The organism is Bradyrhizobium sp. AZCC 1693 (genome assembly GCF_036924745.1).
In the GTDB taxonomy this organism is placed as follows: domain Bacteria; phylum Pseudomonadota; class Alphaproteobacteria; order Rhizobiales; family Xanthobacteraceae; genus Bradyrhizobium.
Genome location: NZ_JAZHSD010000001.1, coordinates 2,547,614 through 2,605,284 on the forward strand (window position 1 = coordinate 2,547,614; position 57,671 = coordinate 2,605,284).

The window sequence follows — 57,671 nt, forward strand, 5'->3', positions numbered from 1 at the left end:
TTGATCCAGAAATAGTCGTTGTTGCCGTAGCGGAGCGCGCCGATCCGCGCCATCGCACGCTTCTGGGCGTCGGCGTCCGAAACGCCGCCCTTCTGCGCCGCGGCATGCTCTTCCTTGATGATGCCGAGCGCGAGGTCGCCGAGGTGCCGCAGCTCGATCTGTTTCTGCTGGTCGAGGCTCGATGCCAGTTCGCGCGATTCGAGAAAGGTCACGCCCAGGAGCCCGATGAAACCGAGACAGATGAGGGCGTAGATCTTTCGGCCAACCGTCATCCTGGCCCGGCGTATCGTTCCAAACATGCTTGATCTCCACGCGACGACGGGGGTCGTCCGTCCCATTGCGCGGAATCGTATATGTCGGCCGCTTTCTTCCCGTTAATTTTGCACTCAGTAGATATACGGGGTTCTGTTAACCGAGCCCTGCGCAAAAAGCCCGCCCCCGGTCCAGGGCGGGCTTTTTGGTTTGCGGTCTATCGGCGGATTACGCCACCCGCACGGATTTCAGGAACTTGCCGACCTCAAGCTTGAGGCGGCCCGAGTCCGACGACAGCGACCGGGCCGAGGACAGCACCTGCGACGAGGCCGTGCCGGTCTCGCCGGCGCCGCGCTGCACATCGGTAATGTTGGAGGACACCTGCTGGGTGCCCCGGGCCGCCTGCTGCACGTTGCGGGAAATTTCCTGGGTTGCGGCGCCCTGCTCTTCCACGGCAGCCGCAATGGTCGACGATATCTCCGACAGCTTCTCGATCGTGGTGCTGATCGCCTGGATCGCCCCGACCGACTCCTGGGTGGCGGCCTGGATGCCGGTGATCTGCTGGCCGATCTCGCCGGTCGCCTTCGAGGTCTGTTCCGCCAGCGCCTTCACCTCAGATGCCACGACGGCGAAACCGCGGCCGGCGTCGCCGGCGCGAGCCGCCTCGATGGTGGCGTTGAGCGCCAGCAGATTGGTCTGCTCGGCGATGGTGTTGATGAGTTCGACCACCGCGCCGATGCGAGCGGCCGCCTTCGACAATTCGCTGACGCGGTCATTGGTGGTACGGGCCTGATCGACGGCCTCATTGGCCATCCGCGCCGATTCCTGAACCTGACGGCCGATCTCGGTGATGGACGAGGCCATCTCCTCGGTGGAGGAGGCCACCGACTGCACATTGGTGGAAGCTTCCTCGGAAGCCGCGGCCACCATCGTGGTCAGTTCCTGGGCGCGTTCGGCGGTCGCCGTCAGCGTGCCGGCCGAGGCCTCGAGCTCGGTCGAAGCCGCCGACACGGTCTCCACGATCTTGCCGACTGCGCCTTCGAAATCGTCGGCAAGCTTGATCATTTCCGCCTTGCGCCGCTGCGCCGCGACCTGATCCTGCTCGATCTTGGCCTCGGCTTCCTCACGCGCCTTCTGCTCGGCGTTCTCGCGAATGACGGTCACCGTCTTGGCGAGGTCGCCGATTTCGTCACCGCGGCTGGCGCCGGGAATCTCGACATCGAGATTGCCGCCGGCCATCTTGCCCAACGCACCGTTCAGGCGCGTCATCGGACGTGCGACGCCCAGGAAGGAAAACACGACCGAGGCGATCAGTGACACGACGACGACGATCGCCATGATCAGGTTGATCTGGTTGGCACGCTCGGTGTCGGACATCACCGCGTCCTTGGAGATCTTCGCATCCTTTTGCGCGCTATCGACCGTCTCCTCCATCAGATTGGCGACATCTGTGGCGGCCTTGACGGTGCGGTTGGCGATGATGTCGTTCTTCAACTGCTCGGTCTTTACGGCCTCCTCATTGGCGGACAGGAAGCGCTTGACGATCGAGGATAGGTTGGAGACCACGACCAGCAACTCGCGGTCGTCGGCCTCACCGCGCAGCTTGTTGAACACGTCCTTCAGCGAGGCCTCGGTCTTGCCCATCACCGTGACCAGGTTGGCGTCGCCGGTGGCGCCGAGCTTCCAGGCGGCTGCCCGCAGCGCGTTCACCTTGGCATCGGCCTGAAACAGCAAACGTTCGATATCGAGACGGTTGTCCACCTTCGCCATCATCGGCGAACCCAACTGAGCATTGACGGTCTTGTTCCATTCCTCCGAGATGACCGAACGCTTCTCGATCTGCGCCAGCAGTGTGGTCTGCGCCTTCGCAAGATCTTCCACGGCGGCAGTAAAACCGTCCATCAAGGCCTTGATCTTCTGCAGCCGCTCCCTCGCGTCCGGCCGCTGCGCGGTTGCGAGCGCAACCTCCAGTTCCTTCGCTGCACTCGCCTTGTGGCGCTGCAAATCGGCAATGGTCTTTTCAACCTCGCCGGCGGTTCTCGCCAGCCTGACGGCGCTGGCGGCAAGCTGAATCTTGCGCAGGTCGATATGCGCGGAGAGTGAATTGTCGGCCACCTGCTGCGATCGGGTGGCGCGCTCGCTGGCTTCCTCGATTTTCGCTTCGGTGACCATCTGGTTGGCCACCATGCCGATCGCCAGCAAGACGCCGATCGCCCCGGCCAAGCCCAGTTTGTTTCCGATACGGTTGAGCTTGATCATGTCGACGACCCCAAATTTTCTGAAGCACGTTTTCCGGAAGCGGAAGCTGCGCCGCGACGGGACCAGCCTTGCGCGCGCGGGCCCGAAAAGTACCGGCAGCGTAGCCGGGACCGGTTAATTTCCGCTTGCGTGAATCTACGGAGTTTTGCCCGGGTTGCAGATCCGCCAGATTCGCGCGTCGCGCGAATGAGGTCCGACTCCCGGCCGGAAGCCGGCCCCTTCGCCGGCCGCCAAGCGGCCGTCAGGCCGCCCGCACCGAATCCAGAAACCTGCCGACCTCGAGCTTGAGGCGATGGCTGTCGCCCGACAGCGACTGCGCCGCCGAGAGCACCTGCGAGGAGGCGGCGCCGGTTTCGCTGGCACCGCGCTGCACGTCGGAGATATTGGAGGAAACCTGCTGGGTTCCGCGGGCGGCCTGCTGCACGTTGCGCGAAATTTCCTGCGTCGCCGCACCCTGCTCTTCCACGGCAGCCGCGATGGCCGAGGAGATCTCCGCCAGCCGTTCAATGGTGCCGCTGATTTCCTTGATCGCATTCACCGACTCCTGGGTCGCGCCCTGAATGCCGGTAATCTGCTGGCTGATCTCGCCGGTGGCTTTTGCCGTCTGCTCCGCGAGCGCCTTCACTTCGGAGGCCACGACCGCAAACCCGCGGCCGGCCTCGCCGGCGCGCGCCGCCTCGATGGTGGCGTTGAGCGCCAGCAAATTGGTCTGGCCGGCGATGGTGTTGATGAGCTCGACCACGTCGCCGATACGGCTCGCCGCCTTGGACAGCTGGCTGACCCGGTCGTTGGTGACGCGGGCCTGGCCCACCGCGTCGGTAGCCATCCGCGCCGATTCCTGCACCTGACGGCCAATCTCGGTGACCGAGGAGGAAAGCTCTTCGGTCGCCGACGCCACCGACTGCACATTGGCGGAGGCTTCCCCGGAAGCCGACGCCACGGTTGACGTGAGCGTCTGCGACTGTTTGGCCGTCGCCGACAGCGTGCCGGCGGAGGCCTCGAGTTGCGTCGAAGCCGACGACACCGTCTGCACGATCTCGCCGATCACGGTTTCAAAATTGCGGGTGATGCCGTCGACGCGGCGGCCGCGCTCGATCTTTGCTTCGGCATCGAGCGCCGCGGCTTCGTCAGCGGCCTTCTTGGCGATCAGCTCCTGCTTGAACACCTGCAGGGTATCCGCCATGGCGCCGATTTCGGTCTTCTCGCCCTGATGCAGCACGTCTGCGCTCAGATCGCCTTTGCCCAGCGCCTGCATCGGGATGACGATGGAGGCAATGCCGCTGGAGACGTCGCGGACCAGATAATAGCTGACGCCGATACCGATGATGACCGCCGCACCAAGGATCAAGGTGAGCATCATCAACGCCGAGGCGTAACTGTCGGCGGCATCCTGCGCCGCCTTGTCGGCGCCTCTGTTGTTCAGGTCGATGTCCTTGTTCAGGACGGCATCAGCCTCGAGCCCGATCTTGTTGACCGTCTTGGTGTTCAACTCGTGCGCCTCGGTCGGAATCTTGCCCACCGCCTTGCGCGACAGCGCCATCACTTCCTGGGTGCCCGCCTTGTACTTGTCCCAGAGTTTCGACCACTCGGCATAGAGCGCGCGCTCTTCCGGAGACGTGATCATCGGCTCATAGGCGGCGCGGAACTTGGTATTGGCCTCTATGACGGTGGCGAGCGTCTTTTCCATCGCGAGCTTTTCCTCCAGCGTCTCAGCCAGCATGTGCTCGCGGATCACGTTGCGGTAGGTGATGACGCCGGCGCGCAGGTCGCCAAGCACGCGGATGCTGGGTAGCCAGTTCGTCGAGATTTCCACCGTGTTGGCGTTGATGGCCCGCATGTTCCTGACCGCGAGCAGACCCATGCCCGTCATCGCGACGAGCAGGAAGGCAACGACCGTGATGATCTTGGTGCGGATGGAGTATTTGGCGAGCATGGCGGGAATCTCTTGGTTTTGGGCGCGAGGGAGACGCCGAACGCGACGAGGCAGGGAAAGTCGAGGGAATCAAAAGGATGCCGTTGCGGAAATAAAACCCGGCACGTCCTCAGGTTGAGTTAACGACGTCGGCGTAAAAATACGTAGGCGCCAGACTGCACCGGTTCCATGAACGCCGGAGCGACAATCAGCGCATCAGCTTCAGCGCATCGGAGAAAAATTCAGTCCCACCGAAATTGCCTGATTTCAGGGCAAGCAGCATATCGCCCTTGTCGGCACCGACGGCACGCAAAACCGGCACTCCTGCAGCGATTTCTGCGCCTACGAGGAATCCGGGAATCCGCAGGCGGTCGACGACGGCGCCTGAAGTTTCACCACCCGCGACCACCAACCGCCGCACGCCGGAGCGCACCAAACCTTCCGCGATGTCCGCCATCGCCTGCTCGATGGCATGTCCGGCTGCATCGCGGCCATGCCGGGATTGCAGGGCTGCGACCTGGTCCGGCGTCGAGCTTGAGGCGATCAGGATTGGTCCATCGTTGATTCGGTCATTCGCCCAGCCCAATGCGCGACGCACCTCGCCGGAGCCGGCGATGATCTGTTCAGGATCGAGATGCAGCACGGCCATGGTCTTTTCGGCGCTGGCGATCTGCGCCAGCGTCGCCTGCGAACAGCTCCCCGCCAGGCACGCTGCCGGTCCGCCGACCGGCGCACCGGACACCGCGCCTGCCGAAGCCGATTTGACCTTGCCGGAGGCGACCAGCGCCCGCGCGATGCCGAGCCCGATGCCGGAGGCTCCCACGGACAGGCGATGATCGAGCGCAACGCTGCCGATGGTTTCGAGGTCGCGGTCGAAGACGGCGTCGATGACGGCCGCGCCTATGCCCTTCCCGGCAAGATCGGTAAGACGTCTGCGAACCGCGTCCGCGCCGCGCGACAGCGTGGCGAGATCCACCAGCCCGACCTTGGTCTGGCTCTGGCGCGCCAGCACCCGCACCAGATTGGAATCGTGCATCGGGTTGAGCGGGTGATCCTTCAGCGGGCTTTCGTTCAGCGGCACGGAACCGACGAACAGGTTGCCCTGATAGACGGTGCGGCCGGTTTCCGGAAAGGCCGGCGTCACCAGCACGATCGCATCGCCGGAATCGGCGCGCAGCGCATCCATGACAGGCCCGATATTGCCGGCATCGGTGGAATCGAAGGTCGAGCAGATCTTGAACAGCACATGGCCGGCGCCGCGGCCGCGCAGCCATTTCTCCGCGGCGCGAGAACGATCAACCGCCACGTCAGCCTCGATCGAGCGGCTCTTGAGCGACACCACGACCGCGTCGACCTCCGGCAGCGCGAGGTCGTCCGAGGGAACGCCAATCGTCTGCACCGTGCGCAGGCCCTGACGCGTCAGCGTGTTGGCGAGATCGGAGGCGCCGGTGTAGTCGTCGGCGATGCAGCCCAAGGACAATTTCACGGCTTTACTCCGGCATAGGGTTTGAACCAGCCAAGGCCGTCGGTGGTCTTGGCCCGCGGGTTATACTCGCAGCCGACGAAGCCGCCATAGCCGAGCCGGTCGAGCTCGGCGAACAGGAACGGATAGTTCAGTTCCTCACCGTCGGGTTCGTTGCGCGAGGGAATGCTGGCGATCTGGACATGGCCTGTAATCGGCATCATCTCGCGCAGCCGCATGGTGACGTCGCCATGGATGATCTGGCAGTGATAGATGTCGAACTGCAGTTTCAGGTTAGGGATCTTCAGCTCGGTGATCAGGTCGCGCGCGAAGCCAAAATCGTTGAGGAAGTAGCCTGGCACATTGCGGGCATTGATCGGCTCGATCACGACGTCGAGGCCGTGGGGCGCAAAGAATTCCGCGGCCCACGTCACCGATTTGTAAAACTGCTCGACGGCTTTCGGTTCGCTGCGGTTGGCGATGCCGGCCATCAGATGCAGCCGCTTGACGCCGGTCGCCTTGGCGTAAGGAAGCGCCGTCTCAAGGCTTCGCTTCAGATCGTCAAAACGCTCCGGCAGCGCGGCAAAGCCCTTTTCACCGGCGTCCCAATTGCCCGGCGGCAGGTTGAACAGCGCCTGTGTCAGGCCGTTTTTCTGCAACCGCCCGCCGACGGCGTCTGCCGGATGATCGTAGGGAAACAGGAATTCTACCGCGGTGAAGCCCGCTTTTGCCGCCGCCTCGAAACGGTCAAGGAACGGCACATCGGTGAACATCATGGAGAGATTGGCGGCAAAGCGCGGCATCGAGCGTCCCCTTCGTGATCTTGCTATTATTTCGGCTCACCCGGCAGATGCGTGCCGGTGACGCGAGCATACATCCGCGCCACCGAGGCGTCGTCATCGCGCCCCATGCCGGCGGCCGACGTCATCAGGAACATCTGCAAGGCCGCGGCGGAAACCGGCACCGGAAATTTCGCCGAGCGCGCCATGTCCTGGATGATGCCGAGATCTTTGACGAAAATATCCACCGCGCTGCGCGGCGCATAATCGCCGTCGAGCACATGCGGCATGCGGTTCTCGAACATCCAGGAATTGCCGGCGGACGCCGTGATCACCTCATAGACCTTTCGGATATCGAGACCCTGCTTGGCGGCAAATGCAATCGCTTCCGAGGCGGCGGCGATGTGGACGCCGGCGAGGAGCTGGTTGATCATCTTGAACGCCGCGCCCTGCCCTGCATCGTCGCCGAGCTCGTACAGTTTTGCGGCCATCGCATCGAGTGCCGGGCGGGCTTTTGAAAACGCCGCCGGACTGCCGGACGCCAGGATCGTGAGTTCGCCCTGCGCCGCGCGCTGCGCGCCGCCGGAAATCGGCGCGTCGAGGTAGTGCCGCTCTGTTGCCTCCAACTGCTTGGCGAGCCGCCGCGCGACGTCAGGGTCCATGGTGGCGGAGGAGATGAACACGCCTCCCTTCCCGAGCGTTTCGGCGACGCCATTGGCGCCGAACAGGATGGTTTCGGTCTGCGCCGCGTTGACGACGACACTGACGACGATGTCGGCCAATTTCGCCGCTTCCGCCGGCGAGCCAGCGCCCTTGCCGCCATCGGCCACGAACCGCGCCACGGAATCCGCCGAGACGTCGCAGCCGGTGACCTCAAACCCCGCCCGGCGCAGCGAGATCGCCATGCCGAAGCCCATTGAGCCCAGCCCGATGACGGCGACGCGCGGTTTTACTGATGCAGGCATACGGCGGTCCCTCAATGGTTTCATTTTAGCCGCGATCCGGTCGGCGGCTTTGCTTCTGGGTATCACGGCTTGGCCGCGCTGCCAAAGCGTGAGACAAGGCGGAAAACGGGTGATATCCCGGATCAGACCGAGGGCGAAACCATGAGCGAAACCAGGATTCGCGAGGAAATCTGCCGCCTCGGCCGCTCGCTGTTCGATCGCGGGTTGACGCCGGGCTCCTCGGGCAACATCAGCGTGAAACTCGATGACGGCGGCTGGCTGGTGACGCCGACCAATGCTTCGCTGGGCGCGCTCGATCCGGCGCGGATGTCGCGGCTCGGGCCGGACGGGCGGTTGGTTTCCGGCGACGCGCCGACCAAGGAAGTACCGCTGCATACCGCGCTGTACCAGACCCGCGGCGCCGCACGCGCGGTGGTGCATCTTCATTCGACCCACTCGGTGGCGTTGTCGATGCTGCCGGAAATCGATCCCCGCGCCGCGCTGCCGCCGATGACACCGTATTATCTGATGAAATGCGGCCACACCGCGCTGCTGCCGTATTATCGACCCGGCGATCCGGCGGTCGCCGACGCCATCAAGGGGCTGGCGGGGAAATACTCATCCGTACTGCTGGCCAATCACGGGCCGGTGGTATCGGGAGACACGCTGGAGGCGGCGGTGTTCGCGATCGAGGAACTGGAAGAGACGGCGAAACTCTATCTGCTGCTGCGCGGGCTGAACCCGCGGTATCTGTCGCCGGCGCAGGTGGAGGATTTGGCGAAGACGTTTGGGCTGACGCTACCCGAGCACGACTAATCGAAGAATAGAGTGGTCGCGGAACAGGCCCATTCGCGCCCAAGCCGTAGCATTGCCAGGCATCTCGGAAAGGTCGAGGTACGTTCCTTTGCGGTATCGCAACGCCCTCGCCTCCCCTTTCTCGAAGGCGAATGACAACGGCCCACCTTGACTATAAGTTGAAAGAGACGCAGCATACCCGCTTTCGAGATTTGAAATTCTTTGATTGATTTGTTCGATTGGAGGTTTTCGTGCCTGCCTGGTCCGACAACATCCCGCAGTTTGACGAACTCTATTCGGTGTCCGACCTGCACATGGGTGGCGCCCAATCCGGCTCACAGATCTTTAATTCAGGCCCCGAGCTTGCCAAGCTGATCGAATTTCTGCGAACCAAACCCGGCATGGTCGCCCTGGTGATCAATGGCGATATGGTTGACTTTCTGGCTGAGCCGGGCGCCAAGGCGTTCGACCCCGACGGCGCCATCCAAAAACTCGATCGTATCGCAGGCGATGCCGCCTTCGCTCCGGTCTGGAAAGTGCTCAGGAAATTCGCTCGTACCAAAGGGCGGCGCCTGATCATCACGCTTGGCAATCACGACCTCGAACTCGCGCTGCCGTGGGTTCGTGAACATCTTCTCGATCTGATCGCCGGAGACGACGATGCAGCCCGAGGACGTGTCGTGCTGGCGTTTGATGGAACCGGATTTCTCTGCCGGGTCGGTAACGCCACCGTCCTGTGCCTTCACGGCAACGAGGTTGACGACTGGAATGTAACCGACTTTGAGACCATTCGCCGCTGCGGACGCGATCTGCAGCAGGGACGTTTCGTTGATACCTGGATTCCGAATGCCGGCACGCATCTCGTTATTGAAGTGATGAACGATATCAAGAAGGGATATCCGTTTGTCGATCTGCTCAAACCCGAACTAGAGGCAGTGATCCCGGTATTGCTGGCGGTGGCGCCGGACAAGCGCGACCAGATCGGTGGTGCCTTCCCGGTGCTCAAGCGTCTTGCCATGGACAAGATCCGTCGCGCGACTGGCTTGCTCGGCGCAGAGGAAGAACGCGAGGAGGTAGCGCTGACGGCAAATGGCTCGCCATTGTGGCGACGGACGATCGATCATGATGCGCTGATGACACGGATGGACGATCGCCTGCAACGCGGTATCGACCCTATTTCGCTGGTTCCCGCCGGCGACCGCACGCACCAACTCGGGTTCTCCGACGCGGTATGGAGTTGGGTGCGCGGCAAAGATGTTCGCGAGACGCTCCGGCGGGCACTCGACGACCTGCAGAAGGACCGCAGTTTCGACTGGTCGCTCGAGGACGACACGTTTCATCAACTCGACGATACTATCACATCGAATGTCGATTTTGTCCTGGCGGGCCATACCCATCTGGAGCGAGCGCTTCCGCGGCGCAAGCGAAACGGATTCTATTTCAACAGCGGAACCTGGGCGCGACTGATCCGGCTGGAGCCGCATGTGTTGGCGGATCAGGCCGAATTCAACAAGGCTTATGGCGTGATGGCGGCCGGAACCATGGACGCGCTCGATGAATTTCCAGGGCTGGTACTGCGGCGACGTACGGTCGTCACCGTAAGGACAGACGCCGCGGGTACGCGTGGCGAGCTCCTGCGTTGGGACATGGTCGACGGCAAACCCGATCTCGTTCGAGTCGACGCCAACGCCGGCATGACAAAGAGCTGAGACAGCGATGCATACGATCACTCTCGAACTGCTGCGACACGGCCCGGCGCACAATCAGTTGCTTTCGCCCCTGACACCCTATCTTGCCCTGTGCGAGAACCACGGCGCTGTGACGATGCACGTGCCTTTCGAGCACAATCAGTTCCTGCACAGACTCGATGCACTTGGTTATCGTGTGAGTAACGACGCAAGGGTTTTCCAGCTGAAGGATACTGCAGCCGTGCTCGGTGACATGCTGGGAACGGTTCCCGGATTGACGGCCGAGACCAACAAGCAAAATTCCGGCGTTGAACCGCTGACGCATCTTCGCCTGATTATCTCGGCCTCCGAACTGGCGCTGCTGCCATTCGAGCTTGCGCTCTCGCCGGCTGGCCTCCCTGGAGCCGGCCAGCATCTATTGCTGCAACCACAGATGCCGGTTTGCTTGACGCGCGAGGTGCGTCGCGCTCCCGACAACGACCTGAAATGGCCGGATCGCGCACCGCGTGTTCTGTTTGTCGCGGCGGCCCCTTCCGAGGTGGGTGACATCCCGCTTGAAGCACATCTGCTTGCGTTGCGGCGGGCGATTGCGCCCTGGGTGAAGTACTACAATCCCAGCGACAAAACTGCGCGCGCGAAGGTCTTGAGCAAGCACTTCGTGTTCCTCCCCAACGCCTCGCTTGAGGCCATTGAAAGAGAGTGCGCTTCATCGTCCTTTACCCACATTCACATTCTGGCGCACGGCATCCCGTTTGGCGAGGGTCATGACACGCGCTATGCGCTGGCTTTGCACGATGCTCGGGATCCCAATCGGATGGATCGCGTCAACGGTGCGCGGCTTGCAACTGCGTTGCGGGCCGCAGGCCGATCGGGCAACAACAACCTCTCACGCCCGGCGGTTGTCACCATGGCAAGCTGTGATGCCTCCAACGTCGGCTCCGTGGCCGGAGCCGGCTCGAGCATTGCGCATGCGTTGCATGAAGCCGGAATTGCCATGGTCGTCGCCGGACAATTTCCTCTGTCGTTTGAAGGATCGGTTCGGCTTGTGGAAGTGCTGTACGACGGCTTGCTGTGGGGAAGCGATCCGCGCCGGCTGATTTTCGATGTGCGCCGGCGGCTCTACGGCCAGTTTCCGGAGCGGCACGATTGGGCCAGTCTCACTACCTACCTTTCTCTGCCACGCGACTTTGACAAGCAACTCTCGGCGACCCAAATAAAGCAGGCAATGGAAAGCATCAATGCCGCAATGAGTCATGCCGACGAAGCAACGCGTCACACCTCGAACAGAATGCAATCCAAGCTCCGTTCGGAACAAAGGCAGGACAACGTTGGTCAACTGCTGGAGGATGCCCGGCAGCGCATGCGCGACGGAAAGAAGCGATTGAACGATCTGGTTGCAACGATTCCGGAGCAGGAAGCAAAGATTTATGGATTGCTCGCGAGCACCGAGAAGCGACAAGCTCAGGTTTTGTATTTGGTCAATCTCGGTGCGGAATCAAATAAGCTGCTCGTCAACGCGCGTGATCATTACTGGGAAGCGTTCCAGACCAATCGCGCTTTGCACTGGGCTGTCGTTCAATATCTATCATTGAGCTTGATCGTTGCGCATATACCCGGCTTGATGGAAGGCGAAAACACTCCAGGACCAGAGTACCGGCCAGAGAAGAACCCAAAGCAATTGTGGTCGATGGCCCGCCTGTTGTCGCTTTACGACACGAACCACGAGAGCCGGGAAACCCGGAGCTGGGCGCACGCCAATCTCATAGAACTTTATCTGCTATCTCTCTTGCCCGATCTGAACAGTTCGATTGCACCGGCCGATGCGATGCGGCTCGCAGTCGAACATACCGATCAAGTAATTAACATCGCTGGATGGGACTCGTTTGAAGCATATTCAACGCGCCGACAGGTGCTGCGCTATCTGGAATGGTACAACGAACTGACGGGAGCTTATCTCGCGCCGCTCGCCGGTCTCGCCGAACAGATATTTAACCGCTTCCCGCCCGAGGTGGAGGACCAGTTCTAGATGTCAGCGGACGCACGGCTCGAATGTGTCAGATCAGCAAACAAATGAGCGCCGCACATCACAGCCCCAGATACGCCTTCCTCACATCCGGATTGACGCTGATTTCCGCCGCACTGCCCTGCATCAACACCCGCCCCGTCTGCAGGATGTAGGCGCGGTCGGCGATCTCCAGGCATTCGGCCATGCGCTGCTCGACGATCAGCACGGTCATGCCGGCGTCGCGGATGCGTTTCACCGCCTGGAAGATTTCATCGACCAGCTTTGGCATGATGCCCTGCGACGGCTCGTCGAGCATCAGCAACCGCGGCCGCGTCATCAGTGCGCGGCCGATCGCCAGCATCTGCTGCTCGCCGCCTGACAGCGTCTCGGCGCGCTGCTCCAGCCGCTCCTGCAGGCGCGGGAACAGCGTGAAGACGAGATCGAGCGGCGCCTCGCGGTTCGCTTCGCTGCGATAGAGGTAGCTGCCGAGCCTGAGATTGTCGCGCACCGACAGCCGCGGAAACAGCCGGCGGTTTTCCGGCACATAGGCGATGCCGCGCGAGGTGATGACGTGCTGCGCCAAGCCATCGATCCTTGTGCCGTCGAACGACACGGTGCCGGAACGCGGCCGTTCCGCGCCCGCTATCGATTTCAGCAATGTCGACTTGCCGGCGCCGTTGGCGCCGGCAACGCAGACGATTTCGCCCTTTGCGACTTCGATCGAAACCGCCGAGATCGCGACCAGGCCCTGATAGGCAGTGGTGACTTCATGCACCGACAGCATGACGGTCTCCCAGATAGGCGGTAATGACTTTCGGATCGCGGACCACCTCTGTGGGCTTGCCCTCGACCAGCACCTTGCCGAGATCGAGCACGATGGCGCGGTCGACCAGTGGCATCACGATTTCCATGACATGCTCGACCATCAGCACGGTGACGCCGGTGTCGCGCACCTTGCGCACCAGTTCGACGCCGGTCTTGGCTTCGACCGGCGTCAGCCCGGTGAGCACTTCGTCCAGCAGCAGCAATTTCGGCTCGGTCGCAAGCGCGCGGGCCACCTCGAGCCGACGCTTTTCGGAAGGGACCAGATCGCTGGCAAGTACGTTGGCGCGCGGGCCGAGACCGCAAAATTCCAGCACCTGATGGGCCTTGCGGCGGGCATCGCGCATCACAGTGGTGCGAACCAGCGCACCGACGATGACGTTGTCGATGACGGTCATGGTCTCAAAACTCTTGACCACCTGAAACGTTCGGCCGATGCCACGTTGGCATCGCTCGGCCGCCGGCAGTCCGGTGACGTCCTCGCCATCGAAGATGATCGAGCCTTGCGTGGGCGGCAGCACGCCTGCGATCAGGTTGAACAGCGTCGACTTGCCGGCGCCGTTCGGGCCGATCAGGCCAACGATCTCGCCGCGTCCGACCGAGATCGAGACGTCGCTGTTGGCAATCAGGCCACCAAAGCGCTGCCAGACGCCGCGGGTTTCCAGAAGCGGCGTCGTCATCGGGCCGCCTCCTTGCGCTTGAGGGAAAACAGCCCAACCAGACCCTGCGGCCGCGCCAGCGAAATCGCGATGATCAGGCCGCCATAGACGATCAGATCCACGCCGCGGCCGGAGCCGCCGATAAAGGAGCGCGTCAGTTCCGTGATCGGGATCAGGATCACCGCGCCCAATAGTGGCCCCCACAGCGTGCCGATGCCCCCGAGCACCGCCGGCAGCGCCATCAAGAGCGAGAACTGGAAGCCCATCACGCTTTCAGGATCGATATAGGAGACGAACTGCCCGTAGAAGCTGCCGCCGACCGCGACCAGGAACGCCGACACCGCCGCCGCGCCCATCTTGGAATTGAAGACGACGACCCCGAGGCTTTCGGCGGCGTCCGGATTATCCTTCACCGCGCGCCACCAATAGCCCCATTTGGAATCTTCCAGCCACCAGGTGACGAACCAGGCGACGCAGGCCAGCACCAGCGCGAAGTAGAAATACGGCAGCTTGCTGCGCGTGAACTGGAACTTGAGCCAGCTATCGCCGCGCACGGGGATATCGATACCCATGGCCGCGCCCGCCCAATCCCAGTTGTGGAACAAGAGCAGCATGATCTCGGCGATGACGATGGTGGCAATGACAAAATAGTGGCCGCGCAGCCGGAAGCAGGGATAGCCGAGCGCCATTGCAATGACGGCAGAGATGATGCCACCGCCGAGCATGCCGAACCAGGGCAGTACGCCGAACTTGGTGAACAACAGCGCCGTGGTATAGGCGCCGATGCCGAAATACATCGCGTGGCCGAGAGATATCTGGCCGCAATAGCCGGAAAGAATGTTCCAGCTCTGCGACAGCGCGCCCCACATCAGCGTCAGCACCATCATGTTCTGGACGTAAACGTCCTTGACGAACAGCGGCACGACGGCTGCAATCGCGGCGAGAACACATGCGACGATGAGGTCGCGGCGGCGGCGTTCTGCGAAAGCGGTATCCATCACATCGATCCGAACAGGCCGCGCGGCCGAACAAAGACGACAAGGAGATAGACCGCATAGATACCGACTGCCTTGAGCGAAGGCGGCAGCAGCAACGCGGTCGTGGCCTCGACAAGGCCGACGATGATGCCGCCGGCGAAGGCGCCGAACACGCTGCCGAAGCCGCCGAGCGCCACCGTCACATAGGCGATCAGCGCAAAGGAAGCGCCGACGTCGGGATAGATGTAGAAGAAGATCGCCATGACCGCGCCTGACAGGCCCACCAGCGCCGCGCCCAGGCCCCAGCCGAGCGCAAACACCTTGTTCTTGTCGATGCCGACCAGCGCGACCGCGCCGGCGTCCTCGCGGGTCGCTTCAAGCGCGCGGCCGAAGTCGGTGCGGTTGATGAAGAGATAGAGCGCGCCGAAGGCCGCGATCGCGACCAGCGCGCCGACCAGTTGCGGCACCGGCAGGAAGATGCCGGCCACCGAAACCGTCTTGCCGCCGAGCCATGAATGCGTGACGCTGCGATAATCCGGCGTAAAGAAGTACTGCGCCAGGCCGCGCATGACGATGGCAAGCCCGAAGGTGGAGAAGATCTGCACCATGCCGGCGTTGGCCTTGGCGCGCACGGCAAAGCGCACAATCAGTAGATAGACCACGGCCCCGAACACGAACAGCGCCGCCGCGACCAGCGGCGCGGACAGTAGCGGATCGATCGCGAAGAACGCGAACAGGAAGAACGTCGCATACATCGCGATCATCAGGAATTCGCCGTGGGCGAAATTGACGACGTCCATCAGGCCGAAGATCAGCGCGAGGCCGACGGCGATGAGGCCGTAGAGCAGCCCCATCAGGAGCCCGCTCGCCAGGCTTTGGATGATGGTTTCGGCGGTCACCGGGATACCCCCATTGCAGGTCGTCCCTGCCGAGTGCGCATTGCGCACGGGCGCAGGGACCCATAACCACCAGAGTCGCATTCGAAGGAAGGACGTGAGGCCACGATGAAACTGATGCTCCCCGGCGTATGGGTCCCTGCGTTCGCAGGGACGACGCTGCGTTTGTGATGTCTCTCCAAAAAGGCCCAGCCTACTTCATCGGCCAGACGGCTTCGGCGATGGCGGCCTGCGGCGGGAAGATGGTGACGAACTTGCCGCCGATATATTGCAGCAGCACCGGGTCGGCGTCGTTGTTCTGACCCATCTCGTCGAACTTGACGCGCTTCCACGGCATGATGGTCTGCTCACCCGGAATGTCGGTCGCGACCAGCGCCTCGCGGATCTTTTCGCCATCGGTCGACTTGGCGCGGTTGATCGCCTCCGCCATCACCAGGAGCCCCATGAACTGCCGCGACGTCAGGTCGTTAAAATCCTTGCCCGACTTCTCCTTGAACATGGCGTTGACCTTGCCGACCATCGGCCGCTTGGCGGCGAGATCGAGCGAGAAGCTGCCGCGCGAGATCACGCCCTCCAGCTTGTCGCCAACCGCATCGTAGAGCGCCTTTTCGGAGAAGCCGGCGTCCTGGGCAACGATCGCGTTCGGCTTGTAGCCGAGCTCGGCCATGGTCTTGACCAGCAGGATACCGTCGGTGGTGTAGCTCGAGGGCATCAACACGTCGGCGTTCGCGGTCTTGAGCTGCTGCACTTCGGCGGACAATGACGGCGAGTTGGAGCGATACTTGATGTCGGTGGCGATCTTGTAGCCGCGATCGGCGGCCAGCTTGAGCTGGGTATTGGCGGAGTCGGTGCCGAAGATAGTATCCTCATGGAACAGCGACAGCGTGTCGATCTTGGCGCCCTTCTTCTTCATCGCGTCGAAGAAGTTGAACATGGCGGCCGAGAACATCTCGTCATGGGGAGCCGCGCGGAAATAGAATTTGAGGCCACGGCGATGCAGGCTCGGCGAGGAATTGTCCGCCGAGATGAACGGGATCTGGTAGCGCTCGCAGATCTGGCTGACGGTGACGGCGACCGCGCTCTGGTAGGTGCCGATGACGGCGCAGACCTTCTCCTGCGTGATCAGGCGCTCGGTCTCGGCGCGGCCCTTCTGCGGATCGGCCTGGTGGTCGGCGAAGACGAGGCGGACCTTGGCGCCGCCGAGGCCGGGCAGGCCTTCGCCTTTTGCCAGCGGCAGATCGAAATCGTGGTTCTTGTTGATGACCTCAAGCGCGGTCTCGAACGACTTCTGGGCATCGACGCCCATCTGGGCGCTGGCGCCGGAGAACGGATAGATCACACCGATCACCACTTCGGAAGTCTGGGCGCGGGCCGCGATCGGTCCGAGCGCTGCGGCGGCGGTAGCTCCAAGCAAGACATTCCGGCGCGTGATGTTCATAGCGATATCCTCTGTTGATCGGCAACTAGCGATGAAACGGGCGAAGGTTAGGGTAAAGCCTCAATGATCAGCAAGCGCTGCATCAAAGCACGGCAAGCGCTTTATTCCTGAGATCGGTCACAAGCATCAATCCGGGCGCATGCGTGATCGCGAAGGGCACCTTGGCGGCCTGGATGACCGATTGCGGCGTGACGCCACAGGCCCAGAACACCGGAATTTCGTCCGCCTCGACCGGCACCGGATCGCCGTAGTCGGGTTTGGCGAGGTCAGCGATGCCGATCGACTCAGGCAAGCCGATATGAACCGGCGCACCGTGCACGGAGGGGAAACGCGAGGTGATCTGCACCGCGCGGATCGCGTCCGCCGGCTTGAACGGCCGCATCGTCACCACCATCGGACCGGCAAACGGGCCCGCCGGGCTGCAGGCGATGTTGGTGCGGAACATCGGCACGCGCACATCGCGCTCGATATGACGGATCGGCAGACCTTCCTCCAACAGCGCCTCCTCGAAGGAGAACGAGCAGCCGAGCACGAAGGCGACGAGATCGTCGCGCCAGTGCGCCACGATGTCGGTCGGCTCCTCGACGATTTCGCCATCACGCCAGACGCGATAGCGTGGCAGGTCGGTGCGGATGTCGAGGTCGATGCCGAGGGCAGGGATGCGGGGATCGCCGACGTCGGACATGCCGATGATCGGGCACGGTTTGGGATTGAGCTGGCAGAAGCGATGAAAGGCGCCGGCGAGTTTTTCCGGCAGGATTGCAAGATTGCCTTGCACGAAGCCGTTGGCGACGCCCGCCGTGTGATGGGCCATGCCTGTCCGGCAGGCGTGCCGGGCGGCGACGCTCGGCGATAAATCCGCCGTATCGTGGCCGCGTGTTTCCGTCCTCGCCAAGCTGGTCATCGTTGTCCCCGCTTCCATTCTTGTCGACATCCACTCCCGCATATGGCTATGATAATGTCTAATCGTCTTTTCTAATCGAATTCAATAAATCATAGTTATCAATCTGCGGCCAGAGGGTGCATGACTGATTTCAAGGCAATTGAGACTTTCATGTGGGTGGTGACACTCGGCAGCTTCCGCGGCGCTGCGCAGAAGCTCAACACCACCCAGCCCGCGATCTCGCAACGAATCGCCCAACTCGAACGCGAGGTGGGCGTAAAACTACTGCAGCGCGACCGCCGCATGGTGCTGCCGACGCCAAGCGGCCGGCAGTTGATGGTCTATGCCGAGAAGCTGATCGGACTGCGCTCGGAAATGCTGGCGGTTGTCGGCGACCGCTCGGCGATGCGCGGCGTGCTGCGGCTCGGCGTCGCCGAAACCATCGTTCACACCTGGCTGCCGCAACTCATCAAGAGCGTCAATCACGCCTACCCGAACCTCTCGCTCGAGATCGAGGTCGACATCACCTCGAATTTGCGCAACCGACTGCTGGCGCAGGAAATCGAACTCGCCTTCGTGCTCGGGCCGCTGACGGCGCCGATGGTCAATAACCGGCCGCTGTGCGATTATCCCGTGGGCTTTACGGCCAGTCCCTCGCTCGGCCTCGGCAAGCAGGAGCTCACCCTGCACGATCTGGCGAAATTCCCGATTATCACCTTTTCGCGCCGTACCCAGCCCTATGAAATCGTGCGTTCCCTGTTCAACCGGCCTGACCTGCCGCCGATACGGCTGCATGCCAGCGCTTCGCTCGCAACCGTCATCCACATGGCGATCGAAGGTCTCGGTATCGCCTTGATACCGACCGCGATCGTCGAGGACGACATGGCAAACGGGCGGCTGCAATTGCTGTCGACCAATCTGCAGTTGGCGCCGCTGACGTTTTCGGCAAGCTGGCTCGCCTCCCCCGATACGGTCGCGGTGGAGCGCGTGGTCGAACTCGCCGCCAGCCTCGCGCGAGGCGGCGTCATTGTTGACGCGCCGCGCGAGGCGCGTCATTGAAAAAGCGCGCATCGCGTATCCTGAACTTCGGAACGGCCAATGACAAAAATCGCCTCCAACCTGCAAATCGATTCCGCCCGGCTCTGGGGCGCTATTCACGAAACCGCCAAATTCGGCGCCACGCCGAAAGGCGGTGTGCGGCGGCTGACGCTCGGCCCCGAGGACAAGCAGGTGCGCGACTGGTTCCGCAACGCCTGCGAGGCCGCAGGGCTGGAAGTCCATGTCGATGCGCTGGGTTCGATGTTCGGCCTGCGCAAGGGCCGCGACATGTCGAAGCCGCCGATCGGCCTCGGCTCCCACCTCGACACGCAACCGACCGGCGGCAAATATGACGGCGTGCTCGGCACGCTGGCGGCGCTGGAGGTGGTGCGCACGCTCAACGACGCCGGCATCGAAACCGAAACGCCGATCTGCATCTGCAACTGGACCAACGAGGAAGGCTCGCGGTTCGCGCCGGCGATGATGGCCTCGGCGGCTTACGTCGGAGATTTCACCACCGACGACATTTTGTCGCGCAAGGACGCCGAAGGCGTCACGGTGGCGCAGGCGCTCGACAGCATCGGCTACCGCGGCGAAAGCCCGGTGGGGACGCAGAAATTCTCAGGGTTTGTCGAACTGCACATCGAACAGGGGCCGATTCTCGAGGCTGAGAACAAGACCATCGGCGTGGTCGATTCCGGCCAGGGCGTGCTCTGGTATGACGGCAAGATCACCGGTTTCGAGAGCCATGCCGGATCGACGCCGATGCCGCTACGCCGCGACGCGCTGGCGACGCTGTCGGAAATCGTGCTGGCGATGGAGGCAATCGCCAAGAAGCACGGCCCCAAAGCCGTCGGCACCGTCGGCGAGGCCGTGATCGCCAATCCCTCACGTAACGTCATTCCCGGCGAAATCGCCTTTACCGTGGATTGCCGCAGCGCCGACGCCGCCATCATGGATGCGCTGGACAAGGATTTGCGCAGCGCGATTGCCGAGATCGCGGCGCGGCGCAAGGTCGAGGTCCAGTTCGATCTGATCTGGCGCAAGCCGCCGACGCATTTCGATCCCAAACTGGTGGACGCGGTGGAGAACGCCGCGAAGATGCTTGGGCTTTCGCACCGGCGCATCACCTCCGGCGCCGGCCACGATGCCTGCAACCTCAACACGGCGATCCCTGCGGCCATGGTGTTCGTGCCCTGCAAGGACGGCATCAGCCACAACGAACTCGAGGACGCGACCCAGGCCGATTGCGCGGCGGGCGCCAATGTGCTGATGCATACCGTGCTGGCGCTGGCCGGCGTCGCATCCTGATAAATAGAGCTTGATAAACAGAACATGGGGAAATGCCGTGCGCGGAGTTTTCGTCGACGCCAATGAATCGCTGGCCATGATCTTCGAGCGGCTGGAGAAGCCAGGTGATCCCAAGGTGCTGATCCATCGGAACCCCGATATCACCTCAGATCAGTATCCCGCGATACTCGACGGCGCCGAGATTGCAATCGTCGATCACACCGCGCTGCCGACGGACATCGCGAAGAAATGCACCGGACTGAAGCACGTCGTGTTTCTCGGCACCGGCGCGCGCAGCTACATGAACCCGGAAGAACTCGCCGAGAACGGCATTTCCGTGCATCTGATCAAAGGTTATGGCGACACGGCGGTCGCCGAATGCGCCATCGCGCTGATGTGGGAAGGCGCGCGCGGCCTTGCCAGGATGGACCGCGGCATCCGCGCCGGCAACTGGCTGCGTGACGACGGCATGCAACTCACCGGCAAGACGCTGGGCCTGATCGGCTTCGGCGGCATCGCAGCCGAGGTGGCGCGCATCGCGCTCGGCAGTGGCATGCGCGTCATTACCTGGAACCGGTCGCCGAAGAAACATCCGAAGGTCGAGTTCGTCGACCTCGACGAATTGCTGACCGAGAGCGACGTCGTTTCGATCCATCTGCTGTTGAACGACGAAACGCGCGGCATGATCTCGCGCGCCTGCATCGAGGCAATGAAGCCCGGCGTCATCCTCATCAACACCGCGCGCGGCGCCATCGTCGACGAGGAAGCGATGATCGACGCCCTGAAGTCGGGCCAGATCCGCCATGCCGGCCTCGACGTCTTCAACATCGAGCCGCTGCCGGCGGACCATCCCTTGACGAAACTGGAGAACGTCACGCTGTCGGCGCATTCCGCCTTCCGCACGCCGGAAGCGAGCGAGAATTTGATGCGCGCGGCATGGGAGCACTGCCGGCGGATCGTGAAGGGAAAGTAACAAGGAATTTCTTGTTTCTCACGCCGATCATCTTCCGGACAAGCGTGTCGCAGACGCGCTTTCGATCGCGGGAGACCTCGTGGAGATCCTGACCGTGAGGTCGCGCTGATCAAAAACGATGGGCTTGATGCGTTTCTCGATCTTCTCGACGAGAATGATTATCCAGCGATTTTCGATCCATCGCGCAGATCGTACGTGTGATTTATCGCGACGGGCGACGATCTCCCTTCTCCCCTTGTGGGAGAAGGTGCCGAAGCGAAGCGTAGGCGGATGAGGGGTTCTCTCCGCGGAGACAGACCCCTCATCCGGCTCGCTGCCGCTACGCGGCAGCGATCCACCTTCTCCCACAAGGGGAGAAGGGAAGAAGTCAATCCACCATCTCCGCGACCGCCTTCCCGCAAGCGGTCGTGTCCGCATTGCCGCCCAGATCCCTCGTCCGCAACGTGCGTTCGCCGAGCGTGCGCTCGATCGCACCGACGATGGAGGCTGCCGCCTGCTTCTCGCCGAGATGCTCCAGCATCATCGCGCCGGACCAGATCATGCCGATCGGGTTGGCGATGCCCTGCCCCGCGATGTCGGGCGCCGAGCCGTGCACCGGTTCGAACACTGACGGGAAATTGCCTTCCGGGTTGATGTTGCCCGAAGGCGCGATGCCGATGGTGCCGGTGCAGGCCGGGCCGAGATCGGAGAGGATGTCGCCGAACAGGTTTGAGCCGACCACGACGTCGAACCAGTCCGGATGCAGCACGAAATTCGCGGTGAGAATGTCGATGTGGTACTTGTCCCACTTCACCTTGGGGTAATTTTTCGCCATCGCCTCCACGCGCTCGTCCCAATAGGGCATCGTGATCGAGATGCCGTTGGACTTGGTCGCCGAGGTCAGATGCTTCTTCGGCCGCGACTGCGCCAGGTCGAATGCGAATTTCAGGATGCGATCGACGCCAACGCGGGTCATCACGGTCTGCTGGGTGACGAACTCACGGTCGGTGTCCGGGAACATGCGCCCGCCGACGGAGGAATATTCGCCCTCGGTATTCTCGCGCACCACCCAGAAATCGATATCGCCGGGCTTGCGGTTGGCAAGCGGCGACGGCACGCCGGGCATCAGCCGCACCGGGCGCAAATTGACATACTGATCGAACTCACGCCGGAATTTGATGAGCGAGCCCCACAAAGAAATGTGATCCGGGATTTTGGCGGGCCAGCCGACCGCGCCGAAATAGATCGCATCGTGATTGCCGATTTTCGCCTTCCAGTCCTCCGGCATCATCTCGCCGTGCTTTTCGTAATAGTCCCAGGAGGCGAAGTCGAAATGATCGAAATGCACTGATACCCCGTGCTTTTTCGCCGCCACCTCGAGCACGCGCAGCCCTTCCGGGATCACTTCCTTGCCGATGCCGTCACCGGGAATGACCGCAATCCGATACTGCTTCTTGGCGCTGCTCATCGAGGCTTTCCTTGTTGTCCTGCGGGCAGCTAATGCCGCCTATTTGATTGCCTTGCAATGGACCAAACCTGCCGCCTGCGCAACGCTGCACTGCAATGTTGACCGCAATGGCGTCATCCGCCTACCAATTTCGCCGACTTTCCTCTGACCCCTCCCCCAGCCAAGCGAGTATTCCCATGGACCTGCATCTGCGCGGCAAGCGCGTCCTGATTACCGGCGCCTCCAAGGGCATTGGCGCGGCCGCGGCCGAAGCCTTTGCCGAGGAAGGCTGCGACGTCATGCTGGCCGCCCGCAACGGCGAGCAGTTGAAGGCGCTCGCCGAGCGGCTGCGTTCGGCGCATCGGATCAGCGCGACCGCCCATGTCGTGGATCTGCGCAAGCCCGATGACATCGCAAGGCTCGCCAACGAAGCCGCCGATATCGATATCCTCGTCAACAATGCCGGCGATATTCCGAGCGGCTCGATCGACAAGATCGACGAGGCGACCTGGCGCCACGCCTGGGAGCTGAAGGTGTTCGGCTACATCAACCTCACCCGCGCGATCTATGCGCAGATGAAGGCCCGTGGCGGCGGCGTCATCGTCAACGACATCGGCGCCGCCGGCGAAAAGTTCGACGCCAATTACATCTGCGGCAGCGCCGGCAACGCCGCGCTGATGGCGTTCACCCGCGCGCTCGGCGGCAAGAGCCTTGCCGACAACATTCGCGTGGTCGGCATCAACCCCGGACCCGTCAGCACCGAGCGCCACGTCATGCGAATGAAGATCCGGGCAAAGGACCAGTTCGGCGACGAGAACCGCTACAAGGAATTCCAGAAAGGCATGCCGCTCGGCCGCCCCGCGCATGCGCGCGAGATCGGCGATCTCATGGCGTTTCTGGCGTCGGACCGGTCGGGGTATACGTCGGGGGTGATCTTTACGGTGGACGGCGGGCATACGGCGGGATGGGGCTAGCGCCCAATCGTTCCACCGTCGTTGCGATCGGGACAGGGGGAGCCTCTCGACTCCTCCCTATCCCGATGCATTGCGCAAACGCTTCGCGTTTGTCGCAGGCAATGACGGCGACACTCAACCCGTCGTCCGCTCGAATAACTGCCGGATCAGCGTCGTGATCCTCCCCTTCGGCGACATCATCTCGTACATGATGGTGAAGTGGTTCGCATCGGGGATTTCCTCATACGTTACCGGCAATCCATATCCCGCGCGGTGGCCGGCGAAATCGGCGGTCTGCTTGCGCAGCAGCGGCAATTCGGCGCTACCGACGACCAGCGACAGTGGTTTTTGCGCGCCGCCTTGCTGCATCATCGGCGAGTTGCGGCGGGAGGTTGCTTCATCCGCCCGCAGTTTCTCGTTGAGATAGGAGTGGCGGATCGGTTCGAGATCGTAGATGCCTGAGATCGCCATGCCCGCCCTCACCAGCGGATGCGACAGCGCCATCGAGGTCAGGTGCCCGCCGGCGGACCAGCCTGATACCACAATGCCCCCGGCAGCGGCGCCAAGCGCCGGCAGTTGTCCGGCGAGGCAATCGATGCCGGCGTGGATTTCTGAAACGATCTCGTCGAGCGTCGCATCCGGCGCCAGCGTATAGCCGATCAGTGCCACATTGATGCCATGCGTTATCGGCCCTTCGGCCACAACGGTAAAGACCTCTTTCGCCCGTGCCTGCCAGTAGCCGCCGTGGATAAACAGCAGCGTCGGCGCCTGCTCGCCCGCTTTGAGGAAATCGATCCGGTTGCGATCGCGCGGGCCATATCGCAGATCGAGATGCCCAGGGAAGCGCTTGCGCATCTCGGCAGAGCGCTGCTCCCAGCCCGCGACCATCTCGACGCTGCCAGGCACGGCAACGCCATTGTTGAGCCCGAGGTCGCGCGCCTCCTGGCTCATGGCACGCCAGTCCAGTTCAGAAAACAATGTCGTCATGCAGATATCTCCGGTCGGGCCACAGCTTCCATGCGTTCCACTTTGCCGGAAAATGTTCTACAGCACCATCTGCGACCAAGAAACGAAAACGAACGGAGATGGCGAAGTGGCTGATCAGGGGCTGGTGCGTGAGACGGCGTGCGCCATCGTCGGCAAGCTGAAATCGGGCGAAGTCACACCGCTCGACCTGCTCGACGTGCTGGAAAAACGTATCGCCGAGGTTGACGGCAAGGTCAACGCGCTGCCGACACTGTGCTTCGATCGCGCCCGTAAGCATGCCACCGTGCTGATGAAGAAGCCGGCCTCCGAGCGCGGGCTGCTCGCCGGCCTTCCGATCCCGATCAAGGACCTGACCAGTGTCGCCGGCGTGCTGACCACGCAGGGCTCGCCGATCTACAAGGATAACATCCCCGCGAAATCCGATATCCTGGTCGAGCATCTCGAGAACAATGGCGGGGTGATCTACGCCAAATCGAACACGCCGGAGTTCGGCGCCGGCGCCAACACCTTCAACGAAGTGTTCGGCCCGACCCGCAATCCCTGGGATACGTCACGCTCCGCCGCCGGCTCCTCGGGTGGCGCGGCGGTGGCGCTCGCCACCGGCACCGCGTGGCTGGCGCACGGTTCTGATATGGGCGGTAGCTTACGCAATCCCGCGAGCTTCTGCGGCATCGTCGGATTGAGGCCCAGCATCGGCCGCGTCGCGCACACGATAGCCGCAGCGGTCGATCGCAATCTCGGCGTCCAGGGCCCAATGGCGCGCAACGTCGAAGACCTGGCGCTGCTGCTCGATGCTATGAGCGGCGAGCATCCGGCCGATCCGCTGTCCTTGCCCGTGCTGCCGAATTCGTTTCTTTCCGCCGCGCGTTCCGGCAGCAAGCCGAAGCGCATCGCCTATTCGCCCGATCTCGGCATCACGCCGGTCGACCCTGAAGTGGCGGCCGTCACCCGCAAGGCCGCGCAGCGCTTTGCGGAGCTAGGTGCGATCGTCGAGGAAGCCCATCCCGACCTGCGCGAGGCCCATGAATGTTTCCACGTGCTGCGCGCATTCGACTTCGCGCTCTCCAAGGCAGCGCTCCTGCGCACGAAGCGCGACCTGCTCAAGCCCGAGGTGATCTGGAACATCGAGGAAGGCCTCAAGCTGACGATCGAGCAGCTCGAACGCGCTGAAGCGCAGCGCGTCGCCATGACCGCGCGCACGCTGGAATTTTTCGACAAATACGATCTGTTGCTGGCGCCCGCCACCATCGTGCCGCCGTTCCCGGTCGAGAACCGCTACGTCGCCGAATGCGCCGGCAAGAAATTCGACAATTACGTCGAATGGCTCGGCATCGTCTACGCGATCACGCTGGTGTGTTGTCCCGCGCTGTCGCTGCCCTGCGGATTTACTGCCTCGGGCCTGCCAGTCGGGCTGCAGGTGGTGGCGCCGCCGCGCGGCGAGGCGCAGTTGCTCGCGGGAGCCAAGGTGTTGGAGGATATTCTGGGCATGCGCGGCACGACCCCGATCGATCCCAAGGGCACCTAAATAGTCACGATCGTCAGGACAACGTCTCCATCTGGTACGGCGTTCTCCGGGTCATAATCGGGGAACCCAGCAGGCCCGCCGTCGTTACCTGCTGTTGCGCACGGCGGACTGATCCGGACAACGGGATCGTACATCGCCCCCTTGGAGACGGATCATGACCGATCAAGCCATTAAGTCCGCTGACGACCATTTCGACATCAAGGACGTGGAGCGGCGGGTCAAGGCGATCTTCATCGGCTCGGTCGGCAATCTCGTCGAATGGTACGATTTCTACGCCTACACCGCGTTCGCGCTGTATTTTGCACCGGCGTTCTTTCCGAACAGCGACCCCGTGGTGCAGCAGCTCAACGCCGCGGTGCTGTTCGCAGCGACGTTCCTGATGCGCCCGCTCGGCGGCTGGCTGTTCGGCTTCATCGCCGACCGTTACGGCCGGCGGCTGTCGCTGACGCTTTCGGTCGTCTGCATGTGCTTTGGCTCGCTGATCATCGCGGTGACGCCGACCTACGCCACGATCGGTATCGCTGCGCCCGCCATCCTGGCGCTGGCGCGCATCATCGAAGGCTTGAGTCTCGGCGGCGAGTACGGCGCCAGCGCGACCTACCTGACCGAAGTCGCCGATCCCCGGCACCGTGGATTCTATTCAAGCTTTCAGTATGTCACCCTGATCGGCGGCCAGCTCACCGCGATCATGGTGCTGCTCCTGCTGCAGAAGGTGTTTCTCACCCCGGAACAGCTGAAGGATTGGGGCTGGCGGATTCCCTTCGTGATCGGCGCCCTGCTCGCGGTCTTCGCCGCCGTCATGCGGCGCAACCTGCACGAGACGGAGGCGTTCGAGGAAGCCAAGAAGCTGACAAAACCGACAGGCTCGATCCGCGGGCTTTTGAAGTATCCGCGCGAATTGCTGCTGGTGGTCGGCCTCACCGCCGGCGGCACCGCGGCGTTCTATACTTTCACCACCTACATGCAGACCTTCGTCAAGCTCTCGGCCGGCTTGACCGAGGACCAGACCACGTTCGTGATCTTCGGCTCGCTGATCTTCGCGACCCTGCTGCAGCCGGTCTATGGCGGCCTCTCCGACCGCATCGGCCGCAAGCCGCTGCTGATCTTCTTCGGCCTGGCAGGCACGCTGGCAACGGTCCCGATCCTGACCACGCTGAAAGAGACAAAATCGCCGTTCACGGCCTTCCTGCTGATCTGCGCCGCCTGGATCTTCGTCGCCGGCTACACCTCGATCAACGCCGTCGTAAAGGCCGAATTATTCCCGACCAATGTCCGCGCGCTTGGCGTCGGCCTGCCCTATGCGATCACGGTATCGCTGTTCGGCGGCACCGCGCCGGCGGTTGCGCTCTACTTCAAGACGCTGGGGCATGAGGACTGGTTCTATTATTATCTCAGCGGCATGATCTTCCTCTCGCTCATCATCTATGCGACGATGCGCGACACCAAGCATGCGTCCGCAATGCATCGCCACGGGTGACTGGTCGAGATATGGCCGACGAGAACGAGCCGCCGCCGGAGAGCAAGTTTCTGTCTGACCATTCACTGCGTCACCACCTGGTCGCGCTACGACAATCAGTGGGAGGGACTTTGGGCCGAGCAGAGATATTCAGGCGACTAGAGCCATGATCCAGGGGGAATATCCATGCCGAACGAACGCTTTCAATTCACCGGCGAAGGCGGCCATCAACTTGCGGCGGCGCTGGATACGCCGGACGGGCCGGTGCACGCCTACGCACTGTTCGCGCATTGCTTCACCTGCGGCAAGGACGTGCTGGCCGCGAAGCGCATCGCGACTACGCTGGCCGCCAAAGGGATCGCGGTACTGCGTTTCGACTTTACCGGCCTCGGCGCCAGCGAAGGCGAATTTGCAAACTCGACCTTCTCTTCCAACGTCGCCGATCTCGTCCGCGCCGCCGATCATCTGCGCGAAACCCGCGGGGCGCCTGCGCTCCTGATCGGACACAGCCTCGGCGGCGCGGCGATCCTTGCTGCCGCCGGGCAGATTCCGGATGCCAAGGCGGTCGTGACCATCGCCGCGCCCTCCGATCCCGTCCATGTCACCCATCTGTTCAAGGATCGCATCGAGGATATCCGCAAGCATGGCGAGGTGGAGGTTCAGCTCGCCGGCCGGCCGTTTCACATCAAGCGCGAATTCCTCGACGACATCGCCGAACACAGTTTGATGTCGCATGTCGCAAGGCTGCGCAAGGCGCTGCTGATCATGCATGCGCCGACCGACGATACGGTCGGGATCGACAATGCCACGAATATCTTCGTCGCGGCCAGGCATCCCAAGAGCTTTGTCTCCCTGTCGGGTGCCGATCATCTGTTATCTGGCAAGCGCGACGCGGCCTATGTCGCCGGCGTTATCGCCGCCTGGGCCGAACGCTATATCGAGCCCGCCACAGCCCAGCCCGCCACTGCCGTTAACGAGGGGCCTCGCAACGTCGTGGTGCGTGAAACCCGCAACAGCAAGTTCCAGCAGACCGTGACGACAGGCCCGCATGAAATGGTGGCGGACGAACCCATTGCCGTCGGCGGCCAGGATAGCGGACCCGGGCCGTATGATTTCGTTCTGGCCGGCCTTGGCGCATGCACGTCCATGACGATGCGGATGTATGCCGACCGAAAATCGCTTCCGGTCGAGCGCATCACGGTGACGCTGAAACACAGCAAGATTCACGCGGCAGACTGCGCCGAATGCGAAACCCGCGAAGGCATGCTGGACCAGATCGACCGCGTGATCTCAATCGAGGGCAACCTCGACGACGATCAGCGCAAGCGGTTGATGGAGATTGCCGACAAGTGTCCGGTGCACCGGACGCTGACGTCGGAAATCCGGATCGTGACCAAGGCGTCGGATTAGGCCGCCGCGAGCGGGCGGACGCGCAGTGCGCCGCGCAGGCCGGCGGCGGTGCCGATCAGAATGCCGGCGAAGGCAATCAGCGACGCCAGCGCCAGCGTGGAAAATCCCGTCAGGCCCTGCCCGATCGAACAGCCGAACGCCATCACGCCACCTGCGCCCATCAGCGCCGCGCCGCCGCCCGAGCGCAGCATGTGGCGCGGCGATTGAAAGGCCTCGAGCTGAAAGCGGCCGGTCAGTAGCGCCGTTACGAGGCTGCCGGCGAACACGCCGAACACGGTGACGATGCCGAAGTTCAACGTCGATCCCGTCGACAGCATGACATATTGCAATGCATCCGCGATCGGCGCGATGAAGGTGAGCGAGGTGACCGGCGTCGGATTGAAATCGTCGGCGCCGAGATAGCCGGTCGCGAGCCAGCCGGCCGCAACCAGCAGGCCAATCATGAGACCCGCGGCGGTCTGTCCCGGCGAGCGCCGGAACGCCGGATGCGCAAAAGCGAAGATGATCAGCGCTGCCGAGATGATCGAGGCCGCCAGCATGCGCGCGGCCGTTGCGCTCAGGCCTGCGGCCGCTAACAGCGCGGGCACCGAGTTTGCCGTGGCCGTGGTCTGCGATCCGCCGACCATCGCGATCCGCGCCGGCGCGATCAGGCCTTTCAGCGTCATCTGGGCGAAGATCGCCAGCACCACGACCACCACGAAAGAACGGAGATTGCCGCGCCCGAGCAGCACCAGCGCGCGCGATCCGCAGCCGTTCGACAGCACCATGCCGTAGCCGAACAACAGGCCGCCGAAGAACATCACCGGCGCGGAGAAAGAAGGCTGCAGGTAGATCGATTTGCCGATATCGACGAGCCCGGCCGCCGCCAGCAATTGCGTCGCGGCAACGGCCACGCCGATCGCCAGCGCGTAGGTGCGGACCAGCCGGCCATCGCCTTCCGCCCAGAAACCGCGAAGGCTGCTGAGCAGGCAAAACCCGCTCAACAGTCCGACCGAGCCGTAGACAAGGCCGATCAGCAATCCGCTCACGACGATAATCTGGCCACCATCAAGCACTGGCGTTTCCTGCTCTCTCAGCGCCGCGGACGGGCTATCACTGCTCAAATAGGAAGCAATTTCCGTGCTGCTATTACGTTGGAAGCATGGGGCCGTCCACGGCCTGCCGATGCAGAGAATGAATCTCCCGCGCAACGCGGCAATGAGGGAACAAAATCGTTGCCGTCGAGCAAGATGGGAGAGATTTATTTTGCGCGCGAGAAAGGGGGAAACCGGGGCCCGCGAAGGCCTACACCGGGGGGCGCAAGATCACCCGCTCGCGCGACGATCCGGCCACGGCGATAAACGCCGCCTTCGCTTGTTCCAGCGGGTAGATCGCGTTCGGCTTGATCGGAAACGGCCTGAGATGTCCGCTGGCGAAGCCGGGGCCTAGTTCCCGCAGCACCGCGCCGGTCGCGACCGACGACAGGCCGAGCGTATCGATGCCGACGTAAGTGTGCTGGCCGCGATAGAATTCCAGGATGTTGAACTGCACGATGCGGTCAACCGCGGCGATCAGGATCTGCCGCCCACGCAAGCCGAGCGATTTGTGCGCGGCCTCGAAATAGGGATCGCCGACCGTGTTGAACACGATGTCGGCGCCCTTGCCGCCGGTGAGTTCGCGCACGCGCGCCGCGACATCGGTTGCAGAAGCGTCGATGACCTCGACGGGAGAATTGGCATGGCCCTCATACGGCTCGCTCTTTCGGACGACGCCGATCACGCGCGCGCCGTGCCAGCTCGCGATTTGCACCGCCGCCTGCCCGACCTTGCCGTTGACGCCCATGACCAGCACGACCTCGCCGTCCTTCGGAATCCCGGCACGACGCAGGCCTTCCATGGCGGTGACGAACGGCACGCCGATGCCGGCGGCCTCCTCCCAGGAAATGCCCTTCGGCTTCTCCACCACCGCTTCCGCCTCGACCACCAGGTGCGTGGCATGGGTGCCGTCGCGGCGGATGCCGAGATCGCCGGACGAGCCGAACACCTCGCGCCCGATCCAGCCCGTCGGACCGTCGATCACGACGCCAGCATAGTCGCGGCCCGGCGTGCGCGGAAAGACCGCATAAGGCATCAGCCCGGTCGCGGCCTTCACGTCGGATGGATTAACGGCGGCGGCCTTGACCTCGATCAGCAGCTCATTCTCGCCGCGCGACAGTGCATGCGTCTCGATGACCGGCGAGATCGACGCGGCATCGACGGCCTTCGCCGGCAGCCGGACACAGCGCGCCTGGACCGTGGCAGATCGAAGATCGGGCTTCTCGGCAAATGGCATCAGGCATTCCTGCTGGCTTCTGAGCAGCAGGAGTTACCCTTTCGGCCGCTTGTCGTAAACACGTTTTGCCTTGCCGAGCGAGCGTTCCAGCGTGTCGGGGGCTACGGCCTTGATACGCGCGGTGATGCCGATGGTGTTCTTGATGAAGACCGAGACTTTTTCGGCATGCGCCAGCAGACCGCTGCCGTCCCAGCTTTCGGGGCGGGCTTCGGCGAGCACGGTCATCTCGTCCATCCGCCCTTCCCGCGTCAGCTCGATGATGAAATGGCCGCCGCACCAATCGGTCGCGAGCAGCGCCTCCTCGATCTGGGTCGGGAATACGTTGACGCCGCGCAGGATGATCATGTCGTCGGAACGACCCGTCACCTTTTCCATGCGCCGCATGCCCGGGCGCGCGGTGCCCGGCAACAGCCGCGTCAGGTCGCGGGTGCGATAGCGGACGATCGGAAAGCCCTGCTTGGTGAGCGAGGTGAAAACCAACTCGCCCTTTTCGCCGTCGGGCAGCACGGCGCCGGTTTCGGGATCGATCACCTCGGGATAGAAATGATCCTCCCAGATGTGCAGGCCGTCCTTGCTCTCCACGCATTCCTGCGCCACGCCGGGGCCGATCACTTCCGACAGGCCGTAAATATCGGTGGCGTCCATGTCGAAGGCGTGCTCGATCTCGGCGCGCATCGCGTTGGTCCAGGGCTCGGCGCCGAAGATTCCGAACTTCAGCGACGATTTGCGCGGGTCGAGGCCCTGCCGCTTGAACTCGTCGAGAATGGCCAGCATGTAGCTCGGCGTCACCGTGATAATGTCGGGCTTGAAGTCGTTGATCAGTTGCACCTGCCGCTCGGTCATGCCGCCGGAGACCGGCACCACCGTGCAGCCAAGCCGTTCAGCGCCGTAATGCGCGCCGAGGCCGCCGGTGAACAGGCCGTAGCCATAGGCGTTGTGCATCAGCATGCCGGTGCGGCCGCCCGCGGCGCGGATCGATCGCGCCATCACGTCCGACCAGATCTCGATATCCCCTTGCGTATAGCCGACCACGATCGGCTTACCTGTCGTGCCCGAGGACGCATGGACACGGACCAGTTTTTCGCGGGGGACCGCGAACATTTTGAAGGGATAGTTGTCGCGCAGGTCGGTCTTCACCGTGAACGGGAATTTGCCGAGATCGGAGAGTTGCCTGAAGTCGGAGGGATGCATGCCGGCCGCATCGAAGGCCTTCCTGTAATGCGCGACGTTGTCATAGGCGTGTTTGAGCGACCAGGCGAGACGCTTGGTCTGCAGCGCCATGATCTCGTCGCGCGAGACGCGCTCGGCCTCGTCCAGTTCGGGGCGGTAACTGGTTATCGTGGATTTTATCCTGGTCGCGGCCATGACGCGTTTCCTCAATCCCTATTTGCTTGCGGCGTCTGCAGCCGGCAGCCATGTGCCGGCGATGGTGCGGGAATGACCGCGGAACTCCGCGATCACGGTGTCCCCCGCGGTGACGCTGACGTCGTAGATCCCGGACCGGCCGTTGCGCGAGATTTCCCGCGCGGTGGCAACCAGCACGTCACCGAGCTTGCCCGGCCGGATGAAGGCGATGTCGCACTGCGCGGCAACCGCGCGCTCGTTGCGGGAGTTGCAGGCAAAGGCGAAGGTCGAATCCGCAAGCAGGAAGATGAAGCCGCCATGGGCGATGCGCTGGCCGTTGACCATGTGCGGCTGCACCGTCATCGTCAGCGTCGCCTGCCCGGGCTTGACCTCGACAATTTTCATGCCGAGGCCCTTGCTGGCGTCGTCTTCGTTCCACATCGCATCCGCGCAGGCGCGGGCGATCTCGTCGGGCGAAAGCGCGACGTTCATAGCGGGTTGCCCGCACTGCAAGACGGTTTCACGACGTTCTCTCCCTGTGCGTACGGGCCTGTTTGATCAGGCCTCTTTACGTAGTCAGTGTTGGGACGAAGCACCCGAGGTGTCAACGATCCCGCGATTTTCTAAACGTGGTCGTAGTCGACTACCACCCTGTCCGAACACGGCCGCGCCTGGCAGGTCAGGATGAAGCCTGCCTTCAGCTCCCACGGCTCCAGCGAATAATTGACTTCCATCCGGGCGTCGCCTTCGACCAGCTTGGCGCGGCAGGTCGAGCACATGCCGCCCTTGCAGGCGAACGGCAGATCCATGCCGGCGCGCAACGCCGCGTCGAGGATGGATTCCTCCTCGGCGACCGGCACCTCGCGGCGCTTGCCGTCGATGATCAGGGACGCGATCGCCCTGGGCGGCGCGGATGCCTCGATGATCTTCTTCGGGCGCGGCTTGCCGCCGAACTCCGAGACGAACCGCTCGACGTGAATGCGGTCTTCGGCGATGCCAATCTCGCGGCAGGTCGCCTCGATGTCCTCGCTCATGCCCATCGGGCCGCAGATGAAGACGTGATCGACGCTTGCCGCCGGCACCAGCGAGCGCAGCAGCACGCGTACTTTCTGGCCGTCGAGGCGGCCGTGCAGGATCGGGATATCCTGCTCTTCGCCGGAAATGACGTGGAACAGCGAAAGCCGCTGCATGAAGCGGTCCTTCAATTCCTCGAGCTCTTCGAGGAACAGCATGTTCGATGTCGAGCGGTTGCCATAGAACAGAAAAAAGCGGCTGTTCGGCTCGCGCGCCAGCACGCCCTTCACGATCGACAGGATCGGCGTGATGCCGCTTCCGGCGGCAAAGCCGACATAGATCCGCGCCGCGTCGGGTGCATGGGCAATGCCGAAGCGGCCGGTCGGCGTCATCACGTCGAGTTCGTCGCCGGACTTCAATTCATCCGCAGCCCAGTTCGAGAACGCGCCGCCGTCGACCTTTTTCACGGCGATGCGCAGTTCGCCGTCGTCGGGGCCGGAGCAGATCGAATAGGAACGACGCACTTCCTCGCCGTCCATTGTCGTGCGCAAGGTGAGATATTGCCCCGGCGTAAAGCAGTAGTCGCTTTCGAGCTCCTTCGGGATGGCAAACGTCATCGACACCGCGTCTGCCGCTTCGCGGCGGATATCGTTGATGGCCAGACGATGAAAGCGTGGCGCTACGGACATGGTCAATGACACTTGAAATAATCAAAGGGTTCGCGGCAGGCCTTGCAGCGCCACAGCGCCTTGCAGGAGGTCGAGCCGAATTCGGACAGCAGCTCGGTATTTTGCGAGCCGCATTGCGGACACGCCACCTGCTGTTCGCCGAACAGCGCGCGCCGCGAATTTGAGGCTTGCGGCGGGGCGATGCCATAGGCACGAAGCTTGTTGCGGCCGTCCTCGCTCATCCAGTCCGTGGTCCAGGCCGGCGACAGCACGGTGCGGATGGTCGGCCGCGCGATGCCGGCGCGTTCCAGCGCCAGCTCGATCTCGAGCGCGATCATGTTCATGGCGGGACAGCCCGAATAGGTCGGCGTGATCGCGACCTCGACGCGGCCGTCATGGACCTCGACCTCGCGCAGCACGCCGAGATCGGCGATCGTGAGCACGGGAATCTCGGGATCGACCACCTGCGACGCCGCTTCCCAGGCGCGCCGGCGCAGATCGGTATCGCCTGATACGGCCGTTACCATGTCGCCCCCGGAAAGGTCCGCTGCATCGATTGCAGCTCGCTGAGGAGATGGCCGAGATGCTCGCTGTGCCGGCCGCTGCGGCCGCCCTGCTGCATCCAATCGTTGTTCGGCAAGGCCAGCGTCGCCTCGCCGATGACGCCGGTGATCGTCTTCAGCCATTGCGAACGCAACGGCGCAGGATCGATCGCGATGCCAGCATCGATCAGGTCGCGTTCGCTGTCATCGACGGTAAACATCTCACCGGTAAAGGCCCAGAGCTCATCGATCGCTGCCTGCGCGCGGCCATGGCTTTCCCCGGTGCCGTCGCCGAGGCGGACGATCCATTCCGAGGAATGCCTGACATGATAGGCGCTTTCCTTTTCCGACTTCGCCGCAATCGCCGCCAGCGTCGCGTCAGTAGAGCGCATCATCGCACGCCAATAGAGATCGGCGAAGGTGGCGTAGAAGAACTGCCGCACCATGGTGCGGGCAAAATCGCCGTTCGGCTGTTCGAGCAACAAGAGATTGCGGTACTGCCTGACGTCGCGGAGATAGGCGAACTTGTCCTCGTCGTTATCCTTGCCTTCGACCCTGGCGGCATAGGAATAGAGCTCGCGGGCCTGGCCGAGCAGGTCGAGGCCCATATTGGCGAGCGCCATGTCCTCTTCCAGCATTGGCGCGTGGCCGCACCATTCGGACAAGCGATGCCCGAGGATCAGCGCGTCGTCGGCACGGCGCAGGGTGTAGAGCACCAGCGGCGTTTCGGAGACGGTGATGTTGGCGACGGTCATCTGCCTTCGTCCTTGCATCCACTTGTTCAAACGTCATCCTGAGGAGCCTGCGTAGCAGGCGTCTCGAAGGATGGGCCACGGGCTACACGGTTCGAGACGGCGCTTGCGCGCCTCCTCACCATGACGGCTACATATGCCCCACTTCATCCGGCACGTCGTAGAACGTCGGGTGCCGGTAGATCTTGGATTCCGCCGGCTCGAACATCATGCCCTTCTCGGACGGATCGGAGGCGGTGATCGCGCTCGACGGCACCACCCAGATCGAGAGGCCCTCGCCGCGCCGGGTGTAGATGTCGCGCGCGGCCTGCAGCGCCAGCGTCGCGTCGGTGGCGTGCAGCGAGCCGACATGCTTGTGCGCCAGCCCGTTGCGGCTGCGGATAAAAACTTCCCAGAGCGGAATGTTCGGCGTTGCCATCGCGCTTCTCCCTACTCGGCCGCCTGCAGGGCCGACCGCTGCCGGCGCTTCTCGGCATAGGCCATCGCCGCCTCGCGCACCCAGGCGCCGTCGTCATGCGCCTTGCGCCGCGCCGCGAGGCGATCGCGGTTGCAGGGGCCGTTGCCTGCCAGCACCTGCTTGAATTCTTCCCAGTCGATCGCGCTGTATTCCCAGTTGCCCGCTTCGTTTTGCTTCATGCCGGGATCGGGAATCGAGAGCCCCAGGAACTGCGCCTGCGGCACGGTGGCGTCGACGAACTTCTGGCGCAGCTCGTCGTTGGAGAAGCGCTTGATCTTCCATCTGGTCGAGGTGTCCGAGTGCTGGCTGGCCTGGTCGGGCGGACCGAACATCATCAGCACCGGCCACCACCAGCGGTTCAGTGCGTCCTGCGCCATCGCCTTCTGCTCCTCGGTGCCGCGGCACAGCGTCAGCATGATCTCAAAGCCCTGGCGCTGATGGAAGGACTCCTCCTTGCAGACGCGGATCATCGCGCGCGCATAGGGGCCATAGGAACAGCGGCACAGCGGGATCTGGTTCATGATCGCGGCGCCATCGACCAGCCAGCCGATCGTGCCGATGTCGGCCCAGGTCAGCGTCGGATAATTGAAGATCGAAGAATACTTTGCTTTCCCCGCCAGCATCAGGTCGACGAGTTCCTCGCGCGAGGTGCCGAGCGTCTCGGCGGCGGCGTAAAGATAGAGCCCGTGGCCGCACTCGTCCTGCACTTTTGCGAGCAACGCGGCCTTGCGGCGCAGTGACGGCGCACGCGTGATCCAGTTGCCCTCGGGGAGCATGCCGACGATTTCGGAATGCGCGTGCTGGGAAATCTGCCGCGTCAGCGTCTTGCGGTAGGCCGCCGGCATCCAGTCGTTCGGCTCGATGCGTTCTTCGGCATCGATGCGCGCCTGAAACTGCGCGGCCCGCGCGGCATCCTCAATATTGCGGTCTTCGCCCTCGGACGAATTGAGCGCCTGCGTATACATGGCGGACCTCCCTGATATCGTTGGGCGGAAATATATAACATAAATTACGATATGCAATATAATTCTGTAACATATTTATGGGTCGGCGAAACGCTTCGAAAGTTCCGCGCCGGGCTTCGGCAAGGGACCGCTTTCGTTGGTCGCATGGCGGTCAAGCCATTGTTCGGACGCGGGAAGCAGCGCGCGATAGATCTCGCTGCACAGCATTCGGGCAGCCCTGCCCGGCCAGTCCGATGCCAACAGCGCCGTCGGCAATAGCGGGTCCCGCAGCACCACGCGGCGGTAATGGTGGATCAAAAGGATCCGCGCGGTGAAGGCGTCCGCCTCGGCCAGCCGTTCGCCGCGGCCGATCCACGCTCGCAGCGGCTCGAAGGTTTTCATGAACTTCTGATAGGCGTCGGCGGTGCGATCAAGCGGCCAGCTTTCGCTGAGCAGGCGCCGGCCGCTGTCGTCCTCGGCGGAGACTTCGAGACGGATGGCGCCGGCAGCCTCCTCGGGCACCGGCACGCCCGATGGCGCAACCCACACGCCTGGCAGCGGACTGCCGAAGCCCCCATTCCTCAGCGCCTCGCGCGCGGCATCGCGGTCTTCGCCATTGCCGATCAGCAGCAGCTCAAACCGTCCGGTCCAGTCGGACGCGGGTGGCCCGTAGATGTGTTTCGTTGCGATATCAAAAGTTTGCCGACCGCTCTGCAGCAACCGGTAGAAGCTGTTGCGGCCGACTTTATTGCGCTCGAACCAGCCGTCGGCGGTCAGACGCGACATCGCGGTGCGCACCACGCTGGCGTCGATGTCCAACTGCTCGAAGAATTCGAGCAGCGTGCCAAGCCAGACCGAGCCGCCGCGCGGCACGATCGCGTCACCGAATACGGTGATGACGATGGAGCCGGTGCGCGACGGTTCGCGCTTCAACTGCTGGACGATGCGGGCAAGCGGCGGCGGCATGCGCCAAGGCATAGCGCGTTTTGCGGGATAGCGACAACGGTGGTGCCCGCTTCTCCCTCGCCCCGCTCTTGCGGGGAGAGGGCCGGGGTGAGGGGCTGCTTCCGCAAGCTCGATAGACGTGAGTACGCGGAGAGTCCCCTCACCCGGCGCTACGCGCCGACCTCTCCCCGCAAGAGCGGGGCGAGGTTGGCAAACGCCAGAGCCGTCTACCGATGCGGGTTCGGATAAACCAGACTGCGCCAGCCGCTTCGATCGAACGGCGCCCATTCGCCCTCAGCCTGCGCCAGGCGATCGGCGACCGCATAGACGACGGCCGGATGATGACCCATGCCGCAATGGCTGCTCTCGACCTCGATGCTCTCTGAGGTCGCTGACGTCTTTTCCATGCAGCCCTGCCAGGCGCAGACGCCGTCGGTGCGGCTGAAGATCGCGGTGGTCGGCACTGGCGGCGTCGCCGACAGCGCTCCGCCGAAACGGGCGTCCTCTTCGTCGGCGCGTCGGCCGCTTGCCATCTCGTAGACCCGCCAGGCGTTGGTCGCCTTCGGACCGGATGCAAACGGGCTGCCGAGCGTGATCACCGAGCGCACGCGCTCCGGCATCATCTTGGCGAGCTGGCGCGCGTAGAGGCCGCCGAGGCTCCAGCCGACCAGCGACACTTTGCGGCCGTGCGTATCATTCAACTCCTGCACCAGATCGACCATCGCGTTCTGGACGCCGTGGCGCAGACCAAGGTTGCGGCCCTGGCGCCAGCCTGAGACGGCGTAGCCGCGGCTCTTCAGGAAGCTGCGCAGCGGACGTGTGGACGTGTCGGACGCAACAAGCCCGGGCAATACCAGCACCGGGTGACCATCGCCACGCGGCGCGAGGCTCAGCAGCGGCAATGCACCAAGAAACGCACCCAGCTCGGAAATGGCTCGCCCCTCCAGGAACATGAGTGTTCTGGACGGCGGCGAAAGCGTCTGTGCAGCAACGGACATCATGTCTCCTCTCGGGCTGGCCCCTTACGTCTCGGCAGCCAAGCCACTGGTTCGGTTAGACGCAACGCAGCAGAATCGTTCGCAACGCAACATTGTTCCATAAAAAGCTAGGGAACCGGTTTTGGTCTTGCAAGCGGCCGAGGTCACACTTGGGATAAGTAAAGGCGTTGACGTGATTAATTAGTCACAGCAGCCGCAACAGATATTCGAGGGTGTACAACGCCAGCCCTGCAAGCCCGCCGATCAGCGAGCCGTTGAAGCGGATGTATTGCAGGTCGCGGCCGATGTTGATCTCGATCAGCGCAATCAGCTGCCCCATGTCCCAGGATTTCACCTGATCGGAGATGAAGGTCGAAACCCCGCTCTTCTGTTCGGCGACGACCGTTCGCAGCACGGCCACCAGGCCCTGATTGATTTCGGCGCGCAGCTCGGCGTCACCCGCCAGCGCCTCGCCTGCCGTCACGAACATGCGCACCAGATATTGCTCCAGCACCTGCGTCTCGCCGGAGGCGCTGCGCTCGAAGAAGGTGCGGACGTTCTCCCAGATGTGACGCGCAAGGCTGGTCAGTTCGGGCCGCGCCAGCAGGTCTCGCTTCAGGCCGGCGATGCGTTCGGCGTAAGCCGGATCTGTGCCGAGACGATCGACGAAGGTCAGCACCATGCGGTCGAACTCGCCGCGAAACGGGTGAGAAGGATCGTTGCGGACTTCCTCGAAGAACGCACTGGCCGATGCCACGATCTTGTTCACCAGAAACTTGTCGGCCCGATAGAGTTTCAAAAGCGTCGGCAACTCGGCGCGGATCTTCTCGCGGATCATCGCCATGGTCTCGGGCTGCGTCATGGTCTGATGTACGCCGCGCAGGAGATCGTCGAGCAGGCCTTGATGCCGGCCCTCCTTCACGAACGCCCGCAGCGTTCCGGCGGCGAGCGGCGCAAGATCGATCGCCATCAATTGCGCGGTGATGCGGCGACTGACGAAGGTCATCAGTCCGGAATTCTCCGTCGCCGCTACCGCCTCGGGCAGCAGCCGCAGCGCAAAGCGCGCGAGATCATCGCTGCGCTTGCGGTCGCGCAGCCAGTCGGCGATGAACGAGCCGAAATCGATCTGCCGCAGTTTTGCTTCGACCGGGGCGGATTCGAGGAAATGCACCTCGATGAATTCGCCGAGCTTGTCGGCGATGCGCTGCTGATTGCTCTGGATGATCGCGGTGTGCGGGATCGGCAATCCCAGCGGCCTTTTGAACAGCGCCACCACGGCGTACCAGTCGGCGAGGCCGCCGATGGTGGCGGCCTCGGCAAAGGCCGCGATGAAGCCGAACACGGGATGCACGGGCAGCAACGCCTTCGCACCGAGGAAGATGGCAAACGTCGCCGCCAGCACCGACGTTGCCAGCAACTTCACGCGCCGCAGCTCGGCGGCGCGCGCGGCGTCGCCGGGGGTGTCGATGGCGAAGGTGCCGGGAAGGCTCATGACGACTTTCGAACGGTGAATTCGAATTCTAACGCTTCATGCCTGACGTGTCCCGGACGCGGTGCAGCGCATTTTGCGCTGCCCCGCAGAGCCGGGACCCACGCGTAAGTATGGACGCCGGCTCTGCAGCGCACCGCTGCGCGCTGCGCTGCGTCCGGGGAACGCGAGAGGCAAAAAAAAAGGCCCGCCTAACTAAGCGGGCCTTCGAAAATGCAGTTGTCAGGCGATCGCGATCAGGCGGTCTTGGAGTAGACCTTGGCGAAGTTGTCCTGCGCGTTCTTGGCACCCTCGGTGACGAGCTTGCCGAGATATTCGGTGGTGGCCTTCGCCCGCGAGACGAGCACTTCGCCACGCGCACGAACCATGTCCGACTGGATCTGGGCGGCTTCGCTCAGCGACTTGGCCGAAGCGAGCTTGTCGATGCCGGCGAAGAACGCTTCCGCGTCCTGATAAAACGCCTGCTGGATGTTGCGGCTGATCTTGGCGGCCTCGGTAACCGAACCGGCAACGGCGGTCTCGATGGCAGCGGTGACCTTCTCGGAGCCGGCATGCATGTCGGCGGCGCGAACCTTGGCGGTCTCGGCCTGCTTCTTCACGAACTCACGAGCAGCTTCCGGAACTTCCAGGTTCTGGAGCTTGGTGAACGCCTCGGTGACGGGCGCGAAGGCTTCCTTGACGGTGTTCAGCACGGAATTGGTTTCGGTGGTCATGGGGGTCTCTCCATCCTCAGGTTTGAGCTATGGGCTCACCCCGTCCGGATTGGCCCGGGGCACGAGCGTTGTGCCATAGTTAATGGTGCGGCGCAACATCAATGTTGCAGCGCGATATCACGAATTCGTGATAAGTCTGATGGATGAGCGGTTCGCCCAGAGAACCGGCAAAAGTTCCACTTTAGGCTAATGCCGGAGCCGCCCGCCTACTTTGCATGGGGTTGTTTTGCGAATTTTTTATCCGGGCTCTGGCGCCCCTAGTGCTGGACCGCCCCCGGCAACCCGTAGGCTTCCATCTGTGCCCGAACCTGCGCCACATTATGCCCGAGCACGACGATATCGTGCTTCTTGCCGTCGACGTCCCGGACGTGGTCCCGCAGCAGGGCCTCGGCCTTGAAGCCAAGGCTTTCGAACAGCGTGATCGCCGCCTGCTGGTCGACCGTCATCTGCACCGACAGCTTTTCCAGCCCGGCGCCCAGAGCCAGCGCAAAGGTCTCTTGGGACAGCGCCCGGCCGACCCCCTGCCCGCGGACATCAAGCGACACCACCATCCGGATCTCGCCGACGTGGGGAGACCAGGAATGCGGGTCGCGCACCAGCGTGCCGCAGCCGACCACCGTCCCGCCCTTTGTCGCCACCAGGCTTACGATCGCGCCGCGCTCGATCTCGTTGATCCAGGCCGACAGCACTTTTGGCTGGCTGATGTTGCGCGGCAGGAACAGCAGGTCATGCGTCGGGAGCTTTTGCGCAAACGCCAGCACCGCAGCCTCGTCGCTGCGCGCCATCAGGCGAAATTCGATGTCGCCGTCGTCGGTCTTGACGTGGCGCGGATAGGAACGTGTTTCGCTCATGTTGATCTCTTACCTAGCCAGGAGTCCAGTTTCGGCCACAGCCGCTTGATCGCGTTGGCGCCGGCGACAAGGCTGACGTGCCCGCCCTTCAGCATCACCTCTTCCTTGTCCGTCGAGCCGACCTTGGTGATCAGGTGCTTTGCAGCATCATAGGGCACGATGTGATCGTGCTCGGCGACCGCATGCAGGATCGGCACGGTGATCTTGGAAATATCAGCGGTGCGTCCTCCGACCGACATGGTGTCGTTATAGAGCTTGTTGTCCCACATCAGGTCCTTGGTAATGGTGCGAAAGTACTCGCCGGCCAGCGGCAAGGTGTCCGTGCCCCAGCGATCCATCATCCGGTACGCCTTGACGTATTCGTCGTTCCAGATGTTTTCCCACAACTGCACCTGGCTGACGGTGCGCGAGGCCGGCCGCAGCATTTCGAACGAGGACAGGATCATTTCCGGCGGCACGTTGCCGACGCTGTCGACCAGCTTGTCGACATCGAAATAGCGCCGGTCGGAAAAATTCTGGAACAGCTTCATCTCGCGGAAATCGATCGGCGTGGTGAAGCAGATCAGGTTCTTCATCGGCCCGTCGTTGAAGATCGAGCCGTAGAGCAGCGACAGCACGCCACCGAAGCAATAGCCGATCACGGTGACGTCGTGCTCGCCGGAATCCTGCTGCACGCGGCGGATGCAGTCCGGGATGAAGTCGAGGACGTAGTCCTCCATCCGCAGGGATTTTTCCTCCGGCTTCGGCGCGGTCCAGTCCAGCATGTAGACGTCGTAGCCGCGCTTCAGAAGAAACTCGATGAAGCTTTGGCCGGGCACCATGTCGAGGATGTAGCCACGGTTGGTGGTGGCCATCACGATCAGGATCGGCACGCGGTAGATTTCATCCGCGATCGGCCGGTAGTGATAGAGGTTCATGGTGCCGCGGACGGCCAGGATGTCCTTTGGCGTCGAACCGAGCGATGGGCCGGACGAGGAAAAATACTCGACGCCCTTGATGCTGCGCTGGATCGCGCGCTGCACCTCGGACTGGACCCGCTCCGAGATGGAGGCGAGATCGAGACCCGCGGGAGCGTTCATTTCTGCTCTCCCTCCGATGGCGGACGCCTGGTGCGCGGCGGCCGCGGCGTGCCAGGGCCGCCGTCCTGCGCCAGCGAGTTATGATGCACCTGGTGCAGCATCGCCTTGATCTCGTTGAGCTGGCCCTCGATCGACTGCAGCCGTTCGGCCATGCCGACCATCTGCGCCCGGCTCGGCAGGTTCATCGCCAGCAGGTATTTCTCCATCAGCTCGCCGAGCTGCTTCTGCGCGCCCGCCGTCACGCCGCCGACCTGGTTCATCGCCTTGGAGAATTCAGGCGAGGTCATCGCCTGGTTGGCGAAGGAATTGAACCCCTTCTCCATTTCCCCGAGCATGGTCTGCCAGATCGCGGCAGGATCGTTGCCTTTGTCGGCCATAGGCGCCCTCTCCCGAAAGGTTACGAGCGCTTGCCACGCTTCGCTTCTGTTGACCCCATACCACACCGTTGCGGCGGGCCGGTCAACCACTGCCAAGCCTTCTGCGCTGCGGGAAACCGTGCCATAGTTACTCAAAGCTCAGGTCACCCAAGGGAAGACAAACGCGATGCTCGCTCATCAGCCGCCACAGATCGCTCGCGCCAACGGCATCGACATTTGCTACGAAATTTTCGGCGATCCGGCCGCGGAACCGCTGTTGCTGATCATGGGGCTCGGCGCCCAGATGATCCATTGGGATGACGATTTCTGCCGCCAGCTCGCCGCGCGCGGCTTTCGCGTCATCCGCTTCGACAACCGCGACATCGGCAAGTCCTCGCACATGTCCGGCGGCGGACGGCTGACGCCGTTCGAGCTGCTGAAACTGCGGTTCCTGAAGATCCCGGTGGCGGCGCCCTACAAATTGATCGACATGGCCAAGGACACGGTCGGCCTGATGGACGTGCTCGGCATCAAGTCCGCGCATCTGGTCGGCGCCTCGATGGGCGGCATGATCGCCCAGGAAGTCGCGCTGTCGTTCCCGCAGCGAGTGCGTTCGCTGACATCGATCATGTCGACCACGGGCAACCCGAAAGTGCCGCCGCCGACACGCGAGGCCGCCGCCATGCTGATGGCGCCGCCGCCGAAAACCAAGGAAGAATATTTTGAGCGGTTCGCCAAGACCTGGAAAGTGCTGCGCGCAGGCTCTTTCCCCGAAGACGAGGCGCTGGACCCCGCACGCGCTGCACGTACCTACGAGCGCGGCCTCAATCCGAACGGCGTCGGCCGGCAACTGCGCGCCGTGCTGGCCTCCGGCAGCCGCAAGGAACGGCTGGCTCAGGTGAAGGTGCCGACGCTGGTCATTCACGGCACCGTCGATCCGCTGGTGCGTCCCGAAGGCGGCAAGGACACCGCCGCATCCATCCCCGGCGCAAAGCTCGTGATGATCGAGGGCATGGGCCACGCGCTGCCGATTCCGATGTGGCCGCAGATCATCGGCGCGATCGAAGAGCACGCGCATCGCGCGGCGGCGAAGGCGGCCTAGCCTCTCTCGTCGTTCCTGCGAACGCAGGAACCCATAACCACAGGGCGCCATGGGTTAAGCAAGGCGTCGACTACTGCCTTTAGTCCGCTGGGCCGCGGCGTTCGCAGGGACGACAGCGAGGGTTGGGCGTGCAACTCAATCCTTCGTCGCGATCCAGATGACATGACGCGCTCCGCCGCCTCTTCCGGTGGCGCGGACGTTGACCTCGTTGACGTCGAAGCCTGCGCCGCGAAGCCGCCTGGTGAACGGCGCATTGGGCCCGGAAGACCAGACCGCCAGCACGCCGCCAGGCCGCAACGCCGCGCGCGCCGCTTCCAACCCGGACGGACTATAGAGCGCATCATTGGCCTTGCGGGTCAGCCCCTCCGGGCCGTTGTCGACGTCGAGCAGAATGGCGTCGAATTTCAAACGGTGCGAGCGGATGATTTCGGTGACGTCGGATTCGCGAATGCTCACGCGCGGATCATTCAGGCTGTCGCCAAAAATTTCCGCCATCGGGCCCCGCGCCCAGGCGACGACCGCGGGCACCAGTTCGGCCACCACGATCTGCGCCTTGCCTCCGAGCACGGCGAGTGCGGCACGCAACGTAAAGCCCATGCCGAGGCCGCCGATGAGCAGATGCGGCTCTGCGACCTTTTCGATCCTCTTTGCCGCGAGCGTCGCCAGCGCAGCCTCCGAGCCCGAGAGGCGGCTGTTCATCAGCTCGTTGGTGCCGAGCATGATCGAAAACTCCTTGCCGCGCCGCTTCAGGCGGAGTTCGTCACCGGTGCCGGGAATGCGGGCGGTGTCGATTTTTTCCCAGGGAATCATGCCGGAGCTTTAGCACGACCGGCAATGCCCGTCGTCCCAGCGAGGCGAGCGCACCGAAGCCCGATCTCGTCATCGTCCGGCTTGACCGGACGATCCAGTATTCCAGAGACCGCAGTTGTCAGGTTCCGTCTCACGACCGCCGCGGCGTACTGGGTCCCCCGCTTTCGCGGAGGACGACAGCCGAGCAAGCCTACCCGCCGGCCCACACATCCAGCACGTAACGGTTCCTAGTTCCGAGATCGTCGATCCAGCGCAGCCCGGCGTCAGCATTAGCCCCTGACTTTTCGCGATAGATCGCAACCAGCGCGGCCTTGACGTCCGGCTCCATTCTGCTGCCGTCGCCGCAGACATAGACGATCGCGCCCTGCTCGATCAGGCTCCAGACACGGTCCTTCTGCGCCGCCACCTGATGCTGCACATAGGCCTTCGGCCCGTCGGCGCGCGAGAACGCGGTGTGCAATTCGGCAATGCCGTCGACGGCGAAGGCTTTCAATTCATCCGCGTAGAGAAAATCCTGGTCGGGATGCCGGCAGCCGAAGAACAGCATGGCCGGCCCCAACCTGGCGCCTTGCGCCTTGCGGTGCGCGCGCTCCTGCAGGAAGCCGCGGAATGGCGCCAGTCCCGTGCCGGGACCGATCATGATCACGGGTTGGGCCGGATCGTCGGGCAAGCGGAAGCCGGCCTTGGTCTCACGCACCGTGGCATGAATGGTATCGCCGACGCGGCGGCCGGAGAGATAGTTCGAGCACACGCCCTTGTAGACGCCGCGGCCCGAACTGGCCGGCGCCTCCACGACGCCGACGGTGACGCTGCAGCGCGCGCCATCGCCTGACGGCGACGACGAGATCGAATAATAGCGCGGCGCCAGCAGCGACAGCATTTCCAGATAGCCGTGGAATGGCAGTTCGCAGGCCGGATGCTCCTCCAGCAAATCGAAAACCGATTTGCGTTTTGTCAGCACGTCCGAGCGGTAGCGCTCCGCAGAAGCCCCATCGTCGCCGACATAGGCGAGCAGTTTCGGCTTGGTGACGGGACAGCGCGTGTGTTCCGACATGATCTGGATCTGCTTGCGGGTCGCGATCTGCTGCAGCTCGACGAACTCGGTCAGCAACCGTCCGACCGAGACGGCATCGCCGACCGGCAACTGCGCGCGGCGGCCTTCGGCGACCTGCAGGCGGATCTGATCGGCTGGCAGGAAGCCAAAGCGGCGTGCGACGGAATCGACCAGCGCCGGATCGTTCCGCGGCACCACGCTGAGGTGGTCACCGACGCGATAGGTGATGCCGGGCGGCAATTGCACCTCGATATGCCGCGTCGAGCGGTCGGAAGGGTTGGCGCCGCTTTTGTTCTGCAGTTCGGAATTGACCGACACTTTCATCGGCGCGACGCCACCCTGCGTGACGAGCGCGTTGACGGCGGACGGCGCCACCGGCTCGATCGAATACAGCGGCGCGTCGTCAGCGCTGCGGGCGAAACTGGAATCGACGCCCAGCTCCTTCATCGCCGCAGGCGCTGCCTTCGCGAACCATTTTTCGAACTGGCCGTCGAGATCGCTGCGGGCATCGCCCTCGCCGCGGGCGGAGAGGCTGCGCGCGCCATGCGCCGCCAACTGCTCGTCGATCATCCGCGGCACGGATTGATAAGTCGCCGCCCAGTCGCTGTTACCGCAGCCAAACACGGCGTAACGCACCTTGGCGAGCGCATCCTTCGGCAGGCCGCCGTCCAGCCATTTGACGAACTGCGTGGCGTTGTCGGGGGCTGCGCCGTTGTAGGAAGCGCAAAAGATCAGCAGCCCGCCCTCCTCCGGCAGCCTGCCGACATAATCGTCGAGCGCGCCGAGCTTGGTCGCAAAGCCGTTGACCTCGGCAAGATCAGCCACCCGCGTCGCCAGTTCTTCCGCCGTGCCGAGGTTGGAGCCGTAGAGCACCAATAGCGGCGTGTTGTGTCCCGGACGGGCCCGCGCCTGCGGCGCCGCCGCGCTCGAAGCAGCCGCCGCGACGGCCGCACGTCCGGCGAAGGCGCCGCGGTCCTTGTCGCCGCGCGGCCGCACCTTGATCTTGAAGCCGTCGGGCTTGATCGTCAGCGTTTCCTTCAGCTGCATCTGGTAGCGGTGCGTATCGATCAGCTTGAAGCGCTGCAGGATCATGCCGATCGCAAGCGCCGCCTCGTGCATCGCAAAGCCGCGGCCGATGCAAGCGCGCTGGCCGTTGCCGAACGGTTTCCAGGCGTTGATCGGGCGCTTGGCCTCGGCCTCGCGGCTGAAATTTTCGGGGTCGAACGCATCCGGGTTCGGACCCCAGACGCTGGGATCGCGATGCAGCGCCATTACGAGCACGGTGACAAACGTGTTCTTTTTCAGCTTGTATTTGCCGCCGATCGTCTCGTCCTGAAGCGGCGCGATGCCATAGGCCGGCGCCGGCGGCCACAGCCGCAGCGCCTCCTTCAAAATCTGCGTGATGTAGGTGAGCTGGGTGACCTGCTGATAGGTCGGCTTTGCATTGATATCGGGCCCGAGCACCCGGTCGACTTCCTCATAGGCCTTCTTCAGCACCTCGGGATACTTCAGCAGCGCATAGATCGTGCATGACAACAGCCCGCTGGTGGTTTCGTGGCCCGCGATCAGGAATGTGTTGATCTGGTAGCGGATGTTGACGTCGTCGAGCTGCTCGCCGGTGGCACGGTCGACGCCGGTCATCATGGCACCCAGCATGTCCTTCTTGGCATCAGTGACTTCCGCATTGCCGCGGCGCTCGGCGATGATCTCGTCGACCATCTTGTTCATGAAGATGACGTCCTGCGCGAGCGTCTTGCGGCGCTTCTGCATCCAGAGATTTTCCAGCGGCAGGCCACGTGTCATCATGATGGTCTCGAGCGAGCGCACCAGCGATTCCACGAACGGATGATAGTCCCGGCGGTAGAACGAATTGAAGCGATAGTCGAAGCCGCACAGCCCGATGGTGTCGAGCGTCAGCGCCGTCATGTCGTGGACAACGTCGATTTCCTCGTCGGCGTTGAGCCGCTCCCATTTCTTGACGAGCTGCTCGGCGATATCGACCATGCTCGGATGGTAGGACGTCATCGCGCGGTTGCCGAACGGCTGCAGCAGGATGTTGTGCGCCTTGCTCCAGTTCGGCTCGCTGGTATCGGCGGTGAACAGCCCGTCGCCGCCGACGGCGCGAACGCGGCGCAGCGAACCGCGCACCGCCTTGTCGAAACGCTTTTCGTCGGAGAGTTCGTCGATCAGATCGTGGCCGCCAACAATGACGAGCGGCGCACCCATCATGTCCAGCCAGAAGATCGGCCCCAATTCCTTGGTGAGCCGCACCAGATGCTGCACCGGCGCGTTGGGATCCAGCGACAGCATGTTGCCGACGACGGGCTTTTTCGGCGGATGCGGTATCGGACTCAATTTGTTGGGGGACGCCATTGTCGAAGTATCTCCTTGCCTAACCTCCTGACGCTGTCATTCCGGGGCGATGCGAAGCATCGAACCCGGAATCTCGAGATTCCGGGTCTGCGCTGCGCGCATCCCGGAATGACGGCGCGAGACGCTATGCTCGCTATGACAACGTCATCCTAACCAAATCTTTTTCTACGCCATTCGATCAACTTGGCGCTGACCTCGTCCGGCTTTTCCTGCTGTGTCCAATGGCCGCTGTCGCGCACCAGATATTTCTCCAGATCGGGGACGAGCTTCTCCATGCCGTCAGCGGCCGATGGCGGCAGTACGTGATCGTTTTCGGCCATGATCATCAGCGACGGTACCCGCACGGTGTGGTCCAGCCACTCCGAACGCTGCCAGTTGCGCGACATATTGCGGTACCAATTGATGCCGCCGGTGAAGCCGGTTTTGGTGAAGGTATCGACGAACACCTTCTTTTCCTCCGGGCTCAGGATCGGCGTGCGCGGATCATGTTTGGCGTCGTAGCCGGCGATCATTTGCGGAAACGCCAGGTTGAGCCTTGGCGAGGCGCCCACACCGGCGACCGGCTTGTCTGCGGGCGCCGTGTCGCTGCGCGGCACCGGCTTGCGCATGAAGGCATCAAAGGTCTGTTCGACCCGGCTGCCGAATATTCGATCGGGTTCGCGCGCGGGGTCCTGAAACTGCACGATATACATCTGGTCGCCGAAGCGCATGCGGAACAGTTCGATGGGATCCGCCGGCGCGCGGTCCATGTGAGGGGTATTGACACCGACGACGCCCGCGGTGCGATCAAGATGCCGCAGCGGCATCTGCCAGACGATGAAGCCGCCCCAGTCGTGACCGACGAAGATCGCCTTGTGGATCTCGATATGGTCGAGCAGCCCGACGAGATCGTCGGTCAGATGCTCGATGTCGTAGGCCTCGACCGGCTCCGGCCGGTCGGTCGCGCCGTAGCCACGCTGGTCCGGCGCAATCACGCGGATGCCGGCCTCGCTCAGCGCCTTGATCTGGTGACGCCAGGAAAAAGCGAGCTCCGGCCAGCCGTGGCAGAGAATGAGCGGCGGCGTGTCGGACTTCGGCCCCGCCTCGTAATAGCCCATGCGAATTCCGTTCACCTCGGCGAACTGCAGCGGCGGCATTTCAATCATCACACGCCTCTATTCAGCCGCGCTGGTCATTTTCGGTGGCGGCGCGTACGCCGCCTCCAGCGCCTCAAACTCTACCGGCAGCATGTCGCACATGACCTGGACATGCGGAATGATGTTGGCGCCGGCGATGAAGCCAAAATCGAGCTGGTCGCGGTAGCTCTGCACGGTGATGTTGAGCGCGATCCCGTGGGTCGAGATCGACACCGGGAAGATGTGCAGCAATTCCGCGCCTGCTGCATAAAGCGTTTGCCGCGGCCCCGGCACGTTGGACACCGTGATGTTGGCGGACGGCGGCAGCACGTTCGACAAGTCCGAGCGGCTGTAGAGCAGCGCCATGATCTGCACCAGGATCGGCGCGCCGAGCATCGAGACGTTGGAGACCTGCGGCATGAAGGCGCGCAGCGGATGCGACATCTCCTTCGACTTGGTGGATTGCGCGATGATCGCCTCTAGCCGTGCCTTAGGGTCCTCGATATTGGTGGCGATCGAGCAGATCATGCCGAACACCTGGTTGTTGGCCTCGGTGTTACCCTCCTCGCGCAGCGAAATCGGCACCGCCGCCGTCATCGACTTGGCGGGCAGAGCGCCGCGCTCCAGCAGATAGCGCCGGACCACGCCCGACGACAGCGCCAGCACCACATCGTTGAGCTTGCCGCCGGATGCCTTGGCGACCGCCTTGGCCCGCGACAGCGAGATCGAGGTGCCGGCGAAACTGCGCTCCGACGAAATCGCCTTGTTCAAAATCGTCGGCGGCGAAACCATGCTGGCGATGCTATCGCGCGACTTCGGATCGGAGATCTTGCCGACCACATCGGAGACGCTCTTGAGCATCGCCGGAATGCTGCCGGCAAATTTCACCGCGCTCTCGATCTGGAACATCGCATTATCGAACAGGATCGATCCGAGATCGCTCTTGCCCGAGCGCGGCAGATCGAGGGTCTTCGGCGTCGAAGAGCCGTCGAAAGGCTGGCGCCAGAGCTGCTGGTAGGAATCGATCAGGTTGGCGGCGATGTCGCGCGGCTCGTTGCCGCCCTTGGCCTGCGGTACGGGTTGCTCGACCACGCGCGGCACCGGAGTGACGTCATAGATCATGTTGGTCAGCGCCGCGCCCGCGCCGCCGTCGATGCAGGCGTGATGCATCTTGGAATAGAGCCCGATCTCGTTGTCCTTCATGCCCTCGAAAACGTAGAACTCCCACAGCGGCCGGGCGCGGTTAAGGAGTTTCGCATGCATCCAGCCGACGATGCGCTCCAGCGTGGCGCGGTCATACGGCGCCGGCAGGCTGCCGCGGAAAATGTGACGGTCGATGTCGAACTGGTCGTCCTCGACCCAGGACGGATGATCGATGTCGAGCGGGGCCTTTTCCAGGCGGGCTTTGAGGATCGGCGCGATGTGCAGCCGCGAGGCGATCATCGCCTTGAAGTCCTCGAAGAAGTTGCCGTTGTAGTTCTCGGGCAGGCGGAAGATCGCCATGCTGCCGACATGCATCGGCATTTCAGGCGTTTCCAGATACAGAAACGACGCGTCCATCGAAGACAGCTTCTTGGCGTCCGCCATATTTTCCTCCCGCAGTAGAAAACGCGGCGCCTTGGCGGCGCTTCTGGCGTCCAGAATGTCTTTGTTATTGGAGCATATCCGAAAACCCCTAGCCATCCCGCATCAATTGCCGGGCCGGATCTTCCGAATTCATGCCCTTAAGCTCAGGGCGTTGGCTCAGGATTGTGCATTTTCAGGGGGGCCGTAGGCAATGGCAAATGGTCCTGATCGGTCAAAATGCTTAAATTCTCCCTCGGGCCGCGCCAGACGGTCGGCCACCGCCCATAGTGCTGCGGGGTTGACGCCGAGCCCGATATGGCTGGCGAAGTACACCTCGATATTTTCGGCGGTCTCGGAAGGACGCAGCAGGCTGGTGTGCCAGTTCACGATGCCGTCGGTGCGGGAATAGATCGACGTCGCCGGCACCGGCAGGTCACCGGCGATCGCCTGGAGGATTTCCGGATTGTCCTCGACCGTCTCTCCCGACAGCGCCTCGTAGAGTCGCGTGGCGTTGGTCGCGCGGATGTCGTTGGCAAACGGACTGCCGAGCGTAATCACCGAGCGCACCATGTGCGGCGCCTGCAGGGCGAGATCGCGCGCATAGACGCCGCCGAGACTCCAGCCGACCAGGCTGACCTTGCGGCCGGTCGATTCATGAATGCGCCGCAGGAGGTCGCGCAACGCAGCGCGCTTGGAAGCGACGCCGCCGAGATTGCGGCCCATGTTCCACGCATGGGCGTCGTAGCCGAGTTCTTTCAGATAGCGCCGCATCGGCGCCATCGACAGATCACTGGCGAGAAAGCCGGGCAGCGCCAGCACCGGATGGCCATCGCCCTTCGGCGCGCGCAACAATAACGGCGACAGCAGCAAGCTCGAATTCAGTTCGAACAGGCCCCTCGCCTCGGCCAGCATCAAGAACAGGCTCGGCGGCCGAAGCCGTTGCTCGCCCGCCGCTCCGCCCTCCGCGATGGCCACTATTACTTATCCTTCTTAATTACTTATCCTTCTTACCCAAGCCGCCGAGGCCGGCCATGGTCACGAACATGTCCTGGAATCGCTCGGCGATCTTGGGATCGAACGTGAACCAGCTCTGGATCAGCGATTCCGGAGAAACCTTGTCGATATTGGCCATCACCTGCTGCTGCATCTTGTCCATCACGGCGGTCTGCATCGGCGAGACGTCGGGCAATCCGAAAAACTGCCTGGCCTCCAGCGGCGTGCAATCGATTTCGACGTTAACTTTCATGACCGCTCCTCTTGTGGCTTGCTGCAGTATCGCCACGATGACCCCGATCACGCAAGGACAAGAGCGGGGCCCGGCCCCTCAGTTCCCGATATGGTCAACCAAAGCGTTCGACGGCAAAGGGCCTGACATCGGCAAACGGGGTCTCGCCGGTCATCATTTCGGCCAGCAGGCGGCCGGTCGCGGGTCCGAGCGTCAGGCCGTGGTGCTGGTGGCCGAAATCGAACCACAGCCCGCCATGGCGGGGGGCCTTGCCAATGACCGGCAGCATATCGGGCAGACAGGGCCGCGCGCCCATCCAGGGCTTGGTGTCGACCGGCTCGCCCAGCGGAAACAGCCGGTGCGCCCGCGGCAGGGCCCGCTCGACCTGCACCGGGGTCGGCAGCGCATCGCGGTGGGCAAATTCCGCGCCGGTCGTCAGGCGAATGCCGCGGTTCATCGGCGCCAATAGATAACCCAGATCGGTGTCCAGCACGGGATGATTCAAGACCGCGTTGCCGCGCGGCTTGACGTGCAAATGGTAGCCGCGCTTGACCTGCAGCGGGATCGAATAGCCGAGCGGCGCAAAAATCTGATCGGACCACGGTCCCATCGCCACCACGACGTCGCGCGCCGTAATAGTGCCTTCCAGCGTCGCCACCCGCCACCGTCCGCCGGATTGTTCGAGCGTTCGTGCGTCACCGACAAGGTATCGCCCGCCCTTGCGGCCGAACAGCGCCGCATAGGCCTTGGCCAGCCCGCCGGGATCGGGCACAAATCCCGGCGCCGGAAAATGGATCGCGCCGCTGAAATCGCCGGTCAGATGCGGCTCGCGCGCAACAATCGCCGCCGTGTCCAGGATTTCACCCGCGACCCCATACTGCTTGGCACGCTCCAGTTCCCCCACGGCGCCCGCAAGCGTCGCCTTTGAACGAAACAGCTTGATCCAGCCGTCTCGCCGCAACAGGTCCGGCACGTTAGCTTCCGCAATCAGCGCTTCATGCTCGATCAGGCTGCGCTGGATCAGCGGCAATTCGGCCATCGCGCTGTGCAGTGCACGCTCCGGCGACGAGGCGAGGAAATACCGTGTCAGCCACGGCAGGAAAGCCGGCAAATCTCTGAAATGGTAACGCACCTGCGGCGCGCGAAGGAGCGCGTAGCGCAGGATCTGGCCCAGGTCCCGCGGAAACATGTAGGGAAAGACCGAGGCACATTCGATCAGTCCGCCATTGCCGTAGCTGGTTTCCTCGCCCGCGGTATCGTGCCGGTCGATCAGAACCACGCCCCGGCCGCGTTTCTGCAGGTGCAAGGCGGCGCTGACGCCGACCATGCCCGCACCCAGGACGAGTACGTCGGCCTTCAGTTCCGCCATCTGGCACTCCGAAAGTTCAATGTAACGTGCTTGCGCGCACGGCTTATGGTGAAACTAGTCATTACCGCACCGCCGCGCAAACCGGCACGCGGTGCGGGATAATGATGCTTGCGCCGCGCGGCTGGACTTTGGCAACATGGCTCGGCAGTATCTGCCGCCAGTCGCGGAAATGGCTGATCAAAGCGGGGAAATCGAACAAAATGTCGGTACGTCGGAGTTTGTTTGCAGCGGCCACGGCTTCAATCCTTGCCTTGGCAATGGCGCCGGCATCGGCCCAGAGCCTGCGCTACGCCAACCAGGGCGACCTCAAATCGCTCGACCCCTACACATTGAACGAGAGCACCACCCACGCCCATCTCGGGCATGTCTTCGAAGGCCTGGTGGCCCGCGACAGGGACCTGAAGATCATCCCCGCACTGGCGGAGAGCTGGGAAATACCGGAGCCGACCCGCTGGCGGTTCCATTTGCGCAAGGGCGTGAAATTCCAGAACGGCGACCCCTTCACTGCCGACGACGTGGTTTTCTCGGCGGAACGTGTTCAAAAGAAGGGCTCGAACCTGCAGACCCGCATTCCCAGCGGCACCAAAGTCGTCAAGGTCGACGACCACACGGTGGACTTCATCCTGACCGCGCCCAATCCCATTCTCAATTCGCAATGGGATACCTGGTACATCATGGACAAGAAGTGGGCCGAGGCGAACAACGCCGTCGAGCCCACGCCCGCCGCAGCGACGACGCCGAGCTTTGCCTCGCTCAACGCCAACGGCACCGGCGCCTTCACGGTCGAAAGCCATCAGCCGGGCGTCAAGACCGTGTTCAAGGCCAATCCGAACTGGTGGCGCAAGCCCGAGCATAATCTCAAGGAAATCATCTTCACCCCGATCGGCTCGGACGCCACCCGCGTCGCCGCCCTGCTCTCGGGTGAAGTCGACGTCGTCGAACCGGTTCCGATCCAGGATATCACGCGGGTGGACTCCAGCCCGAACGCCCAGGTGCTGAAGGGGCCGGAACTCCGCACCATCTTCCTCGGCATGGATCAGGTGCGCGACGAACTGCTCTATTCCAACATCAAGGGCAAGAACCCGTTCAAGGACGTCAAGGTGCGCGAGGCCTTCTTCAAGGCCGTCGACATCGAACTGATCAAGACCCGCGTCATGCGCGGCCTGTCGACGCCCTCGGCGCTGATGATCGCACCGCAATTGTTCAAGCTGTCCGGCGACTTCACGCGGCCGAAATTCGATCCCGACGGCGCCAAGAAGCTTTTGACCGAAGCCGGCTATCCCGACGGTTTCGAAGTCACGATGGACTGTCCGAACGACCGCTACGTCAACGACGCCGCGATCTGTCAGGCTGTCGTCGGCATGCTCGCCCGCATCGGCGTCAAGGTGACGCTGCTGGCCCAGCCCAAGGCGCAGTATTTCGCCAAGGTGCTGAAGCCCGGCGGCTACCAGACCTCATTCTTCCTGCTCGGCTGGACCCCCGGCACGCTCGACTCCCACAACGTCCTGTTCGACATCATGGGCTGCCGTGACGATCCGAAATCCAGCCGCGGCGAGGCCAATCTCGGCGGCTACTGCAACAAGAAGCTCGACGAACTCACCGACCAGGTGTTGCAGGAATCCGACACGGCCAAGCGCGACCTCCTGATCAAGCAGGCGTACGAAATCGGCGCCAAGGACTTTGGATATATCCCGCTGCACCAGCAGGCGCTGGCGTGGGGTGTGTCGAAGAAAGTGAAGCTGAGCCAGCGCGCCGACAACCAGGTCCTGCTCTACTGGGCGACCAAACAGGACTAGCCAGGCGTCAACACAGGTCCCGGCGATTTAGCGGCTTTCCGGGACTTTTCGTTTCGAGGCGACCGCGACGTCCGCCGCCGCACAAGAGAGCAGTGAAAGGAATCCATGCTCGCTTTCACTCTTCGCCGCGCTATCCAGGCCATCGGCGTCATGATCGCGGTCGGCGTCATCGCGTTCTCGATGTTCCGCTTCGCGGGTGACCCAGTCAACCAAATCGTGTCGCTGGACACGCCGGCCGCCGAGCGCGAGGCGGTACGCAAGTCGCTCGGCCTCGACGATCCCGTGCCGGTGCAGTTCGCCCGCTACTTCGCCAATGCGGCGCAATTCAAGTTCGGCGTCTCCTATCAATTCCGTCAGCCGGTTTCGAACCTGTTGATGGAGCGGATGCCGGCGACGCTGGAACTGGCCGCCTGCGCCACCGTTTTCGCCATGGTGTTCGGCATCCTGATGGGGGTCTATTCGGCGCTGCGGCGCGACACCATTCTCACAAAATTTTTCCAGGCGGTATCGCTGATCGGAATCTCGCTGCCGACCTTCCTGATCGGCATTCTCCTGATCTATCTGTTCTCGGTGACGCTGGGTTGGCTGCCCTCGTTCGGGCGCGGCGACGTGGTGCGGATCGGTTGGTGGACGACGGGTCTGCTCACGCTTTCCGGCCTCAAGGCGCTGATCATGCCATCGATCACGCTAGGCCTGTTCCAGATGACCCTGATCATGCGGCTGGTGCGCGCCGAAATGCTCGAAGTGCTCCGCACCGATTACATCCGCTTCGCCCGCGCCCGTGGCCTCACGACACGCGCAATCCATTTCGGCCACGCGCTGAAGAACACGCTGGTTCCCGTCATCACCGTGGCAGGGCTGCAGTTTGGCTCGGTAATTGCATTTGCCATCATCACCGAAACCGTCTTCCAGTGGCCGGGTATGGGATTGTTGTTCGTGCAGGCGGTGCAAAATGTCGATATCCCGATCATGGCGGCCTACCTGCTGATGGTGTCGCTGATCTTCGTCACCATCAATCTGGTGGTCGACATCCTCTACACCATCGTCGACCCGCGTCTGCGCTCGACCATCAGCCGTCCGGCCTAAAGCGAGACATAAGATGTCCGATGCCGTGGTGCCCCACCGAGTAGAGCCGAGCGCGCCAGCGGCGCGTTCCGGCACGAGCTGGCTGAAGCGCGCGCTCGACAGCGATATTTTCTATTCGTTCCGCCGTTCCCGGATGACCATGGTGGCGGCGGCCGTCACCATCCTGTTTTTCCTGCTGGCGATCTTTGCTTCCCAGCTTGCCGTGCAGAACCCGTTCGATCCGGCGCAACTGCAGTTGATGAATTCGCGGATCTCGCCGCTATGGACTGCCGACGGCCAGAGCCCGTTCCTGCTCGGCACCGACGAACAGGGCCGCGACGTATTTTCCGCCATTCTCTACGGTTTGCGGATTTCGCTCGTGGTCGGCGTGCTCGGCGTCATCTTTGCCGGCACGCTCGGCATCACGCTCGGGCTGGTCGCGGGCTATGTCGGCGGCGCGGTCGACGGCTTGATCATGCGCATCGCCGACGTGCAGCTTACCTTTCCCGCGATCCTGATCGCGCTGTTGGTCAACGGCGTCGCCAAATCCGTGTTCGGCAACCGGCTGGACGCCATGAGCACGCTGGCGGTGCTGGTGGTCGCAATCGGCTTAAGTTTCTGGGTACAATATGCCCGCACCGTGCGCGGCTCGGTCATGGTCGAGAAGAGCAAGGACTATGTCGCGGCAGCCCAACTGATCGGCCTGCCCGCGCCCAAGATCATGCTGCGCCATGTGCTGCCGAACACGATGGGTCCGATCCTCGTCATCGCCACCATCAACCTCGCGCTCGCCATCATCACCGAGGCCACGCTGTCGTTCCTGGGCGCCGGCATGCCGGACACCATGCCCTCGCTCGGCACCCTGATCCGGATCGGCAACAATTATCTGTTCGCCGGCGAGTGGTGGATCGTGGCCTTCCCCGGCA

The 57,671-nt window shown here is 63.1% G+C and carries 52 protein-coding genes (2 of these 52 running past the window's edge); 15 read left to right on the forward strand and 37 right to left on the reverse strand.

The features are described 5' to 3' along the window. The 6 genes from V1293_RS12305 to ltnD all read right to left on the reverse strand — a co-directional run. Positions 1–299, reverse strand: the beginning of a protein-coding gene (locus V1293_RS12305) for a methyl-accepting chemotaxis protein (protein ID WP_334509783.1). The gene continues 1,402 nt to the left of window position 1, outside the view; 299 of the gene's 1,701 nt are visible here — the first part of the coding sequence; its start codon is at positions 297–299; the stop codon falls past the left edge of the window. Between the two features lie 181 nt (positions 300–480). Continuing rightward, positions 481–2,511 carry a methyl-accepting chemotaxis protein gene (locus V1293_RS12310; protein WP_334509785.1) on the reverse strand — a complete coding sequence of 677 codons (2,031 nt, stop codon included), beginning with the start codon at positions 2,509–2,511 and terminating at the stop codon, positions 481–483. A 241-nt stretch (positions 2,512–2,752) separates the two neighbouring features. Continuing rightward, on the reverse strand, positions 2,753–4,444 hold the full coding sequence (locus tag V1293_RS12315) for a methyl-accepting chemotaxis protein (protein ID WP_334509787.1): 1,692 nt from the start codon (positions 4,442–4,444) through the stop codon (positions 2,753–2,755). 187 nt (positions 4,445–4,631) lie between these two features. After that, entirely contained in the window at positions 4,632–5,909 is a 1,278-nt protein-coding gene (gene otnK / locus V1293_RS12320; RefSeq protein ID WP_334509790.1) for a 3-oxo-tetronate kinase, read from the reverse strand. Next, entirely contained in the window at positions 5,906–6,688 is a 783-nt protein-coding gene (gene otnI, locus V1293_RS12325) for a 2-oxo-tetronate isomerase (protein WP_334509791.1), read from the reverse strand. Before otnI ends, otnK begins: the two co-directional genes overlap by 4 nt. 26 nt (positions 6,689–6,714) lie before the next feature. Next, the gene (ltnD, locus tag V1293_RS12330) at positions 6,715–7,629 is read right to left on the reverse strand and encodes an L-threonate dehydrogenase (RefSeq protein ID WP_334509793.1); all 915 of its coding nucleotides are present in this window, start codon (positions 7,627–7,629) and stop codon (positions 6,715–6,717) included. 141 nt (positions 7,630–7,770) lie between these two features. Between ltnD and otnC the strand changes: the two genes are divergently transcribed. The 3 genes from otnC to V1293_RS12345 all read left to right on the forward strand — a co-directional run bounded on the left by otnC (position 7,771) and on the right by V1293_RS12345 (position 12,117). Beyond that, positions 7,771–8,424 carry a 3-oxo-tetronate 4-phosphate decarboxylase gene (gene otnC / locus V1293_RS12335; RefSeq protein WP_334509795.1) on the forward strand — a complete coding sequence of 218 codons (654 nt, stop codon included), beginning with the start codon at positions 7,771–7,773 and terminating at the stop codon, positions 8,422–8,424. A gap of 218 nt (positions 8,425–8,642) precedes the next feature. Continuing rightward, complete coding sequence (locus tag V1293_RS12340) at positions 8,643–10,112, forward strand: metallophosphoesterase (protein ID WP_334509797.1); 1,470 nt, start codon at positions 8,643–8,645, stop codon at positions 10,110–10,112. A 7-nt stretch (positions 10,113–10,119) separates the two neighbouring features. Further along, positions 10,120–12,117: a CHAT domain-containing protein gene (locus V1293_RS12345; protein ID WP_334509799.1), complete on the forward strand. Its 1,998-nt coding sequence runs from the start codon at positions 10,120–10,122 to the stop codon at positions 12,115–12,117. A 58-nt stretch (positions 12,118–12,175) separates the two neighbouring features. Here the strand turns inward: V1293_RS12345 and V1293_RS12350 are convergent, their stop codons facing one another. The 6 genes from V1293_RS12350 to V1293_RS12375 form a co-directional block, all read right to left on the reverse strand. Then, a complete protein-coding gene (locus V1293_RS12350; protein ID WP_334509801.1) occupies positions 12,176–12,880 on the reverse strand; it encodes an ABC transporter ATP-binding protein in 705 nt (234 codons plus the stop codon). After that, complete coding sequence (locus tag V1293_RS12355) at positions 12,864–13,598, reverse strand: ABC transporter ATP-binding protein (protein WP_334509803.1); 735 nt, start codon at positions 13,596–13,598, stop codon at positions 12,864–12,866. Before V1293_RS12355 ends, V1293_RS12350 begins: the two co-directional genes overlap by 17 nt. Then, positions 13,595–14,575, reverse strand: a complete 981-nt coding sequence (locus V1293_RS12360) for a branched-chain amino acid ABC transporter permease (protein WP_334509804.1) — start codon at positions 14,573–14,575, stop codon at positions 13,595–13,597. Before V1293_RS12360 ends, V1293_RS12355 begins: the two co-directional genes overlap by 4 nt. After that, positions 14,575–15,453, reverse strand: a complete 879-nt coding sequence (locus V1293_RS12365; protein ID WP_334509805.1) for a branched-chain amino acid ABC transporter permease — start codon at positions 15,451–15,453, stop codon at positions 14,575–14,577. Before V1293_RS12365 ends, V1293_RS12360 begins: the two co-directional genes overlap by 1 nt. A gap of 190 nt (positions 15,454–15,643) precedes the next feature. Next, complete coding sequence (locus V1293_RS12370) at positions 15,644–16,888, reverse strand: ABC transporter substrate-binding protein (RefSeq protein ID WP_334509806.1); 1,245 nt, start codon at positions 16,886–16,888, stop codon at positions 15,644–15,646. Between the two features lie 82 nt (positions 16,889–16,970). After that, the gene (locus V1293_RS12375; RefSeq protein ID WP_334509807.1) at positions 16,971–17,792 is read right to left on the reverse strand and encodes a putative hydro-lyase; all 822 of its coding nucleotides are present in this window, start codon (positions 17,790–17,792) and stop codon (positions 16,971–16,973) included. Between the two features lie 120 nt (positions 17,793–17,912). Here V1293_RS12375 and V1293_RS12380 point away from each other — a divergent pair, with 120 nt between their 5' ends. The 3 genes from V1293_RS12380 to V1293_RS12390 are packed head-to-tail and all read left to right on the forward strand — an operon-like array spanning position 17,913 to position 21,072. Next, entirely contained in the window at positions 17,913–18,830 is a 918-nt protein-coding gene (locus V1293_RS12380; RefSeq protein WP_334509808.1) for a LysR family transcriptional regulator, read from the forward strand. Positions 18,831–18,869: 39 nt separating this feature from the next. Then, positions 18,870–20,120, forward strand: coding sequence for a Zn-dependent hydrolase (locus V1293_RS12385; protein ID WP_334509810.1), 1,251 nt, complete (start codon positions 18,870–18,872; stop codon positions 20,118–20,120). A gap of 37 nt (positions 20,121–20,157) precedes the next feature. Beyond that, positions 20,158–21,072 carry an NAD(P)-dependent oxidoreductase gene (locus tag V1293_RS12390; RefSeq protein WP_334509812.1) on the forward strand — a complete coding sequence of 305 codons (915 nt, stop codon included), beginning with the start codon at positions 20,158–20,160 and terminating at the stop codon, positions 21,070–21,072. A 367-nt stretch (positions 21,073–21,439) separates the two neighbouring features. Here V1293_RS12390 and V1293_RS12395 read toward each other — a convergent pair whose 3' ends face one another. Beyond that, complete coding sequence (locus V1293_RS12395) at positions 21,440–22,519, reverse strand: tartrate dehydrogenase (protein ID WP_334509814.1); 1,080 nt, start codon at positions 22,517–22,519, stop codon at positions 21,440–21,442. Here V1293_RS12395 and V1293_RS12400 point away from each other — a divergent pair. Next, positions 22,506–22,667, forward strand: a complete 162-nt coding sequence (locus V1293_RS12400; protein ID WP_334509816.1) for a hypothetical protein — start codon at positions 22,506–22,508, stop codon at positions 22,665–22,667. The genes V1293_RS12395 and V1293_RS12400 overlap by 14 nt on opposite strands. 28 nt (positions 22,668–22,695) lie before the next feature. Beyond that, complete coding sequence (locus V1293_RS12405) at positions 22,696–23,472, forward strand: SDR family oxidoreductase (RefSeq protein WP_334509818.1); 777 nt, start codon at positions 22,696–22,698, stop codon at positions 23,470–23,472. A gap of 114 nt (positions 23,473–23,586) precedes the next feature. On the opposite strand, the gene V1293_RS12410 is transcribed toward V1293_RS12405, so the two are convergent. Beyond that, complete coding sequence (locus V1293_RS12410; protein ID WP_334509820.1) at positions 23,587–24,438, reverse strand: alpha/beta hydrolase; 852 nt, start codon at positions 24,436–24,438, stop codon at positions 23,587–23,589. 106 nt (positions 24,439–24,544) lie between these two features. Here V1293_RS12410 and V1293_RS12415 point away from each other — a divergent pair, with 106 nt between their 5' ends. The 3 genes from V1293_RS12415 to V1293_RS12425 all read left to right on the forward strand — a co-directional run bounded on the left by V1293_RS12415 (position 24,545) and on the right by V1293_RS12425 (position 28,829). Next, positions 24,545–25,963 (forward strand): amidase, encoded by a 1,419-nt coding sequence (locus tag V1293_RS12415; RefSeq protein WP_334509822.1) that lies wholly within the window; start codon positions 24,545–24,547, stop codon positions 25,961–25,963. A gap of 154 nt (positions 25,964–26,117) precedes the next feature. Beyond that, positions 26,118–27,440 carry an MFS transporter gene (locus V1293_RS12420; protein WP_334509824.1) on the forward strand — a complete coding sequence of 441 codons (1,323 nt, stop codon included), beginning with the start codon at positions 26,118–26,120 and terminating at the stop codon, positions 27,438–27,440. Positions 27,441–27,605: 165 nt separating this feature from the next. Further along, positions 27,606–28,829 carry a bifunctional alpha/beta hydrolase/OsmC family protein gene (locus tag V1293_RS12425; protein WP_334509826.1) on the forward strand — a complete coding sequence of 408 codons (1,224 nt, stop codon included), beginning with the start codon at positions 27,606–27,608 and terminating at the stop codon, positions 28,827–28,829. Here the strand turns inward: V1293_RS12425 and V1293_RS12430 are convergent. The 16 genes from V1293_RS12430 to V1293_RS12505 all read right to left on the reverse strand — a co-directional run bounded on the left by V1293_RS12430 (position 28,826) and on the right by V1293_RS12505 (position 43,291). After that, positions 28,826–29,884 (reverse strand): YeeE/YedE family protein, encoded by a 1,059-nt coding sequence (locus V1293_RS12430; protein ID WP_334509828.1) that lies wholly within the window; start codon positions 29,882–29,884, stop codon positions 28,826–28,828. The genes V1293_RS12425 and V1293_RS12430 overlap by 4 nt on opposite strands. A 229-nt stretch (positions 29,885–30,113) precedes the next feature. Next, a complete protein-coding gene (locus V1293_RS12435) occupies positions 30,114–31,139 on the reverse strand; it encodes a quinone oxidoreductase family protein (RefSeq protein WP_334509830.1) in 1,026 nt (341 codons plus the stop codon). A gap of 33 nt (positions 31,140–31,172) precedes the next feature. After that, a complete protein-coding gene (paaK, locus tag V1293_RS12440; RefSeq protein WP_334509832.1) occupies positions 31,173–32,504 on the reverse strand; it encodes a phenylacetate--CoA ligase PaaK in 1,332 nt (443 codons plus the stop codon). An 18-nt stretch (positions 32,505–32,522) separates the two neighbouring features. Then, positions 32,523–32,975 carry a hydroxyphenylacetyl-CoA thioesterase PaaI gene (paaI, locus tag V1293_RS12445; protein WP_334509834.1) on the reverse strand — a complete coding sequence of 151 codons (453 nt, stop codon included), beginning with the start codon at positions 32,973–32,975 and terminating at the stop codon, positions 32,523–32,525. Positions 32,976–33,106: 131 nt separating this feature from the next. Then, the gene (paaE, locus tag V1293_RS12450; RefSeq protein ID WP_334509836.1) at positions 33,107–34,186 is read right to left on the reverse strand and encodes a 1,2-phenylacetyl-CoA epoxidase subunit PaaE; all 1,080 of its coding nucleotides are present in this window, start codon (positions 34,184–34,186) and stop codon (positions 33,107–33,109) included. Between the two features lie 2 nt (positions 34,187–34,188). Next, the gene (gene paaD, locus V1293_RS12455) at positions 34,189–34,692 is read right to left on the reverse strand and encodes a 1,2-phenylacetyl-CoA epoxidase subunit PaaD (RefSeq protein ID WP_334509838.1); all 504 of its coding nucleotides are present in this window, start codon (positions 34,690–34,692) and stop codon (positions 34,189–34,191) included. After that, positions 34,686–35,462, reverse strand: a complete 777-nt coding sequence (gene paaC / locus V1293_RS12460; protein WP_334509840.1) for a 1,2-phenylacetyl-CoA epoxidase subunit PaaC — start codon at positions 35,460–35,462, stop codon at positions 34,686–34,688. The genes paaD and paaC overlap by 7 nt, the downstream gene beginning before the upstream one ends. Positions 35,463–35,589: 127 nt before the next feature. Next, entirely contained in the window at positions 35,590–35,877 is a 288-nt protein-coding gene (gene paaB / locus V1293_RS12465) for a 1,2-phenylacetyl-CoA epoxidase subunit PaaB (RefSeq protein WP_057844448.1), read from the reverse strand. A gap of 11 nt (positions 35,878–35,888) precedes the next feature. Then, complete coding sequence (paaA, locus tag V1293_RS12470; RefSeq protein ID WP_334509842.1) at positions 35,889–36,881, reverse strand: 1,2-phenylacetyl-CoA epoxidase subunit PaaA; 993 nt, start codon at positions 36,879–36,881, stop codon at positions 35,889–35,891. A gap of 75 nt (positions 36,882–36,956) precedes the next feature. Then, complete coding sequence (paaX, locus tag V1293_RS12475) at positions 36,957–37,826, reverse strand: phenylacetic acid degradation operon negative regulatory protein PaaX (RefSeq protein WP_334516709.1); 870 nt, start codon at positions 37,824–37,826, stop codon at positions 36,957–36,959. A 206-nt stretch (positions 37,827–38,032) separates the two neighbouring features. After that, positions 38,033–38,803, reverse strand: coding sequence for an esterase/lipase family protein (locus V1293_RS12480; protein WP_334509844.1), 771 nt, complete (start codon positions 38,801–38,803; stop codon positions 38,033–38,035). Between the two features lie 184 nt (positions 38,804–38,987). After that, a complete protein-coding gene (locus V1293_RS12485) occupies positions 38,988–40,274 on the reverse strand; it encodes a DUF445 domain-containing protein (RefSeq protein WP_334509846.1) in 1,287 nt (428 codons plus the stop codon). 233 nt (positions 40,275–40,507) lie between these two features. Then, entirely contained in the window at positions 40,508–40,984 is a 477-nt protein-coding gene (locus V1293_RS12490; protein ID WP_334388744.1) for a phasin, read from the reverse strand. Between the two features lie 257 nt (positions 40,985–41,241). Beyond that, complete coding sequence (locus V1293_RS12495) at positions 41,242–41,835, reverse strand: GNAT family N-acetyltransferase (RefSeq protein ID WP_334509848.1); 594 nt, start codon at positions 41,833–41,835, stop codon at positions 41,242–41,244. Next, positions 41,832–42,914, reverse strand: coding sequence for an alpha/beta fold hydrolase (locus V1293_RS12500; protein ID WP_334509851.1), 1,083 nt, complete (start codon positions 42,912–42,914; stop codon positions 41,832–41,834). Before V1293_RS12500 ends, V1293_RS12495 begins: the two co-directional genes overlap by 4 nt. After that, the gene (locus V1293_RS12505) at positions 42,911–43,291 is read right to left on the reverse strand and encodes a hypothetical protein (RefSeq protein WP_334509853.1); all 381 of its coding nucleotides are present in this window, start codon (positions 43,289–43,291) and stop codon (positions 42,911–42,913) included. Before V1293_RS12505 ends, V1293_RS12500 begins: the two co-directional genes overlap by 4 nt. Positions 43,292–43,457: 166 nt before the next feature. On the opposite strand from V1293_RS12505, the gene V1293_RS12510 reads away from it, so the two are divergent. Continuing rightward, on the forward strand, positions 43,458–44,372 hold the full coding sequence (locus V1293_RS12510; RefSeq protein ID WP_334509855.1) for an alpha/beta fold hydrolase: 915 nt from the start codon (positions 43,458–43,460) through the stop codon (positions 44,370–44,372). 135 nt (positions 44,373–44,507) lie between these two features. Here V1293_RS12510 and V1293_RS12515 read toward each other — a convergent pair whose 3' ends face one another. The 7 genes from V1293_RS12515 to V1293_RS12545 form a co-directional block, all read right to left on the reverse strand. Beyond that, a complete protein-coding gene (locus V1293_RS12515) occupies positions 44,508–45,182 on the reverse strand; it encodes a spermidine synthase (protein ID WP_334509857.1) in 675 nt (224 codons plus the stop codon). A 190-nt stretch (positions 45,183–45,372) separates the two neighbouring features. Next, positions 45,373–48,609, reverse strand: a complete 3,237-nt coding sequence (locus V1293_RS12520) for a bifunctional cytochrome P450/NADPH--P450 reductase (RefSeq protein WP_334509859.1) — start codon at positions 48,607–48,609, stop codon at positions 45,373–45,375. 149 nt (positions 48,610–48,758) lie between these two features. Next, entirely contained in the window at positions 48,759–49,754 is a 996-nt protein-coding gene (locus tag V1293_RS12525) for an alpha/beta fold hydrolase (protein WP_334509861.1), read from the reverse strand. Between the two features lie 9 nt (positions 49,755–49,763). Further along, the gene (locus tag V1293_RS12530; protein WP_334509864.1) at positions 49,764–51,311 is read right to left on the reverse strand and encodes a WS/DGAT/MGAT family O-acyltransferase; all 1,548 of its coding nucleotides are present in this window, start codon (positions 51,309–51,311) and stop codon (positions 49,764–49,766) included. 156 nt (positions 51,312–51,467) lie between these two features. Beyond that, positions 51,468–52,202 carry an esterase/lipase family protein gene (locus V1293_RS12535; protein WP_334516710.1) on the reverse strand — a complete coding sequence of 245 codons (735 nt, stop codon included), beginning with the start codon at positions 52,200–52,202 and terminating at the stop codon, positions 51,468–51,470. Positions 52,203–52,284: 82 nt separating this feature from the next. Beyond that, entirely contained in the window at positions 52,285–52,536 is a 252-nt protein-coding gene (locus V1293_RS12540) for a DUF6489 family protein (protein ID WP_334509866.1), read from the reverse strand. 94 nt (positions 52,537–52,630) lie between these two features. Then, complete coding sequence (locus tag V1293_RS12545) at positions 52,631–53,884, reverse strand: NAD(P)/FAD-dependent oxidoreductase (RefSeq protein ID WP_334509868.1); 1,254 nt, start codon at positions 53,882–53,884, stop codon at positions 52,631–52,633. Between the two features lie 200 nt (positions 53,885–54,084). Between V1293_RS12545 and V1293_RS12550 the strand changes: the two genes are divergently transcribed. From V1293_RS12550 to V1293_RS12560, 3 genes are all read left to right on the forward strand, one after another. Continuing rightward, positions 54,085–55,680: an ABC transporter substrate-binding protein gene (locus V1293_RS12550; protein WP_334509870.1), complete on the forward strand. Its 1,596-nt coding sequence runs from the start codon at positions 54,085–54,087 to the stop codon at positions 55,678–55,680. A 105-nt stretch (positions 55,681–55,785) separates the two neighbouring features. Further along, the gene (locus tag V1293_RS12555; protein WP_334509872.1) at positions 55,786–56,766 is read left to right on the forward strand and encodes an ABC transporter permease; all 981 of its coding nucleotides are present in this window, start codon (positions 55,786–55,788) and stop codon (positions 56,764–56,766) included. A 13-nt stretch (positions 56,767–56,779) separates the two neighbouring features. Then, positions 56,780–57,671: the 5' portion of an ABC transporter permease gene (locus V1293_RS12560; protein ID WP_334509874.1), read on the forward strand. Its footprint extends 80 nt past the window's final position; only the first 892 of its 972 coding nucleotides appear in the window; its start codon is at positions 56,780–56,782; the stop codon falls past the right edge of the window.

What these genes read in the sequence shown, in the direction of transcription:
- V1293_RS12350 (WP_334509801.1), bottom strand. Translation starts at nt 12,880, where the DNA reads ATGCTGTCGGTGCATGAAGTCACCACTGCCTATCAGGGCCTGGTCGCG.
- V1293_RS12405 (WP_334509818.1), top strand. Translation starts at nt 22,696, where the DNA reads ATGGACCTGCATCTGCGCGGCAAGCGCGTCCTGATTACCGGCGCCTCC.
- V1293_RS12510 (WP_334509855.1), top strand. Translation starts at nt 43,458, where the DNA reads ATGCTCGCTCATCAGCCGCCACAGATCGCTCGCGCCAACGGCATCGAC.
- V1293_RS12420 (WP_334509824.1), top strand. Translation starts at nt 26,118, where the DNA reads ATGACCGATCAAGCCATTAAGTCCGCTGACGACCATTTCGACATCAAG.
- V1293_RS12395 (WP_334509814.1), bottom strand. Translation starts at nt 22,519, where the DNA reads ATGAGCAGCGCCAAGAAGCAGTATCGGATTGCGGTCATTCCCGGTGAC.
- paaI (WP_334509834.1), bottom strand. Translation starts at nt 32,975, where the DNA reads ATGAACGTCGCGCTTTCGCCCGACGAGATCGCCCGCGCCTGCGCGGAT.
- V1293_RS12385 (WP_334509810.1), top strand. Translation starts at nt 18,870, where the DNA reads ATGACAAAAATCGCCTCCAACCTGCAAATCGATTCCGCCCGGCTCTGG.
- V1293_RS12425 (WP_334509826.1), top strand. Translation starts at nt 27,606, where the DNA reads ATGCCGAACGAACGCTTTCAATTCACCGGCGAAGGCGGCCATCAACTT.
- V1293_RS12515 (WP_334509857.1), bottom strand. Translation starts at nt 45,182, where the DNA reads ATGATTCCCTGGGAAAAAATCGACACCGCCCGCATTCCCGGCACCGGT.
- V1293_RS12530 (WP_334509864.1), bottom strand. Translation starts at nt 51,311, where the DNA reads ATGGCGGACGCCAAGAAGCTGTCTTCGATGGACGCGTCGTTTCTGTAT.
- V1293_RS12380 (WP_334509808.1), top strand. Translation starts at nt 17,913, where the DNA reads ATGACTGATTTCAAGGCAATTGAGACTTTCATGTGGGTGGTGACACTC.
- paaA (WP_334509842.1), bottom strand. Translation starts at nt 36,881, where the DNA reads ATGTATACGCAGGCGCTCAATTCGTCCGAGGGCGAAGACCGCAATATT.
- V1293_RS12360 (WP_334509804.1), bottom strand. Translation starts at nt 14,575, where the DNA reads ATGGATACCGCTTTCGCAGAACGCCGCCGCCGCGACCTCATCGTCGCA.
- ltnD (WP_334509793.1), bottom strand. Translation starts at nt 7,629, where the DNA reads ATGCCTGCATCAGTAAAACCGCGCGTCGCCGTCATCGGGCTGGGCTCA.
- V1293_RS12315 (WP_334509787.1), bottom strand. Translation starts at nt 4,444, where the DNA reads ATGCTCGCCAAATACTCCATCCGCACCAAGATCATCACGGTCGTTGCC.
- V1293_RS12550 (WP_334509870.1), top strand. Translation starts at nt 54,085, where the DNA reads ATGTCGGTACGTCGGAGTTTGTTTGCAGCGGCCACGGCTTCAATCCTT.
- V1293_RS12370 (WP_334509806.1), bottom strand. Translation starts at nt 16,888, where the DNA reads ATGAACATCACGCGCCGGAATGTCTTGCTTGGAGCTACCGCCGCCGCA.
- V1293_RS12545 (WP_334509868.1), bottom strand. Translation starts at nt 53,884, where the DNA reads ATGGCGGAACTGAAGGCCGACGTACTCGTCCTGGGTGCGGGCATGGTC.
- V1293_RS12505 (WP_334509853.1), bottom strand. Translation starts at nt 43,291, where the DNA reads ATGGCCGACAAAGGCAACGATCCTGCCGCGATCTGGCAGACCATGCTC.
- V1293_RS12435 (WP_334509830.1), bottom strand. Translation starts at nt 31,139, where the DNA reads ATGCCATTTGCCGAGAAGCCCGATCTTCGATCTGCCACGGTCCAGGCG.
- V1293_RS12355 (WP_334509803.1), bottom strand. Translation starts at nt 13,598, where the DNA reads ATGACGACGCCGCTTCTGGAAACCCGCGGCGTCTGGCAGCGCTTTGGT.
- otnC (WP_334509795.1), top strand. Translation starts at nt 7,771, where the DNA reads ATGAGCGAAACCAGGATTCGCGAGGAAATCTGCCGCCTCGGCCGCTCG.
- V1293_RS12525 (WP_334509861.1), bottom strand. Translation starts at nt 49,754, where the DNA reads ATGATTGAAATGCCGCCGCTGCAGTTCGCCGAGGTGAACGGAATTCGC.
- V1293_RS12490 (WP_334388744.1), bottom strand. Translation starts at nt 40,984, where the DNA reads ATGACCACCGAAACCAATTCCGTGCTGAACACCGTCAAGGAAGCCTTC.
- V1293_RS12345 (WP_334509799.1), top strand. Translation starts at nt 10,120, where the DNA reads ATGCATACGATCACTCTCGAACTGCTGCGACACGGCCCGGCGCACAAT.
- paaX (WP_334516709.1), bottom strand. Translation starts at nt 37,826, where the DNA reads ATGCCGCCGCCGCTTGCCCGCATCGTCCAGCAGTTGAAGCGCGAACCG.
- paaC (WP_334509840.1), bottom strand. Translation starts at nt 35,462, where the DNA reads ATGACCGTCGCCAACATCACCGTCTCCGAAACGCCGCTGGTGCTCTAC.
- paaB (WP_057844448.1), bottom strand. Translation starts at nt 35,877, where the DNA reads ATGGCAACGCCGAACATTCCGCTCTGGGAAGTTTTTATCCGCAGCCGC.
- V1293_RS12375 (WP_334509807.1), bottom strand. Translation starts at nt 17,792, where the DNA reads ATGACCAGCTTGGCGAGGACGGAAACACGCGGCCACGATACGGCGGAT.
- otnI (WP_334509791.1), bottom strand. Translation starts at nt 6,688, where the DNA reads ATGCCGCGCTTTGCCGCCAATCTCTCCATGATGTTCACCGATGTGCCG.
- V1293_RS12495 (WP_334509848.1), bottom strand. Translation starts at nt 41,835, where the DNA reads ATGAGCGAAACACGTTCCTATCCGCGCCACGTCAAGACCGACGACGGC.
- V1293_RS12410 (WP_334509820.1), bottom strand. Translation starts at nt 24,438, where the DNA reads ATGACGACATTGTTTTCTGAACTGGACTGGCGTGCCATGAGCCAGGAG.
- V1293_RS12535 (WP_334516710.1), bottom strand. Translation starts at nt 52,202, where the DNA reads ATGCTGGCCGAGGCGAGGGGCCTGTTCGAACTGAATTCGAGCTTGCTG.
- V1293_RS12520 (WP_334509859.1), bottom strand. Translation starts at nt 48,609, where the DNA reads ATGGCGTCCCCCAACAAATTGAGTCCGATACCGCATCCGCCGAAAAAG.
- paaE (WP_334509836.1), bottom strand. Translation starts at nt 34,186, where the DNA reads ATGTCCGTAGCGCCACGCTTTCATCGTCTGGCCATCAACGATATCCGC.
- V1293_RS12310 (WP_334509785.1), bottom strand. Translation starts at nt 2,511, where the DNA reads ATGATCAAGCTCAACCGTATCGGAAACAAACTGGGCTTGGCCGGGGCG.
- paaD (WP_334509838.1), bottom strand. Translation starts at nt 34,692, where the DNA reads ATGGTAACGGCCGTATCAGGCGATACCGATCTGCGCCGGCGCGCCTGG.
- V1293_RS12480 (WP_334509844.1), bottom strand. Translation starts at nt 38,803, where the DNA reads ATGTCCGTTGCTGCACAGACGCTTTCGCCGCCGTCCAGAACACTCATG.
- V1293_RS12540 (WP_334509866.1), bottom strand. Translation starts at nt 52,536, where the DNA reads ATGAAAGTTAACGTCGAAATCGATTGCACGCCGCTGGAGGCCAGGCAG.
- V1293_RS12500 (WP_334509851.1), bottom strand. Translation starts at nt 42,914, where the DNA reads ATGAACGCTCCCGCGGGTCTCGATCTCGCCTCCATCTCGGAGCGGGTC.
- V1293_RS12555 (WP_334509872.1), top strand. Translation starts at nt 55,786, where the DNA reads ATGCTCGCTTTCACTCTTCGCCGCGCTATCCAGGCCATCGGCGTCATG.
- V1293_RS12485 (WP_334509846.1), bottom strand. Translation starts at nt 40,274, where the DNA reads ATGAGCCTTCCCGGCACCTTCGCCATCGACACCCCCGGCGACGCCGCG.
- paaK (WP_334509832.1), bottom strand. Translation starts at nt 32,504, where the DNA reads ATGGCCGCGACCAGGATAAAATCCACGATAACCAGTTACCGCCCCGAA.